The sequence below is a fragment of the Agromyces albus genome, from assembly GCF_004134825.1.
Classification (GTDB): domain Bacteria; phylum Actinomycetota; class Actinomycetes; order Actinomycetales; family Microbacteriaceae; genus Agromyces; species Agromyces albus.
Genome location: NZ_SDPN01000006.1, coordinates 1 through 57671, shown reverse-complemented (window position 1 = coordinate 57671; position 57671 = coordinate 1). Strand labels below are relative to the sequence as shown.

The 57671-nt window shown below is 67.3% G+C and carries 49 protein-coding genes, 1 tRNA gene and 1 pseudogene (1 of these 51 running past the window's edge); 42 read left to right on the top strand and 9 right to left on the bottom strand.

Features of this window, described 5'->3' with window-relative positions:
- On the top strand, positions 1-18 hold the 3' end of the coding sequence (locus ESP51_RS04960; RefSeq protein ID WP_129519790.1) for a response regulator transcription factor. The gene continues 678 nt to the left of window position 1, outside the view; 18 of the gene's 696 nt are visible here — the last part of the coding sequence; its start codon lies off the left edge, out of view; the stop codon is at positions 16-18.
- Positions 19-660 carry a thymidine kinase gene (locus tag ESP51_RS04955; protein ID WP_129519789.1) on the top strand — a complete coding sequence of 214 codons (642 nt, stop codon included), beginning with the start codon at positions 19-21 and terminating at the stop codon, positions 658-660.
- Positions 661-687: 27 nt separating this feature from the next.
- On the opposite strand, the gene ESP51_RS04950 is transcribed toward ESP51_RS04955, so the two are convergent.
- Positions 688-1404 carry a CPBP family intramembrane glutamic endopeptidase gene (locus ESP51_RS04950; RefSeq protein ID WP_164990409.1) on the bottom strand — a complete coding sequence of 239 codons (717 nt, stop codon included), beginning with the start codon at positions 1402-1404 and terminating at the stop codon, positions 688-690.
- Positions 1405-1665: 261 nt separating this feature from the next.
- Between ESP51_RS04950 and ESP51_RS04945 the strand changes: the two genes are divergently transcribed.
- The 11 genes from ESP51_RS04945 to ESP51_RS04890 are packed head-to-tail and all read left to right on the top strand — an operon-like array spanning position 1666 to position 14486.
- The gene (locus ESP51_RS04945; protein ID WP_129519787.1) at positions 1666-3069 is read left to right on the top strand and encodes a tyrosine-protein kinase domain-containing protein; all 1404 of its coding nucleotides are present in this window, start codon (positions 1666-1668) and stop codon (positions 3067-3069) included.
- Positions 3066-3668: an arsenate reductase/protein-tyrosine-phosphatase family protein gene (locus tag ESP51_RS04940; protein WP_129519786.1), complete on the top strand. Its 603-nt coding sequence runs from the start codon at positions 3066-3068 to the stop codon at positions 3666-3668. The genes ESP51_RS04945 and ESP51_RS04940 overlap by 4 nt, the downstream gene beginning before the upstream one ends.
- Positions 3669-3675: 7 nt before the next feature.
- Entirely contained in the window at positions 3676-4593 is a 918-nt protein-coding gene (locus ESP51_RS04935) for a WD40/YVTN/BNR-like repeat-containing protein (RefSeq protein WP_129519785.1), read from the top strand.
- Complete coding sequence (locus ESP51_RS04930; RefSeq protein WP_129519784.1) at positions 4587-6074, top strand: sugar transferase; 1488 nt, start codon at positions 4587-4589, stop codon at positions 6072-6074. Before ESP51_RS04935 ends, ESP51_RS04930 begins: the two co-directional genes overlap by 7 nt.
- A 53-nt stretch (positions 6075-6127) precedes the next feature.
- On the top strand, positions 6128-6904 hold the full coding sequence (locus ESP51_RS04925; protein ID WP_129519783.1) for a WecB/TagA/CpsF family glycosyltransferase: 777 nt from the start codon (positions 6128-6130) through the stop codon (positions 6902-6904).
- Positions 6901-7764, top strand: coding sequence for a glycosyltransferase family 2 protein (locus ESP51_RS04920; protein WP_164990407.1), 864 nt, complete (start codon positions 6901-6903; stop codon positions 7762-7764). The genes ESP51_RS04925 and ESP51_RS04920 overlap by 4 nt, the downstream gene beginning before the upstream one ends.
- Entirely contained in the window at positions 7761-9881 is a 2121-nt protein-coding gene (locus tag ESP51_RS20975) for a polysaccharide pyruvyl transferase family protein (RefSeq protein WP_129519781.1), read from the top strand. Before ESP51_RS04920 ends, ESP51_RS20975 begins: the two co-directional genes overlap by 4 nt.
- Before the next feature lie 4 nt (positions 9882-9885).
- Complete coding sequence (locus tag ESP51_RS04910) at positions 9886-11097, top strand: Coenzyme F420 hydrogenase/dehydrogenase, beta subunit C-terminal domain (RefSeq protein ID WP_129519780.1); 1212 nt, start codon at positions 9886-9888, stop codon at positions 11095-11097.
- Positions 11094-12587 carry an O-antigen ligase family protein gene (locus ESP51_RS04900; protein ID WP_164990406.1) on the top strand — a complete coding sequence of 498 codons (1494 nt, stop codon included), beginning with the start codon at positions 11094-11096 and terminating at the stop codon, positions 12585-12587. The genes ESP51_RS04910 and ESP51_RS04900 overlap by 4 nt, the downstream gene beginning before the upstream one ends.
- Before the next feature lie 16 nt (positions 12588-12603).
- Complete coding sequence (locus ESP51_RS04895; RefSeq protein WP_241842980.1) at positions 12604-13209, top strand: CatB-related O-acetyltransferase; 606 nt, start codon at positions 12604-12606, stop codon at positions 13207-13209.
- Complete coding sequence (locus ESP51_RS04890; protein ID WP_129519776.1) at positions 13206-14486, top strand: oligosaccharide flippase family protein; 1281 nt, start codon at positions 13206-13208, stop codon at positions 14484-14486. The genes ESP51_RS04895 and ESP51_RS04890 overlap by 4 nt, the downstream gene beginning before the upstream one ends.
- A 102-nt stretch (positions 14487-14588) precedes the next feature.
- Here the strand turns inward: ESP51_RS04890 and ESP51_RS21160 are convergent, their stop codons facing one another.
- On the bottom strand, positions 14589-15038 hold the full coding sequence (locus tag ESP51_RS21160) for a serine acetyltransferase (protein ID WP_129519775.1): 450 nt from the start codon (positions 15036-15038) through the stop codon (positions 14589-14591).
- Positions 15039-15054: 16 nt separating this feature from the next.
- Here ESP51_RS21160 and ESP51_RS04880 point away from each other — a divergent pair, with 16 nt between their 5' ends.
- The 9 genes from ESP51_RS04880 to ESP51_RS04840 all read left to right on the top strand — a co-directional run bounded on the left by ESP51_RS04880 (position 15055) and on the right by ESP51_RS04840 (position 26982).
- A complete protein-coding gene (locus ESP51_RS04880) occupies positions 15055-16293 on the top strand; it encodes an acyltransferase family protein (protein WP_129519774.1) in 1239 nt (412 codons plus the stop codon).
- A 94-nt stretch (positions 16294-16387) separates the two neighbouring features.
- The gene (galU, locus tag ESP51_RS04875; RefSeq protein ID WP_241842992.1) at positions 16388-17341 is read left to right on the top strand and encodes a UTP--glucose-1-phosphate uridylyltransferase GalU; all 954 of its coding nucleotides are present in this window, start codon (positions 16388-16390) and stop codon (positions 17339-17341) included.
- Between the two features lie 48 nt (positions 17342-17389).
- Positions 17390-19207 (top strand): DUF4012 domain-containing protein, encoded by a 1818-nt coding sequence (locus ESP51_RS04870; protein WP_129519773.1) that lies wholly within the window; start codon positions 17390-17392, stop codon positions 19205-19207.
- 77 nt (positions 19208-19284) lie between these two features.
- Positions 19285-19785, top strand: a complete 501-nt coding sequence (locus tag ESP51_RS04865; RefSeq protein ID WP_129519772.1) for a hypothetical protein — start codon at positions 19285-19287, stop codon at positions 19783-19785.
- Between the two features lie 161 nt (positions 19786-19946).
- Entirely contained in the window at positions 19947-21248 is a 1302-nt protein-coding gene (locus ESP51_RS04860) for a UDP-glucose dehydrogenase family protein (protein ID WP_129519771.1), read from the top strand.
- A gap of 119 nt (positions 21249-21367) precedes the next feature.
- Positions 21368-22525: a heparan-alpha-glucosaminide N-acetyltransferase domain-containing protein gene (locus ESP51_RS04855; protein ID WP_129519770.1), complete on the top strand. Its 1158-nt coding sequence runs from the start codon at positions 21368-21370 to the stop codon at positions 22523-22525.
- Positions 22522-23280, top strand: coding sequence for an HAD-IIB family hydrolase (locus ESP51_RS04850; RefSeq protein WP_129519769.1), 759 nt, complete (start codon positions 22522-22524; stop codon positions 23278-23280). The genes ESP51_RS04855 and ESP51_RS04850 overlap by 4 nt, the downstream gene beginning before the upstream one ends.
- Positions 23281-23300: 20 nt before the next feature.
- Entirely contained in the window at positions 23301-25079 is a 1779-nt protein-coding gene (locus tag ESP51_RS04845; RefSeq protein ID WP_129519768.1) for a DUF4012 domain-containing protein, read from the top strand.
- A 130-nt stretch (positions 25080-25209) separates the two neighbouring features.
- Entirely contained in the window at positions 25210-26982 is a 1773-nt protein-coding gene (locus ESP51_RS04840; protein WP_129519767.1) for a DUF4012 domain-containing protein, read from the top strand.
- Between the two features lie 23 nt (positions 26983-27005).
- On the opposite strand, the gene ESP51_RS04835 is transcribed toward ESP51_RS04840, so the two are convergent.
- Both ESP51_RS04835 and ESP51_RS04830 read right to left on the bottom strand, forming a co-directional pair.
- Entirely contained in the window at positions 27006-27953 is a 948-nt protein-coding gene (locus tag ESP51_RS04835; protein WP_164990404.1) for an NAD-dependent epimerase/dehydratase family protein, read from the bottom strand.
- Positions 27950-28951 (bottom strand): GDP-mannose 4,6-dehydratase, encoded by a 1002-nt coding sequence (locus ESP51_RS04830; protein ID WP_129519765.1) that lies wholly within the window; start codon positions 28949-28951, stop codon positions 27950-27952. Before ESP51_RS04830 ends, ESP51_RS04835 begins: the two co-directional genes overlap by 4 nt.
- Before the next feature lie 217 nt (positions 28952-29168).
- Between ESP51_RS04830 and ESP51_RS04825 the strand changes: the two genes are divergently transcribed.
- From ESP51_RS04825 to ESP51_RS04775, 11 genes are all read left to right on the top strand, one after another.
- Positions 29169-29885 (top strand): arsenate reductase/protein-tyrosine-phosphatase family protein, encoded by a 717-nt coding sequence (locus ESP51_RS04825; RefSeq protein ID WP_129519764.1) that lies wholly within the window; start codon positions 29169-29171, stop codon positions 29883-29885.
- Positions 29886-30074: 189 nt separating this feature from the next.
- Positions 30075-31436 (top strand): tyrosine-protein kinase domain-containing protein, encoded by a 1362-nt coding sequence (locus ESP51_RS04820; RefSeq protein WP_129519763.1) that lies wholly within the window; start codon positions 30075-30077, stop codon positions 31434-31436.
- Between the two features lie 39 nt (positions 31437-31475).
- The gene (locus ESP51_RS04815) at positions 31476-32582 is read left to right on the top strand and encodes a glycosyltransferase (protein ID WP_129519762.1); all 1107 of its coding nucleotides are present in this window, start codon (positions 31476-31478) and stop codon (positions 32580-32582) included.
- Positions 32579-33982: a tyrosine-protein kinase domain-containing protein gene (locus tag ESP51_RS04810; RefSeq protein WP_129519761.1), complete on the top strand. Its 1404-nt coding sequence runs from the start codon at positions 32579-32581 to the stop codon at positions 33980-33982. Before ESP51_RS04815 ends, ESP51_RS04810 begins: the two co-directional genes overlap by 4 nt.
- Complete coding sequence (locus ESP51_RS04805) at positions 33979-34512, top strand: acyltransferase (protein WP_129519760.1); 534 nt, start codon at positions 33979-33981, stop codon at positions 34510-34512. Before ESP51_RS04810 ends, ESP51_RS04805 begins: the two co-directional genes overlap by 4 nt.
- On the top strand, positions 34512-35108 hold the full coding sequence (locus tag ESP51_RS04800; RefSeq protein WP_129519759.1) for an acyltransferase: 597 nt from the start codon (positions 34512-34514) through the stop codon (positions 35106-35108). The genes ESP51_RS04805 and ESP51_RS04800 overlap by 1 nt, the downstream gene beginning before the upstream one ends.
- Position 35109: 1 nt before the next feature.
- Entirely contained in the window at positions 35110-36189 is a 1080-nt protein-coding gene (locus ESP51_RS04795; RefSeq protein WP_206737212.1) for a glycosyltransferase family 4 protein, read from the top strand.
- Positions 36186-37415 (top strand): polysaccharide biosynthesis protein, encoded by a 1230-nt coding sequence (locus tag ESP51_RS04790; protein WP_129519758.1) that lies wholly within the window; start codon positions 36186-36188, stop codon positions 37413-37415. Before ESP51_RS04795 ends, ESP51_RS04790 begins: the two co-directional genes overlap by 4 nt.
- Entirely contained in the window at positions 37412-38518 is a 1107-nt protein-coding gene (locus tag ESP51_RS04785) for a glycosyltransferase (RefSeq protein ID WP_129519757.1), read from the top strand. Before ESP51_RS04790 ends, ESP51_RS04785 begins: the two co-directional genes overlap by 4 nt.
- Positions 38515-39924 carry an O-antigen ligase family protein gene (locus tag ESP51_RS04780; RefSeq protein WP_129519756.1) on the top strand — a complete coding sequence of 470 codons (1410 nt, stop codon included), beginning with the start codon at positions 38515-38517 and terminating at the stop codon, positions 39922-39924. Before ESP51_RS04785 ends, ESP51_RS04780 begins: the two co-directional genes overlap by 4 nt.
- Positions 39921-41207, top strand: a complete 1287-nt coding sequence (locus ESP51_RS04775) for an acyltransferase family protein (RefSeq protein WP_129519755.1) — start codon at positions 39921-39923, stop codon at positions 41205-41207. The genes ESP51_RS04780 and ESP51_RS04775 overlap by 4 nt, the downstream gene beginning before the upstream one ends.
- On the opposite strand, the gene ESP51_RS04770 is transcribed toward ESP51_RS04775, so the two are convergent.
- Positions 41197-42480: an SGNH/GDSL hydrolase family protein gene (locus tag ESP51_RS04770; protein WP_129519754.1), complete on the bottom strand. Its 1284-nt coding sequence runs from the start codon at positions 42478-42480 to the stop codon at positions 41197-41199. The genes ESP51_RS04775 and ESP51_RS04770 overlap by 11 nt on opposite strands.
- 132 nt (positions 42481-42612) lie before the next feature.
- Here ESP51_RS04770 and ESP51_RS04765 point away from each other — a divergent pair, with 132 nt between their 5' ends.
- From ESP51_RS04765 to ESP51_RS04750, 4 genes are read left to right on the top strand one after another with little or no spacing between them, the layout of a single operon-like run.
- Complete coding sequence (locus ESP51_RS04765) at positions 42613-44313, top strand: DUF4012 domain-containing protein (protein ID WP_129519753.1); 1701 nt, start codon at positions 42613-42615, stop codon at positions 44311-44313.
- Entirely contained in the window at positions 44300-44818 is a 519-nt protein-coding gene (locus ESP51_RS04760) for a VanZ family protein (RefSeq protein WP_129519752.1), read from the top strand. The genes ESP51_RS04765 and ESP51_RS04760 overlap by 14 nt, the downstream gene beginning before the upstream one ends.
- 53 nt (positions 44819-44871) lie before the next feature.
- Positions 44872-46173, top strand: coding sequence for a UDP-glucose dehydrogenase family protein (locus ESP51_RS04755; RefSeq protein ID WP_129519751.1), 1302 nt, complete (start codon positions 44872-44874; stop codon positions 46171-46173).
- A gap of 4 nt (positions 46174-46177) precedes the next feature.
- The gene (locus ESP51_RS04750; protein WP_129519750.1) at positions 46178-48016 is read left to right on the top strand and encodes a glycoside hydrolase family 15 protein; all 1839 of its coding nucleotides are present in this window, start codon (positions 46178-46180) and stop codon (positions 48014-48016) included.
- 99 nt (positions 48017-48115) lie between these two features.
- Here the strand turns inward: ESP51_RS04750 and ESP51_RS04745 are convergent.
- The 3 genes from ESP51_RS04745 to ESP51_RS04735 form a co-directional block, all read right to left on the bottom strand.
- Positions 48116-48192, bottom strand: a tRNA-Pro gene (locus ESP51_RS04745).
- 114 nt (positions 48193-48306) lie between these two features.
- Positions 48307-49284 (bottom strand): metallophosphoesterase, encoded by a 978-nt coding sequence (locus ESP51_RS04740; protein ID WP_129519749.1) that lies wholly within the window; start codon positions 49282-49284, stop codon positions 48307-48309.
- A complete protein-coding gene (locus tag ESP51_RS04735) occupies positions 49281-51854 on the bottom strand; it encodes a transglycosylase domain-containing protein (protein WP_129519748.1) in 2574 nt (857 codons plus the stop codon). Before ESP51_RS04735 ends, ESP51_RS04740 begins: the two co-directional genes overlap by 4 nt.
- 114 nt (positions 51855-51968) lie before the next feature.
- Here ESP51_RS04735 and ESP51_RS20960 point away from each other — a divergent pair, with 114 nt between their 5' ends.
- From ESP51_RS20960 to ESP51_RS04720, 3 genes are all read left to right on the top strand, one after another.
- Entirely contained in the window at positions 51969-52193 is a 225-nt protein-coding gene (locus ESP51_RS20960) for a Sp36 family protein (protein WP_129519747.1), read from the top strand.
- A gap of 2 nt (positions 52194-52195) precedes the next feature.
- Entirely contained in the window at positions 52196-52666 is a 471-nt protein-coding gene (locus ESP51_RS20955) for a RidA family protein (RefSeq protein WP_129519746.1), read from the top strand.
- A 228-nt stretch (positions 52667-52894) separates the two neighbouring features.
- Positions 52895-53764, top strand: coding sequence for a hypothetical protein (locus tag ESP51_RS04720; RefSeq protein ID WP_129519745.1), 870 nt, complete (start codon positions 52895-52897; stop codon positions 53762-53764).
- Between the two features lie 169 nt (positions 53765-53933).
- Here the strand turns inward: ESP51_RS04720 and acs are convergent, their stop codons facing one another.
- Positions 53934-55886, bottom strand: a complete 1953-nt coding sequence (gene acs, locus ESP51_RS04715; protein ID WP_129519744.1) for an acetate--CoA ligase — start codon at positions 55884-55886, stop codon at positions 53934-53936.
- A gap of 464 nt (positions 55887-56350) precedes the next feature.
- Here acs and ESP51_RS04710 point away from each other — a divergent pair, with 464 nt between their 5' ends.
- Together ESP51_RS04710 and ESP51_RS04705 are read left to right on the top strand one after the other, a co-directional pair.
- On the top strand, positions 56351-57439 hold the full coding sequence (locus ESP51_RS04710; RefSeq protein ID WP_129519743.1) for a TadA family conjugal transfer-associated ATPase: 1089 nt from the start codon (positions 56351-56353) through the stop codon (positions 57437-57439).
- Positions 57436-57671: pseudogene (locus ESP51_RS04705) on the top strand (hypothetical protein); the annotation flags it as partial. The gene ESP51_RS04710 and the pseudogene ESP51_RS04705, both read left to right, overlap by 4 nt.

Sequence of the window (57671 nt, the reverse complement as noted above, 5' to 3'; positions counted from 1 at the left end):
GATGGATACCTCGAATAGATGGCGAAGCTGTACTTCCGCTATGGGGCGATGAACTCCGGCAAATCGACGGCATTGCTCCAGGCGGCGTTCAACTACGAGGAACGAGGCCATCGAGTACTGCTCGCGAAGCCCGCGGTCGACACCAAGGGCGACCGCGACATCGTCTCGCGGCTCGGCAACGTGCGTGAGGTCGACTTCACGATCGAGCCCGACACGAGCATCATCGAGCGATTCCAGCAGCACCGCACGCGAGTCATCGAAGACCACGGCCGTGACGTGAGCTGCCTGCTCATCGACGAGGCGCAGTTCCTCAGCTCCGACCAGGTCGACGACCTGCTGCGCATCGCGCTGCTCGACGACATCCCGGTGCTCGCCTACGGCATCCGCACCGACTTCCAGACGGTCGCCTTCCCCGGCAGCCGCCGCCTCCTCGAGATCGCGCATGCCGTTGAAGAGCTGAAGACGATCTGCCGCTGCGGTCGCAAGGCGATCTTCAACGCGCGCAAGATCGACGGCGCCTTCGTGTTCACCGGCGACCAGGTCGCCATCGACGCCTCGACCGAACTGAGCGGTGGCCGAGTGCACGAGGTCACCTACGAATCGCTCTGCGGCGTCTGTTACCTCGAAGAGAGCGGCGGCGTGCTCAACGGGCGCCACTGACGCGATCGACGGCGCGCGGCTCGCGACTCACGCGCTGAGCACCGCCGCGATCAGCACGCCGTTGAAGACCATGTGACCGATGATCGCCGCGCCGAGCCGCCCGGTCAGCACGGTCGCGACTCCGGCGGCGAGGCCGAACACGAGACTGCCTGCCCCCAGCCTCCACGCCTCAGCCCCTGTTGTCGCCTGCGTCATGTGCAGCAGCGCGAACACGAGCGCCGAGGTGAGCACGGCGACGGATGCCGCGGCGACGGATGCCCCGGCGACGCGCGAGCGGCGATCACCGCCGTCACCGCGGTCGCCGCCGCCCGCACCGCGTTCCACCGCGCGGAGCACGAGTCCGCGGAAGAACAACTCCTCCACGAGCGGGCCGAGCACGATAGGGGCGAGGAGCAGCCCGAACCACAGCTCGAAGCCGGTCGGCAGCTCGAGTCGCACGCCGAAACCGGCGACGCGACCGGATGTCGCGAGCTCGATGCCGCTCACAGCAGCGCGCGCGAGCAGACCGAGGCCGACGCCCCAGCAAAGGTCGAGCCACGTGAAGCGCAGGCCGAAGTCGAGGGTGAGCGACCGTCGCCCGCGCACGAAGCTCGCCACGAGCACTGCGCCGAGGAGCGGGACCCACACTGCGAGGTACGCCCCGAGCACCTGCAGCGCCGGATCGATGATGACGGTGCGCACGAGCGCGGTCCAGCCGAGCACACAGAGGATCGAAAGTACCGTGCCCGTGGCGGCATCAGCCACCCCCCACTTCGGGGCTGAGTGACCCGGAACGTCCTGTGAAGTTGACAGGCCGTCGGCTTCCGGGGCATCTTTGGTCACGGGGGACAGCGTATTGCTTTCGGGGGAGCTCATTCAGATGAGCTATACCCCGCTCGTCATGCGTTAATCTGCACGTCATCGAGTGGTGACAAGATCGGTCGTATTCGATGCGAACATAGCCGTATCGGGTTACAGGGGGGCGGGCGCGACATTCGCGCTCGTAGGGGGGAACACGGGGTCTGAGTGGAGCTACGCGACTACATCCGCATTCTGCAGAAGAGCTGGGTCCTGATCGTCATGCTGACGCTCGTGGGCGTCGCCGCGGCGGCGACCTACTCGCTGATGCAGACGCCGAAGTTCAGCTCGTCGGCCAAGGTGTTCGTCTCGACTTCGGGTGGCACGAGCACGGCCGACCTGCAGCAGGGCAACACCTTCACGCAGCAGCGGGTGAAGACCTACGCCGACCTCGCGACCACGCCGATCGTGCTGCTGCCCGTGATCTCGACGCTCGGCATCGACCGCACCAGTGAGCAGCTCACCGCCCAAGTCACGGCCACGGCGCCGCTCGACACCACGCTCATCGACATCACCGTCATCGACGAAGACCCGGCCCTCGCGGCAGAGATCGCCACGGCCGTATCCGAGAGCCTCACCGAGGTGGTGCAGTCGATCGAGACGACCGAGGCCACGGATGAATCCGCCGCGAGCTCCCCAGTGAGGCTCACGCTCGTGCAGCACGCCGCGGTGCCGCAGGTGCCGATGAGCCCGAACGTGCCGCTCAACGTCGCGCTCGGCGCACTCGTGGGGCTCGCACTCGGCGTCGGCCTCTCGGTGCTCCGCGAGACCCTCGACACCCGCATCCGCAACGAACGCGATGTCGAGGCCGTCACCGATGCACCGATCATCGGCGGCATCGTGTTCGACCCGAAGGCGAAAGAGCGCCCGCTCATCGTGCACGCCGACCCGCACTCACCGCGCGCGGAATCGTTCCGCACGTTGCGCACGAACCTGCAGTTCCTCGACGCCGGGCGCGAGAACCGATCGTTCGTGGTGACCTCCTCCGTCGAGGCCGAGGGTAAGTCGACGACGGCGTCGAACCTCGCCATCGCGCTCGCCGATGCCGGCGGGCGGGTGCTCCTCGTCGACGCCGACCTTCGGCGACCGAAGCTCGCTGAGTACCTCGGCATCGAGGGCGCAGTGGGACTCAGCGACCTGCTCATCGGTCGCGCCGAACTGCAAGATGTCGTGCAGCACTGGGGCCGCAACAACCTCTACGTGCTGCCCGCGGGGCGAGTTCCCCCGAACCCCAGCGAGCTGCTCGGCTCGAAGGCGATGGCGACGACGATCGCCGAGCTCGGCCGCGCGTTCGACGTCGTGCTGTTCGATGCTCCGCCGCTGCTTCCGGTGACGGATGCCGCGGTGCTGGCGCAGGCCGTGGGTGGCACGATCGTCGTGGTCTCCGCGGGTCGCGCGCACAAGGGCCAGCTGAAGGGTGCGCTCGCCGCTCTCGCGAACGTCGATGCGCCGGTCTCGGGAGTGGTGCTCACGATGATGCCGACCAAGGGGCCCGATGCCTACGGCTACGGCCGCTATGGCTACGGCTATGGCTACGGCTACACCTCGGCGCCTGGGGCGGCGACGGCATGAGCTTTTCGATCCTCGTCGTGTGCACGGGAAACGTGTGCCGTTCGCCGCTCGCAGAGCAGCTGCTCGCGGCGCGTTTGGCGACGGCTGGGATCGACGCCTCGGTGAGCAGTGGCGGCACCGCCGCGCTCGTAGGGCAGGCAATGCCGCAGGAGGCATCCGCCCTGTCGCTTCGCTACGGCGGCGTTCCCGACCGCCACGTCGCGAGACAACTCACCGCGTCGCTCATCGACGACGCCGACCTGGTGCTCACTGCTACGCGGGAGCACCGAGCTGCTGTGGCCTCGCTCGTGCCGAGGTCAGCACGGCGCGCCTACACGCTCGCCGAGTTCGCGCGCATCGCGGAGTTCCTCGAGAGCAGCCCCGAGGGCGCTGAGAGCCTCGCGTCAGTGGCCTCACCCGTCGACGTCATCGCCGCCATCTCGATGAACCGTGGCTTCGCTGCACCGCCGGCCCAGCCGACCGACGATGACATCGTCGACCCCTACGGCCGCCCGGCCGAGATCTACGAGGCATCAGCCCGCGTCATCGACGCCGCGGTCACCGCTGTCGTTCGGGCACTGTCCACCGCGTCGAGGCTCGGCAGTCGTGGCGCGGCGTAGGGGCGGCGTGCGCGAGGAGCGCACGGGCTGGTTCGTGATCGCGGCAGTCGTGGCGTTCGTGCTCATCGACATCGCGCTCGTGGTGTTCGCGATGTCGTCGACCAGATCTGCCGGTGCCAGTGAGGTTCGACGAGAGGTGTTGCCGGCGTTGCCCACCGCGAGCATCACCGCGACGCCGACGCCGACGCCGAGCGCGCCAGCGATCGAGCCCGATGTGTCGGTTGCGCCGCTCGCCGCGGTGCTCGCCGCGTTCGACGTCAACACCGCGTACCGATCGTTGACCGGCGGTTGCCCCGAGACACCGGCCGCTCTCGAGGTCACGACCGACGCCGGCGTGACCTGGACGCCGGTGGCCGCCGATGAGGCTCGCACCGTGCAAGCGATCGCTGCCGCCACCGACGTCGTCAACGTGGTTGCCGCCGATCCCGTGAGCTGTGCACCCGTTCTGCTTCGCAGTTTCGTGCAGGGCGCCGACTGGCAGGTCACCGCAGAAATCGGCACCGTGTGGCATCTCGACGCCGGTCAGGTCATCGCTCCGGGCGGCGCTTCGTCCACTCCGTGCACAACGCCCGTGCAGGTCGCTGCGCGCACGCCGACCGAGGCGGCCGTGCTCTGCGACGGAGCGACGGTATCGGCGACGACGGATGCCGGTGCCACGTGGTCGAACTCGGCGCCCGTGCCGGGCGCGGCATCCGTCGCTCCGGCAGCCAACGGCTACGTGCTTGCCGTGACCGGAGGCGAGGGCTGCGAGGGCGCACGCGTCGTGACGCTCTCCGCTGCCCTCGAGCCGGGCGTGCCCGGCACCTGCGTGCCCACTGTGGCCCCCGACGGATCGACGGTGCTCGCCACCGCCGCCGACGGCACGGTGTGGCTCTGGTCGGGCGACGCCGTCGCTCGTTCTTCAGACGGGGGGACCACATGGTGACACTCACCGCACCTTCAGATCGTCAGGTGCCCGAACGGCACGTGAGCTCGAAGTGGTCGACGCACTATGCGAATCGGGTGACGCTCACCGACATTGCGGTGCTGATCTGGGTCGTGTTCGGCACGCAGATCGTGTGGCTCGGACTCGACAGCTCGGTCTACGGCGTCAGCGGGCCGAGCGATCGGATCACGATCAGCTACACGTCGGTCTCGATAGCGATCATCGCGGCATGGATACTCACCCTCGAGCTCTTCGACACTCGTTCGGTGCGTGTGCTCGGGGTCGGTACGCAGGAGTATCGCGCGATTGCCGACGCCACGATCCGCTTGTTCGGCATCGTGGCGATCGTCGCGTTCCTCTTCAAGCTCGACCTCGCGCGCGGGTACTTCCTCATCGCGTTCCCGCTCGGGCTCGCGACGTTGATCTTCTCGCGGTGGATGTGGCGCCAATGGCTCGTCGTCAAACGGCGCAACGGTGAGTACTCCTCGCGCGTGCTCCTCGTCGGCTCGTCCGAGTCAGCGGTGACGATCGCCCGCGAGCTCGCTCGAGCGCCCGAGGCCGGCTACAAGGTCGTCGGTGCGTGCGTTCCCACCGAGGTGATCGGCGGCACTCTGCCGGGGCTCGACGTGCCGACCTCGCGCGGCCTGGAGCGGTCACTCGAGGTGATGCGCGAGCTCGGGGCCGACACGATCATCGTGACGAGCGCCGACGAGCTCGACCACGAGCGGGTTCGCGAGCTCAGCTGGGGCCTCGTACCCGGCGACGAGCATCTCGTGGTCGCGCCGAGTCTCATCGACATCGGCGGCCCGCGAATCCACACTCGCCCGGTGGCGGGCCTGCCGTTGATCCACGTCGAGACGCCGAAGCTCGGCGGCCGCAAGTCATTCGCGAAGCGGGCCTTCGACGTCGTCGCGTCGGGCGGGCTCATCCTGGTGCTCTCACCGCTGCTCATCTTCATCGCCATCGCCGTGAAGCTCGCGTCGCCCGGGCCCGTGCTGTTCAAGCAGAAGCGCGTCGGCCTCAACGGCTCGGAGTTCCACATGCTCAAGTTCCGCTCGATGGTCGTCGATGCCGAGGCGCTCCTCGACGCCCTCGCGACCACACAACGCGACGCCGGCAACACCGTCATGTTCAAGATGAAGGACGACCCGCGGGTGACGCCGATCGGACGCATCCTCCGTCGCTACAGTCTCGATGAGCTCCCGCAGCTGTTCAACGTGTTCGGCGGCCAGATGTCGCTCGTCGGCCCGCGGCCGCCCCTCTTCCGAGAGATCGAGCACTATGCGACGCACGTGCACCGACGCTTCCTCGTGAAGCCCGGCATCACCGGCCTCTGGCAGGTGAGCGGCAGGTCGAACCTCTCGTGGGAAGACACGGTGCGACTCGATCTCTACTACGTCGAGAACTGGTCGATCACGGGTGATGTCGTCATTCTGTGGCGCACGGCGAAAGCCGTCCTAGGAAGCGAGGGGGCGTACTAGGCGGGGCAGGCAGTACACGAAATCTCGGGTGAATCGACGTCCAGGGGGGAACCATGTCGAAGACCATCGAATCAACAATCAAGCGGACGTGGATCGGCGCGGGGGTATCAAGGGTCCCGATCGATCTGCTCACGATGGAGGAAACACTGCAAGCGATTCTCGATAGGCCCCAATCAGGATGGGGCTACGTCGTCACGCCCAACCTCCACCATCTCGATCTTGTGCGTCGAGATCCATCAATGGCGGAGCTCTATGAAGAGGCGACGCTCAGCCTTCCCGATGGTTGGCCCGTTGCCTGGCTCGCGTCTCGGGTGGCGCGTGAGCGGGTCCAGAGAGTCGCAGGGTCGGATCTCTTCGATCGGTTGCTCGCGTCGGAGGGACGAGGCCGGCCACTCGCGATCATCGGAGGAGTACCTGGTGACGGAATGAGGCGATTGGTGAGCGTCACCGGTGCGAACGGCTGGCGCACGATTGTGGAGCCAGCACCACGCGAAGAACTCGTCGACGAGGGGCGACGCACGGCACTCATGGCGCGCGTCACCGCAGCCGCCGACGGTGGAATTGTCGTCATCGGAGTGGGGGCGCCTCGTCAGGAGATCCTCGCGCGTGACATGTCCCGTTTCGGCGGCGAAGGGATGATCCTCTGCCTCGGCATGTCGATCAACTTCAGCACCGGCGACGTTCATCGGGCACCCGTGCCGGTCCGGACAGTCGGGCTCGAATGGGCGTTTCGCGCGCTGCAAGAGCCAACTCGACTTGGGCCAAGGTATCTCGGGGATGCGATGGCGCTCGTGCCGCTGGCCCTTCAGAACAAACGAGGCGGAGCATGAGACTGGTAATCGTCACACCGATACACAACGAGGTCGGCAATATCGGGCAACTGGCCCAGCAGCTCGCAGCTTCGACACGTCGGCCAGACCTCTGGGTCGTCGTCGACGACGGGAGCACGGATCGCGGTGCAGAGCTCGTCCGCGAGGCACAGCTTCCGTTCGACACGCTCGTGATCGAACGAGCCAATGGCGGTGGTCTCATCGGGGGGTCCGCGTTCACTGCATGGCAGTACGGCGTCGATCATGCCATTTCGCTTGGTGAGCAGTTCGACGCGATCATGAAGCTGGATGCAGACGTCAATCTGCCAGCGACGTATCTGATGGAGGCTCTTGGGGCACTCGAGTCGGATCCGGTCGTCGGCCTGGCCGGTGGGATCTTGACGGGTAAGGGCGACCGCGAGCAAATGCTGCACGTACCTGGTCCAGTGAAGTTGTACTCGAAGGCCGGATTCGACGCGTTGAGCTTTGTGCCCCGCGTCGTCGGGTTCGACGTCATGGATGAGCTTGCCATCAAGGCGGCCGGACTGCGAGTGATGGTTCGGAAGGACATGCCGTTTACTGTGCGACGCGCGATCGGTGCAAGCCAAGGCCTTGTGCACGGGAGGCGTCGTAATGGGCTGGTCTGCAGGTGGACAGGGTATTGGACGCCGTATTTCATGCTCCATGCCGGCAGGTATCTCTTCCGGAAGCCCTACGTCGTCGGTTCGTTTGCGATGCTCGCCGGCTATGTCAGGGCCGGCTCCGGACCGTACCCCGCCGAGCTTCGCTCCGCTCATGCCGCAGAACAACGGCAGAAGCTGAAGTTGGCGTCGAGATCACCGCGGAATTGGCTGCGAGAGACTTATGGAGTGAGCGCGTGACGTCCAAGGCCTCGATCGACTTCATCATCGTCGCATTCAGGAATTCGCTGAGCGACATTGAACAACTGGCGGAATCGCTGGTGAGTTCCGCCAATCGGAACAATCATGCCTCACGGGTCATCGTTGTCGCGAACGACGACGATGCGTACACGGCAACCGGTCAGCGGCTCGTGATCCAGGGGCATGGGAATATCGGGTTCGCGGCGGGAGTAAAGCTCGGAGTGGCTGCGAGCGACGCCGACTTCGTCGTTGTGGTCAACCCTGACTGCCTTGCTGACGAGGCGGCCCTTGCCCGATTCTTCAACTATCTGCGCCCCGGTTGCGGCGTCGTCGTGCCGAGGCTGTTGGCTGAAGACGGGTCGTTCGACTACCTGCCGTACGAGAATTGGACATACTCGATCGGTCGGAAGATCGCCGAGCTGAGGTGCCGACGGGAGCTCTCGAAGTACCGAGGCGGGACCCTTCCCTCGTTCGCAAAGATTCCGGGGGCGTTCATCGGTCTGGAGCGGGGCGTCGCCCTCGATCTGGACGCACCGTTCGATACGGCGTTCTTCCTCTACGCAGAGGACCGCGATCTCACAGATCGGGTGCGCGCCCGCCGTCTGCCGATCACGTTCGCCGCCGATGTGGAGATCACGCATATCGGAGGACTCAGCGGAACGTCCGTTTCACGCCTTGTCGAGACCGCCAAAACGGACGGGGCGCTGCGTGTTGCGCTTCGGCGTTTCGGCAGGCTCGGTGCCGCTCTCTTCGCCCTTGACACGTTAATGGTAGACACGGTGAAGACCGTGTTGCGGCGGGCTACCGACGGCGAGGCTCACAGGTCAGCGATGCGTCGATGGGCAAATAGCCGATTCGCCGACCCGGGTGCGTTGACCGAACAGGAACTCCAGCGCCAGATGAGTACACCAAGAGTCACTGACTCCCGCTCTTCATCGGACGGCCCTCCGTCGCCGAATCGAGTGCTCGTGCTCTGGGCGGACAACAGCGCCGCCAACCTCGGACTGCGCGTACTTGCTCAGGGAAACGCCGAGCTCGTCCGTGAAGCAGCCCAAGGTGTCGAGGTCGACTTCCAAGACTTTGGTCCTGGCGATTCGCGCGTCTCGTTCGGTACCCGATCGATCCTTCGTGACATCGGGCGTCGGAACGGGCCGATCAAGACCAAACTGCGCCAATACGATCTCATCCTCGACTCGGGTGCGGGCGACAGCTTCGCCGACATCTACGGTCTGAAGCGGCTCTCGTTCATCGCTTACGCACACTGGATGGCGAGGCGGCTCCGCATTCCCCTTGCGCTCGGACCGCAGACGATCGGCCCGTTCAACACGGTCATCGGCCGAGCAATCGCGCGGCGCTCCCTGAGACAGGCGGAACTCGTGACGAGTCGCGACATGGCGAGCGCTGAGTACGCCCGAACCGTCCTCAAGCGTTCTGTCGATGCGGTCGGCACTGATGTCGTCTTCATGCTGCCGACGCGCGAAGAGCCGATGGGCACAAGGGACGTGATCGTGAACGTCTCAGGGCTGTTGTGGTTCGGCGACGACCACGTCGATTCCACTTACTATCAGGCGCAGGTGCGCCAGTTGATCGAAGGCCTTCTCGACGCGGGCAGGAGAGTGAGCCTTCTGGCACACGTCGTCAACAGTCCGAGCGGCAACGACGATATCGACGCGATCGATGCGGTGAGTCGATCGCTCGACCGCCCCGGCATCGAACTCCTCATTCCCACCGATCTGGATGAGGCGCGGGCATACATCGCCTCTGGAAGGGTCCTCGTCGGAGCACGTATGCACGCGTGCCTCAACGCGCTCTCGCAAGGTGTGCCGGCCATCCCGTGGGCGTACTCGCGGAAGTTCGCGCCGCTGCTCTCGGCGGTCCGCTGGACTCATGTCTTCGACCTGCGCGAGAAGGACGATGTCGCAACGAGCACAATCGAGATGATCCTCGATCCTGTCCAGAGCGCGGTTCTCGCCGCGGAGGCCCTCGACGTTGCGGCGTCGGCGCGCGATTCAATGGCCGCGTGCGTGGACGTGTTCGCGTCGTGGTTCACAGTGCAGAGGGCGGACGGGAGCAGCGCCCGACGCGCCGCAGTTGATGCGCCCATTGCAGCGGCGTGATGACATGACGACGAAGCTGGAACGGGCCGTCCAAAGGGTCGTGCGAGCCGAGAATTGCGCCGGTTGTGGTGTCTGTCCGCTGATCAGCGATCGTTTGGAGATGGAGCTCAGCGACGACGGATTCCTCCGCCCTTCGGTCCGCGACACTCCGACAGACCGCGATGACGATGCCGCTGAAGCGTCACTGTTCGCGAAGGTGTGCCCGGGCATGAGGCTGACGGCCCGGCGCTTGCCCGAGCAGCAGCAGCACCCGATCCTTGGGCGATATGTCGAAGCATGGCAAGGCTGGGCCGTCGATGAGGAGATCCGCCGAGCCGGTTCGAGCGGTGGTGTCCTCACCGCCCTCAGCGATTGGCTGGTCTCGTCGGGCCGCGCTCCGGCGGTTCGCGCAAGTGGCATGGGAGCTGAGCGCCCGACCACCACCGTGTCGGTGCGGATCACGACTCGCGAGGAGGCGATCGCATCAGCCGGTTCGCGATATGCACCGGTCTCCAATGCTCGCCGCGACGATGAACCGGACCCGTTCGTCGGGAAGCCCTGCGAAGTCTCGGCGATGCACAACCTCGCCACGCAGGGTGGCAGCGGATCTGAACCGCCCCTCTTGCTGAGCTTCTTCTGTGCAGGCACGCCGAGTCAGAAGGCGACAGATCGACTGGTTGAGGAGCTCGGCGGGCATGCAGATCGGGTATCGAACCTACGCTATCGAGGGGACGGCTGGCCGGGCTCGTTCAAGTTCAGCACATCCGACGGTGTCGTGGGTGAGATGTCGTATCAGATGTCGTGGGGCAAGCGTCTCGGGCGGGAGGTTCAACTTCGTTGCAAGATCTGCCCGGATGGTACTGGTGAACACGCCGACATCGCGGTAGGCGACTACTGGGACGCTGACGAGAATGGCTTCCCGATGTTCACGGAGGCGTTCGGCAACTCCGTCGTGATCGCGCGAACCCAGCGTGGCGCCGAGATCCTGCGGGCGGCATCCGAGGATGGTGTCATTATGCTCTCGTCGATAGATCTCGATGACGTCGCCAGCGTCCAGCCGCTTCAGAAGCTCCGCAGGCGGACGATCGGAGGACGTCTTGTCGGCCGAATGATCGGGGGAGTGCGGATTCCTCGATATCGAGGCTACGGAATCCTGCATCGCCTTGCGACGAACCTCTTCGATAATGTGCGGGCAGCTGCCGGCACTTTCGCGCGAACCGTGGGGGTCCGGCAGTGATCCCACAACAGTTGCTCAAACGCCAGCCGTTCGACTACCTCGCGCGCCCAGCGCTGTTCGTTGGCGCCGCTCTACTTGTCGTCGCGCTGGTGGCCGTCGCGGTGTACTCGCCAGTGCTCGGGCTTGCCGTCGTGGCGCTCCTCCTCGTCGTTCCGGTGGTCCTTCGGATGCCACGCGTGCTGGTCTACGCAGCCGTGGCTTCGGCATTCGTGACGTTGCCCTCGGCAATCCCCATGACCTATGCCATCGGGCCGTACTCCTTCCGGCTCTACGAACCCCTGCTCATAGCGGCAGCGGTCTACGTCGTCTCTGCGTTCCCCGCAACCTCGAAGGTGAGAGCACTCGAAGTCGCGCTCTTCGGCTTCGTCGTTATCTGGTCGATCGTCGGCCTGACGAACGGATCCGACATCGCCTTCATCATCGCGGACGTTCGCATGCTCGTGTATCTTGCACTGGCTTACAGCATCGCGAGTCGGATCATGCGGACGTCAATGGTCGCGGGCATAGTCCGCTTGCTCCTTCCTTTGCTTTGGATCTCAGCTGCGTTCACCCTCCTGGGCTCTGTCGCGGGAATCCCGATTGCCGGTCGAGAAGAATACGCTTCACTCTCGCTCTCCGCCGATGCCGCGACTCGGATCCTGTCACCTTCAACGTATCTGTCCGTCGCGGTGGTATGCATCGCCGCATCTGTGGTCATTGCTGGCCGGGTGCCGTTCAAGAGAACCCTCCCGTGGATGATTCCCGCGATCTTCATCGCCGCTCTGAGCTTCTCGAGGAACGCGATCATCTCCGTCGCCGTGGCCGCGTTGGTCGGGCTCATTGCGGGTGGCTCGGCATCGACGTGGATGCGCGCCGTCTCTTACGCCGCGATCGCAGTCGTGGTCGGAGCGGCTGCCTGGGTGCTCCTTTCGGCGACGTCGAGCCTGCCCGTGAGTGCATGGGCCTTGCAGCAGGTAAATTCCTTCACGGGGCGCGTCATCGAAGGCATCTCCTTGAATGCGATCTCGAACGATACGTCTGCCCAGTACCGACTCGGCCAGGAGAATCCGTTCCTGTTGTCGTCGATCGCGCAGCAACCAGTTTTCGGCCACGGATTCGGCCATCCATACAAGCCCTTGTTCACGGGCCGCTTCGCTTCTGAAGCAGAAGCGGAGGCCCTGAGCCGATTCGCGCATAACTTCTATCTGTGGGCCTGGGTCAAGGCGGGCGCAGTCGGCTTGGTACTGTTCCTCGTCGCCACCGTGGCGCCGGCAATCGCTTCGATGCGGCTGCGTACAGGTGCCGGAATCGGTGCCGCCGCCGGTCTCCTTGGCCTGCTCGCCGCCGCGTTCGTCGCTCCGATGCCGCTCGGTGTGCCAACGGGATTCCTTGTCGGTCTGCTCGCGGGCGCCTGTGCGGGCCTCGCGACGGGGAGTCAGGCGTCCGGCGACATCGAGCTGCACCTAGGCGCAGTCGCGCACCGCACTGGAGGTTCGCATGCGAATGCGTGAAACGTGGCTGGGGACAGTGCTCACCAAGTACTTCGACAAGCTTCCAGCCCGCGAGCGCTTGCTCCGCATGGTCATGCGCCGTGAGGGCGGCCAACTCTACTCGCGGACCTTGCGTCGCGTACTCCTCGCGCAATACGGTGTCGAGGTCGGTCCGTATTCGTATGGATCACTGCTCGAACCGGGTATGGCGGATCGAAACACCACAATCGGCGCGTACGTGTCGATAGGTCCGAACGTGCGAAGGTTCGGTGCAGCGCACCCGATCGAATCGCTGAGCCTCCACCCGTTCTGGTATAACCCCCGCCTTGGTTTCGTGGATGCCGCGGATGACGTTCCGAGGAAATCCTGCGTGATCGGCAATGACGTCTGGATCGGCGCGAACGTGACGATTCTTCCTGGGTGCGATCAGATCGGCGACGGCTCGGTCATCGGAGCAGGGTCGGTCGTGACCCGCCCGGTTCCTGCATTCACGATCGTCGCAGGCAACCCCGCTCGGGTCATCGGCGAGCGGCTAACCGAGGAGGAGCGGATTGCGCTGAGAGCTCGAGCGCCGTGGAGCCTGCAGCCTGACGCGGCGCGGAAGGCACTCGAGGACATTCGGGAAGAGCAGGCAGGTCGTTGAAGTGGTGGCAACGCGTCCGGCAGCTCTTCGCCATCCAGTCGCCATCGCTCATCGTTCTCGGAAGGACCGGGTCGGCCTTCATCGCTCTCGCGACGGCACCGATCGTCGCGCGTGCGATCGGTCCGGCAGGGCGAGGTGAGACTGCTGCCGCGATCGCGCTGTATGTCATCGTCCCGGTTCTCCTCGCGATCGGGCTCCCGCTGGAGGTTCGCAGGCAGGCGGCCACGAGCGACGGGCACGTGGCCCTGCGTACAGCGCGCCGCATTGTCGCACTGACGATCATCATCGCGGCCCCGCTTGCCGTCGGAGCCGCCTACACGGTGTTCTCGGGTTTCGAACCCGAAGCTCGGGTAGTCGCGGCCGCTGGGATCTTCCTCGCTCCGCTTTCAGCAAGCTGGGCGCTCGATGTCGGACTCCTTGTGGCGCACCGGCGATATCGTGCGGTGTTCGCCATGCAGGTACTGCAGCCGCTCGTATACCTCGTCCTCGTGGTGATCGCGTGGTTGTTCGGTGCTGCATCTGTCGCCTCGGTGCTCGCGGCTAATGTCATCGGCTCGCTCACGACGTTCGTGCTCGGCGCTGCTCTGGTACGCGTACCTTGGCGGGGCACACTCGCCCCGATCGGCGCGACACTCCGGGCTGGCTTCCACTACGTCGGCAGCGCGATCGCGGAAGCAGCGTCGAACAAGCTCGATCAGGTGATCGCGCTTCCGCTCCTCGGTGCCTTCCAAGCAGGGATCTATTCCGTGGCCGCGACCATCGCTTCGGTGCCCCTGGCGATCGGCCAAGCGCTCGGGGCGAGCCATTTTCCAACGATCGCCCAAGCGGACGGCGACAACCGCAAGGGTGCGCAGAGTGAGGCCGCGCGCGCGGGAATCGCGGCCGGAATCCTCTCATACGTCCCCGCGGTCGCGTTGTCCGTCGTGATAATTCCGTTCGTCTTCGGCCCTGACTTCGTGAGTGCGGTCCCGGTGACCGTGGTCTCTCTCGTGGGCAGCGCCGCCATGATCGCCGGTTACGTCATCTCGATGGCTCTTGCGGCGGACTCGAAAGGCATTCGGATGACGATCGCCCAGGTCATCTCACTTGGAGTCGGCATCGGGGGCCTCATCGTCCTCGGCCCACTCCTCGGCGCTATCGGGGCAGCGCTCGCATCGACGCTCTCGTACTTGGTATTGCTGACGATCCTCATGGCTGCCCTCAAGTTGCCCGTGGGCAAGCTCTTACCGCGCGGACGCGACTTCGTGGGCGTGTTGCGCCGACTGGCACGCGACTGATCCCATGACCGAACCGAGTTCGAAATGCGAACGTGCGCGCCGTGCGTCGGCCCCGCGAGTGCGCATGTAGCGCGACCCGGTTCGGGCCGAGGCCGTCGCGGCTTAGGAACCAGCGTGCCCGGCGGCCGCCTCTGGCAGATGGATTCTTGCGGGCTCACCACGAACGATCGCACCGGCGGGTACGTCACCGACGACAACGGCTCCCGCGCCGATTACCGCTCCTGCACCGATGCGATAGGGCAATGCGCGTCTCGGTATGACGATCGCTCCCGCGGCGATGATGACGTTGTCTTCGATAACGCTGAGCGCGCTGGGCGTGCCCGAGATGGTCACGCCGTGCGCGATTCGAACTCCCGATCCGATCTCGACGTTGGGGTGAACGACAGTACCGAGCCCGCGGTGCCAGAGCTGTAGGCCCGGGCCCGTCTTGACTTCGTAGGGCAGAACGGCCCGGAACGCCACGTAATTGAAGAACTTTAACGCCCATGCGATAACGCGGAGGCGGCGGGCGTACGCCCTGTTTGAAAGTTTCCACACGAATTCTGGGCCCATGCTCTGAGGCTACGCGATGCCTTCCCGGCTGCGGCAGAGTGTTCACAAGACCGTTTCAATGCAATGTCTTCAATGGCATCGTCGATGCCTTAGGCTCTCGAGCACGCGACAAGACGAGGGGGACGTCATGTCATCTACCACAACCGTGCCCGTGAACGGTGCCCACCGATTCGCACACATCGATGCGATGCGCGCTTACGCCGTGCTCGTCGTCGTTGTTGCGCATGCCGGTGCTGGGGCGGTCGTTCCGGGCGGGAGCGGCGTCACGATCTTCTTCACGATCTCCGGGTTCATCATCACCTTCCTCTTGCTCCGCGAGCGGGACAAGACCGGAGGCTTCTCGGTGGTGGGGTTCTATCGGCGTCGGGCGTTCAAGATCGCGCCACCGTTCCTCGTTGCCATCGTCATACCTACGATCCTCTTCGCGGCGGCCGGGGGAGCCCTGAATTGGAACGCGTCCCTCGCACAGGTGTTCTTCGTCTTCAACTGGCTGAAGATCGATGGGGTCCCCGACGTCCTCCCCGGGAGCGGTGTCGTGTGGAGCCTCTCCATCGAGGAGCAGTTCTATATCATCTTCGCGATCGTCTGGCTCCTCCTGGTACGCCGCCGGTACTGGGCGCAGGCGACCGTGGCGATCGCGGTATTCGCGATCCTCGCATCAACCTCGCTGCGCATCTTCCTCGCCTCGATGGAGGGGCAGGAATCGCGGATCTACTATGGCTCCGACACTCGCCTCGACGGCATCGCCTGGGGCATGCTCCTTGCAGTCGGATACTTCATGTGGGTGAAGCGCGGAGAACGCCCGACGTGGTACTCCAAGATGTTGGCGAGCGATCTCCTGTTGATCGCCGCGATTCTCTTGTATGTAGCAAGCTTGCTGCTGCGTGACGAATGGTTCCGCGAGACATTCCGATTCACATTGCAGAGCATTGCTGCGGCTGTCGTCATCGTCTACGGACTTCTACCCGGGTCCGGGCCGATTCGGCGCGCGTTCTATGCAATGAGCTTGTGGCGCCCCATCGCGCTCGTCGGGCTGGCCAGTTATTCGATCTATCTCGTTCATCTTGTTGCGGCCTCAGCGATGCGCGGCGTCCTCCTAACGCTGCCGAGCTATGTGAGCTTCGGCGTCATTCTCGGGCTCGGGATCGCCCTCGGCATCGCCATGTACTATGCGATCGAACTCCCCGCGCAACGCTTGAGGGTGAAGCTCGAGGCAAAATCCCGTGAGCGGCAGCCGGAGCCGATCCTCAAGTGATTCCGATGCCGATCCTCAAGTAATTCTGACTACCTCGCGCCAGAGGGTCGAAAGAGCCCGGGTTCATCATCCGTAACGCAGAATTGTGCGAGTTCTGTATTTCGACAATCGAAGAGATCTGGGGGGATCAATCATCATCACCAAAGCTGTCATTCCGGCGGCGGGACTCGGCACCCGCTTCCTGCCGGCGACGAAGGCTATGCCGAAGGAGATGCTGCCGGTTGTCGACAAGCCGGCGATACAGTATGTGGTTGAGGAAGCCGTGGCGTCGGGGCTTGACGACATTCTCATGATCATCGGGCGCAACAAGAATGCGCTGGCGAATCACTTCGATCGCGTCACCGAGCTCGAGATGGCGCTGGCCCAGAAGGGTGACCACGCGAGGCTCCAGCGGGTGAACCACCCTAACGCGCTCGCCGACATCCACTTCGTACGTCAGGGTGACCCGAAGGGACTCGGGCATGCGGTGCTGCGCGCGCGCAAACATGTCGGCGGGGAATCATTCGCGGTACTGCTGGGTGATGATCTAATCGACGAGCGCGACGAACTGCTCACGACGATGATCGAGCAGAGCGAGACGCGCGGGGCGACTGTTATCGCGCTCATGGAGGTCGAAGCGGAGTCCATTCACCTGTACGGATGTGCCGCTGTCGAGTCAACCGATGACCCACACGTCGTGAAGGTCACGGGCTTGGTCGAGAAGCCGTCGGTTGCCGATGCGCCGTCGAACCTGGCCATCATCGGGCGCTACGTGCTGCGACCGGAGATCTTCGATGTACTCGAGACCACACCGCCCGGCAAAGGCGGCGAGATCCAGCTCACCGATGCCTTGCAGGTATTGGCAGCCGACGATGCGATCGCCGGCGGTGTGTACGGCGTCGTGTTCTCGGGTCGCCGCTACGACACCGGGGATCGACTCGACTACATCAAGGCAATCGTGCAGCTGGCGCTCACGCGTGATGATCTGGGGCCCGAACTCGAACCCTGGATCCAGGCGCTAGCCCTGAAACTGCCGGGCCGAGCCGATGCCGTGAGGGGCGACCGATGACGTGGATCGTCGTCTGCGGTGAGATCTCGGCGCCGTAAGGTGGCTCGGGTGACCATCGACCTGCCGCCCTCTCGCCAACGTCGCCGTGCACGGAACCGACGCCGCCGGGTGTGGTGGATCATCGGCGGCCTTGTGCTCGTGCTCCTCACAACTGTCGCCTGGATCGGAGTGCGGGGCTTGCTCGCCAAGCAAGAGCTCGAGGCCGCGCTTCCCCTCGCAAAAGCAGTGCAGAAGCAGGTTGTTGCCGGCGACTCGGATGCGGCAGCAGCCACTGCGGAGCAGCTCGCACGTCGAGCGGAATCGGCGGCGGCGCTCACGAGCGATCCGGTTTGGCGCGCCGGCGAGGTGATCCCCTGGGTCGGCCCGAACCTCGAAAGCACGCGCGTGATGGCCGCATCAGTCCAACTCGTGGCGAAGGGCGGCGTGAAGCCGCTTGCGGATGCCGCGGGCGCAATCGACCTCGCATCGTTCAAGCCCACGGGCGGGCAGGTCGACCTGCGGCCCTTGCTCGACGTCCAGGAGCCACTGGGCGAGGCATCCGTCGCCCTCTCTCATGCGCTGGCGATGATGCAGGACGAGTCGGTGGCATCCGCCGATCTCATCGGTCCCCTCGCCGACGCGCGCGACGAGCTGACCGACGTGCTCGCCGAGGCGAATGCGACAGTGGGCGCGCTCGACCGGGCGGTCCGCCTGGTACCGATCATGCTCGGGGCCGATGGCCCTCGCGACACCCTGCTGCTCTTCCAGAACAACGCCGAGCTGCGCTCCACCGGCGGCATCACGGGTGCACTCGCGCTCGTGCACACCGATCAAGGGGCATTCGCGCTCACGAAGCAAGCGAACTCGCAGGACTTCCCCAAGTTCGAACCGCCGGTTGCGGATCTCCCGTTAGAGACGCGTGCCCTGTATGGCGACAACACGGCGTCGTACATCCAAGACGTGAACTTCACGCCGCAGTTCCCGCTCACCGCATCCCTCGCCCGTGAGATGTGGAAGCAGAGGTTCGGCGACGAGGTCGACAGCGTCGTTGCGCTCGACCCTGTCGTGCTCAGTCACCTGCTGGAGGCGACCGGGCCGATCACCCTTCCTACCGGTGACACGCTCACGAGCGAGAACGCCGTGCAGTTGCTGCTCCGCGACGTCTACGAGCGCTACGAGAACACCGCCGATCAGGACGCCTTCTTCGCCGCGGCCGCCGCGAGCGTTGTCGGCGGCATTTCGGGGGACAACGTCGACGCCCGAAAGCTGATTGACGCGTTCATCAAGTCCGGTGAGGAGCACCGGATTCTCATCTGGAACGCGGATGCCGCAGAGCAAGCCGTTCTCGACGGCACTTCCCTGGCCGGCGGACTCCCGGTGAGCACCGACGAGGAGCAGTCGTTCGGCGTCTACCTGAACGACGCGACGGGCGCGAAGATGGGCCCGTACCTCGACGTCAAGATCGAGGCCGGCGCCGTCACCTGCCGCGAAGACGGCCGCCAGAATTACCTGATCTCGGTGACGCTCGAGAACACCGCGCCGGCGGATGCCGCGACCTCGCTTCCCCGATATGTCAGGGGACTCGGCACCTACGGCACCCCTCCGGGAGTGATCGCGACTTCGGTGCTCGTCTACGGCACACCGGGCAGCTACAACCTCGGCGTCGCACAGGACGGCGCTCCGGTCGGGTATCACCCGACATCCGACCACGGGTACACCCTCAGCAAGATCGAGACTCGACTCGCTCCCGGCGAGCGAGCGACGTACGAGTTCGGATTCCTCGCCGGAGCACCCGGAGATCGCACGATCGACGTACGTTCGACGCCATTAGTTTACGCAACGGAAATCGACGGGCTTCCCGTTTCCTGTGAATCTGCTCTATGGTAGGTCGTACGCCGAGGTGCAGACCCCGGCGTTCGTGCGCCGGGGGACGCGCAACAGCACCGTTTATCTAGGGGGAGAATATGACACGCAAGCTTGTCGCTGCCGCGCTGCTCGCGCTGGCAGCAGTCTTTGCAATACCGACCGTCGCCAACGCGGGGGAGGCAGGCTACACCGGAGATGGCCCGGGGGTCGTCACGGTGGACGTCGGTGAGACGGTCTCGCTGACCTTCTCCGATCTTCCGCCGAACACGCCCTCGACGGCCACGGCCGACGACGCAGTCACACTCAGCGTGCTGAAGGCGTCGACGGCTTCCAAGCCGACCAGTGCCTCGGGCGCCGTCACGTACACGGCTATGTCCACGCAAGCAGGCACCTACACCATCACCGTCACGGCAGGCCAAGCGGTCGCAACCGCAACGCTCACCGTCGTTCCCGCAGACTCGAGCAGCACGGGTGGCCTCCCGAGCACCGGCTACGACTTCCCGATCGCCCTGCTTTGGGGCGGCGTCGGAGCAGTCATCCTCGGTGGCGCACTCGTCGCCGTGCTCACGACCGTTCGCCGCAACCGCGCTTCGGCGTAACCAGGGCAGCGCCCGCGAGGCTCGGATGCACTGAATTCAGGTGCAGCACGACTCGCACATGAAGACGATCGAAGGCCCGGACCGCACAATGGATCCGGGCCTTCGGTCTGTCTGCGCGGGGGATGAATCGCGTCGGTCAGAAACAATCCGGGGGGAGCGCTATGCGCATTTCAGTCATCGGTTGCGGGTATCTCGGCGCCGTGCACGCGTCGGCGATGGCCGAACTCGGGCACGACGTCATCGGCATCGACGTCGATGAACACAAGATCGGCGAGCTCGCCTCAGGCAGGCCGCCGTTCTTCGAACCCGGCCTTCCCGAGATCCTCACCTCGGCGACGGCGTCGGGACGGCTGCGTTTCAGCACAGACATGGCGGACGCCGCCGACGCCGACGTGCACTTCGTCGCCGTCGGCACGCCCCAATCGCCCGACACGAACGCGGCCGACCTGCGGTTCGTCGATGCCGCCTTCGAGGCACTGATACCGCATCTCGCCGAAGGTGCGCTCGTCGTGGGCAAGAGCACCGTGCCCGTCGGCACCGCCGCGCGCCTCGCCGCGAGGATCGCGGACGCCGCCCCACACGCCACCCTCGCCTGGAACCCCGAGTTCCTACGGGAGGGATTCGCGGTGAAAGACACGATCGAACCCGACCGGCTCGTCTACGGCGTCGGCGATGATCATGCGGCATCCGTTCTCGACCGGGTGTATCACGCAGCGATCGAGGCCGGCACGCCTCGCATCGTCACCGACTACGCCACCGCCGAGCTCGTCAAGGTAGCCGCCAACGCATTCCTCGCGACGAAGATCAGCTTCATCAACGCGATGGCCGAGATCGCAGAGGTCACAGGGGCGGATGTCACGCAACTGGCCGACGCGATCGGGCACGATGCGCGCATCGGGCGTCGCTTCCTCAACGCCGGAGTCGGCTTCGGCGGCGGATGCCTTCCCAAGGACATCCGCGCGTTCGCGGCTCGCGCCGAGGAGTTGGGCCGCGGTGAGTCCGTGGGCTTCCTCCGGGAGATCGACGCAATCAACCTGCGACGTCGCCAGCGGGTCGTCGATCTTGCGATCGAGGCGCTCGGCGGGTCCGTCAATGAGCGGAAGGTCGCCGTGCTCGGCGTCTCGTTCAAGCCCGATTCCGATGACGTACGAGACTCGCCCGCCCTCGATGTGGCAGTGCAGCTGAAGGGCCTCGGCGCCCACGTTGTGGCGACTGATCCCCAGGGCATCGAAAACGCTCGGGTGCGGCACCCGCAGCTCGAATACGTGACCTCGACCGAGGATGCATTGCGCGAGGCCGAACTCGTCGTGCTCGTGACCGAGTGGAGCGAGTACCGCTCGCTCGACCCGGTGGCGACCGCACAGCTGGTGTCGAGCACATCGATCATCGACGGGCGGAACGTGCTCGATCCCGCCGCCTGGCGTGCAGCCGGGTGGGCATATCAGGGGCTCGGGCGACCGTAGCGGGGCGGCATTCAGATGAAGATGGTCATGCGCGGGATCTCACGCGAGGACGCGGCACCGCGCGCCCAAGCGTTTGTGCATGCGGCCGCAATTGCCCGCTGCCATGCGAGAGTGGCTGCATGAGGGCTGACGCGTCCAACCTCGTGGCGGCGGCACGAATGCCCCGGCGCATCGACGGTGTCGACGCGGCCCGCGGCCTCGCGCTCATCGGCATGTTCATCGCGCATGTGGCGCCCGCCGTCGAGGCGCTCCCCGCCGCGGAGTTCCTCGCCCTCGCCGATGAACGCCCGCGGCTGCTCTTCGCCCTCACGGCTGGCATCGGGCTCGGATTCATGTCGGGCGGCATGCGACCCATTTCGGAAGAGCGCGGCGAACTGCGGCGGCAGATCGCCGTGCGCGCCGTCATCCTCATCGCGCTCGGCATGCTCATCTGGTCGACGCTGAACCCGCTCGTGTTCATCATCCTCGACGTCTACGGCGTCGCCTTCCTCGTGATGCTGCCCCTCATCTTCGTCTCGCGGCACGTCACGCTCGGCGCGGGCATCGCGCTGCTCGCTGTGACCCCGGCCGTCGCCTCGATCGGCGCACACAGCGAATTCGTGAACGCGGTGCGCCAGACGCCGCTGAAGTTCCTCGCCGACTGGGCGGTCGGTGGCGCCTACCCCGTGATCGTGTGGGTCTCCGTCATGCTCATCGGCCTCGCGCTCGCCCGCTACGACCTCACGTCGGCTCGAGTGATCGGCGTCACCGCGCTCGCCGGCACCGCGGCGGCATCCGTGTTCCTGCCGATCTCGAGACTGCTGCCCGCGCCCGAGATGGTGGCCGACATGGCGTGGTCGGTGCCCTTGCGCGCCTCGCTCGAGACGCTCGGCAACGTCGGCGTGGGAGTGCTCACCGTCGCGGCGATGCTCACGCTCACGGCCCTCGCCAGGCCCGCGGTGCGGCGCGTGGCCGGCACGCTGTTGTCGCCGATCACCGCAATGGGGTCGATGCCGCTCAGCATCTACACGATCCACCTCGTCATCATCGGGCTGGCGAAGCACGTCGAAGACGGCGTCGTCACCGACGACTCGTGGCCGCTCCTCATCGCGCTCATCGTCGGTTCGATGGTGTTCGCGTGGCTGTGGCGTCGCTACCTCGGGCGGGGCCCGCTCGAGCGCCTGCTGCGCTGGGCGAGCGGGCGGAGCCGAGCCCCGACCGATCGGCTGAGCAGCCCCGACGCTTCGCCCGCCACCGACCAACCCGCCAGCCTCCCAAGATTGAATGGAGACCCGTGAGCCCTCGCCTCATCGCCTTCGACCTCGACGACACCCTCGCACCGTCGAAGTCACCGCTCGAACCCGCCATGGTCGACGCCCTCACCAGATTGCTCGACGTCGTCGACGTGTGCATCATCTCGGGTGGCCACTTCGGGCAGTTCAGTGCCCAAGTGCTCGATCGGCTCGGCGACGGGGCATCCGCTCGCTTCGAGCGCCTTCACCTCATGCCGACGTGCGGCACGCAGTACCTGCGATTCGTGGGCGGTGAGTGGCGCGAGCAGTACGCCGAGACGCTGACCGACGACGAGAAGAGCAGGGCGCTCACCTCGGTCGAGGGCCATGCACGGGCACTCGGGTACTGGGAGATGCAGACCTGGGGTCCCGTTCTCGAGGACCGAGGATCGCAAGTGACGTTCTCGGCCCTCGGCCAGGCGGCGCCCGTCGTCGCGAAGGCGGCTTGGGACCCGAGCGGCGAGAAGAAGTCGGCGCTCCGTGACGCCGTGGCGCTCGACCTTCCCGACCTCGAGGTGCGCTCGGGCGGCTCGACCTCGATCGACATCACACGACGCGGTGTCGACAAGGCGTACGGCATGCGAAAGCTCGCCGAAGCCACGGGGATGCCGCTCTCCGACATGCTCTTCATCGGCGACCGGCTCGACCCGGCAGGCAACGACTACCCGGTCAAGGCGCTCGGAGTCGCCTGCATCGCGGTCGAAGGGTGGGAGGCCACCGTCGACGTCATCGACGAACTCGTCGAGGCTGAGGCGGCGTAGCGGGTTAGGGTAAGGGGAGTATGAGCCGCCGCCGCCCCACACCACGTCCATCGCGCTTCCGCACCGCACGCTTCTGGGTACCGACCGCTCTCGGTGCGACACTCCTCGCATTCGTCGTCTTCGGGTCCGTGCTCGCCTTCGAGGCGTACTCCGTTCGTGGAGACATCGAGCACGCGCGGGCGACCGTGGCGCAGCTGCAGGTGGCCGCTGCGCAACGCGACATGGCCAGCCTGCCCGAACTCGGCGACGATCTCGCCGACTCGGCCACCCGTGCCGCCGAGCGCACCGAGAGCCCGCTGTGGCGCGCCGGCGAGTTCGTTCCCGTGCTCGGCGAGAACCTGCGTGGAGTGAGGTTCGTCGCCGAGAGCGTCGACGGCCTGTCACGCGAGCTCGTGTCGCCGGCGATCGAGCTCGCGAGCTCGTTCACGCTCACTCGCGACCCTGCCACCGGCGCGTTCGACACGTCGCCGGTCTCCGCGGCACGAGACATCCTCGCCGCAGCGAAGCAGAATGTGTCGGATGCCGCTGCCGAGCTCGACGGCGTGAACACCGATCTCACCCTGCAGCCCGTCGGCGAGGCGGTCGACGAGTACGCCGGCGTGCTCGGCGACATGGGGCGAATACTCGACCAGTCGGAGGCGGGCATCACCGCGCTCAGCACGCTGCTTGGAGTCGACGGGCCGGCAACCATCGTCCTCGCGTTCCTCAACAACGCGGAACTGGCCCCCCTCGGCGGAGGGCCGGCCGCGCAACTGCTGCTGACGGTCGATAGCGGGCGCGTCCAGGTCGTCGAACAGGTGTCGAGCTGGGACTTCGCCGTGGGCACACCGGCCCCGGTCGAGGTCGACGAGAGCGCGCGCCAGTTGTACGACGAGATCCTGACGTCGAACATCAACGCCTCCTTCAGCCGGCCCGATCTCCCGACGGCGGCGAAGATCCTCGATGCGCAGTGGCAGCGGATCCGCGGCATCCAGCTCGACGGCGTCATCTCGATCGACCCGATCGCGCTCGCGATGATGCTCCAGGCGACCGGACCGGTGACGGTCTCGTCAGGAGAGGTGCTCGACTCGAGCAACGCGGTCAGCATGCTGCTGAACGAGTCGTATCTGCGCTATGACGGCCACACCGAGGCCGACGACTTCTTCGAGCGAGCCACCTCTGCGGTCTTCGATCGGGTGATGGCCGCCGACTACGACGTCTGGGCGATGGCCGACGCGCTCATGCACGCAGCCGACTACGGCAGCCTCATGGTGTGGAGCGCCGACCCCAAGATCGAGGCGTTCACGACCGGAACACGGCTGCAGGGCACCCTGCCGAAGACGAACGACCCCGAGACAGTGCTCGGCGTGTACTTCCGCGACCGTTCGTCGTCGAAGGTCGACTTCTATCTCCACGCCGACACCGTCGTGACCACGAACTCGTGCGACGCCAAGGCACCGACGTACACCGTCGAGACCAGGATCTGGTTCGACTTCCCGCCGGGCATCGAGCTCCCCGACTTCGTCGAGGGCGAGTTCTTCGACTTCTACCGCACCGAGGTGTTCGCCTACGGTCCGGTCGGGGGCTCCGTCGTCGATGCGACCGTGCTTGAGGCGGGAACCGCCACCGCGACGGGACCGATCGTCGACGATCTCGGCCGGCCCGCGGTGAAGTACCAGGTCGACCTCGTGCGCGGGCAGACGGGCGTCGTGCGATCGACCTTCGCCGGCGTGCCGGGGGAGTACGGGCCCACCATCGTGCGCAGCACGCCGATGATCAACCCGATGCGCATCACGATGCAGGATGCCCCGTGCGGGTGATCCCCACCCGCGCTCGTCAGGCCAGTCGGTAGGCGTCGACGACGTCACGCACGTCGGTGGGCTGATACGCAAGCCCCTCACTCCGTAGGATGCTCGTCCGGTGCCGGGGCTAGAGTGAGCGCGAGAGCGCATGAACCGCTGCCGTACCCGACGTCCATGGTTCCGCACCGCACGCTTCTGGGTGCCGACCTCGATCGGCGCTGTGCTTCTCGGGCTGGTGGCCTGCGGCGCCGTGATCGCCTTCGAGGCATCCGCCGTGCGAGACGATCTCGAGGATGCGCAGGCCAGCGCCGCCCGGATCCAGGTCGCCACGGCTCAACGTGACATCGAGAGCCTGCCCCAGCTCAGCGACGAACTCGAGAATGCCACCGCCCGTGCCGTCGCGCGCACCGAGAGTCCGCTGTGGCGCGCCGGCGAGTTCGTGCCGGCGCTCGGCGAGAACCTCCGCGCAGTGCGCATCGTCGCCGAGAGCGTCGACGGGTTCTCACGCCAGGTCGTGTCGCCCGCAGTCGAGTTCGTGAGCTCGTTCACGCTCACCCGCGACCCTGCCACCGGTGCGTTCGACACCGCACCGATCTCAGCCGCACGCGACATCCTCGAGGCGGCGACGCGGAACGTGTCGGATGCCTCGACGGCGCTTGCCGGCGTGAACACCGATCTCACGCTGGTACCCGTCGGCGAGGCTGTTGCACAGTACGAGTCCATGCTCGGTGAAATGGCGGAACTGCTCGACCAGGCGGGGTCGGGGGTCGCAGCACTGAGCGCCCTGCTCGGCGTCGACGGACCGGCCACCATCGTCCTGGCATTCCTCAACAACGCGGAACTGGCGGCGCTCGGTGGCGGGCCGGCCGCGCAGACACTGCTGACCGTCGACAATGGAACCGTCACGGTCGTCGAGCACGTGACGAGCTACGACTTCCCCCAGGGCGTGCCGGCCGACGTCCTGGTCGACGAGAGCGCGCATCTGCTCTACAACGAGATCCTGACGGCCCACATCAACGGGGCGTTCAGTCGGCCCGATCTCCCGACGGCAGCGAAGATCCTCGGCGCGCAGTGGCAGCGGATCCGCGGCATCCAGCCCGACGGTGTCATCTCGCTCGACCCGATCGCGCTCGCGATGATGCTCGAGGTGACCGGACCCGTGACGATCTCGTCAGGAGAGGTGCTCGATTCCGACAATGCGGTGAGCCTGTTGCTGAACCAGGCGTACTTCCTCTACGACGGCCGGACCGAGGCCGACGATTTCTTCCAGAGGGCCGCGAACGCGGTCTTCACGCGGGTGCTGGCCGCCGACTACGACCTCTGGGCCATGGCCGAAGCGCTCGCCCGCGCGGCCGAGAACGGCAGCCTGATGGTGTGGAGCTCCGATCCGGATACGAATGCGCTCACCGCCGGAACGCGGCTGCAGGGCACCCTGCCGACCACGAACGACTCCGAGACGGTGCTCGGCGTGTACTTCCGCGACCGCTCGTCGTCGAAGGTCGACTTCTACCTCCACGCCGACACCGTCGTGACCACGAACACGTGCGACGCCGACGCGCCCACCTACACCGTCGAGACCAGGATCTGGTTCGACTTCCCGCCGGGCATCGAGCTTCCCGTGTTCGTGGTGGGAGAGCTGTACGACTTCTACCGCACCGAGGTGTTCGCCTACGGTCCGGTCGGGGGCTCCGTCATCGATGCGGCCGTGCTTGAGGCGGGAACCGCCACCGCGACGGGACCGATCGTCGACGATCTCGGCCGGCCCGCGGTGAAGTACCAGGTCGACCTCGTTCGCGGGCAGACGGGCGTCGTGCGAGCGGCCTTCGCCGGCGTGCCGGGGGAGTACGGGCCGACCCTCGTGCGCAGCACGCCGATGATCAACCCGATGACCGTGACGATGCAAGATGCCCCGTGCGGATGATCCCGACCGGCGCATCCGCTCGCTCAGCCTCGTGACGCGACGAACTCCTCGACCGATCGGCGGATCGGGATGCTGGGCTCCCAGCCGAACTCGTCGCGGAGCCGGTCGGCCGACCCCACGATGACTCGGGCATCGGTGGCGCGGATGCGGCGCTGATCGATCTCGAGCTCGGGCACGGGGCGTCCGAGCGCCTCGCAGATGTAGCCGAGCAACTCGACGCCGGCACGCGAACGACCCGACGCGACGTTGTAGATGACCTCGGAGGTCGTCGGAGCCGTCGCGAGCAGCAGGTAGGCGTCGACGACGTCGCGCACGTCGGTGTAGTCGCGTTGCGTGTCGAGATCTCCGACGAGGAGCGGTTCGTCGGCCGGCAGGGCGGCGAGTGCCGCCGTGAGGTCGGGCACGAGGAAGCCGCCCGCCTGGCCGGGCCCGATGTGGTTGAACGGGCGCACGATCACGCAATCCATGCCGCGTTCGCGATAGTAGAGCAGTTGGCTCTCGACGAGGAGCTTGCTGACGACATACGGCGACGCGTGCCTGATCGGTGACTGCTCCGTGCGCGGCGTCGCTTCGCCGGCCGCGTCGTAGACCGCGCCGGTGCTCGCGAGCACGACTCGGGGCCATTCCTCGCGCGGCCGCTTCAGGATGGCCTCGCCGAGACTCGTCACCATCGCGCTGTTGTCGCAGATGTACCCTTGCGGATCGTCGAACGACGGCCCCACTGCGGCCCGGCCGGCGAGGTGCACGACGACGTCGCCGAGCGCGTCGTCAGGCCATCCCTCGCGGAGATCGGCCACGAACGATTCGTCGAGCGAACCGCCGAGCGTGGGATCGGCGAGCGGCCGGTGGCCGATGCCGATGACGTGGTGGCCGGCCGCGGTCGCGGCGCGCGCCAGGTGCCGGCCCACGAAGCCGTCGGCTCCGGTGATCGTGATCCTGCGCTTGGGGCTACCTGAGTTCGACCTCGTCATACCCGAACGGCAGACGATTGCATGCTGAGATCGTGCGCCACCATGCGGGAGACGAGGCCCGGGAAGTCGACCTCGCGCGTCCATCCGAGCTCTCGCTCTGCCTTGGTGGGGTCACCGAGCAGGATGTCGACCTCGGCGGGCCGCATGAACTCGGGGTTCTGCACGACGTACGGCCGCCAGTCGTCGATGCCGATCTCGGCGAAGGCGAGGGTGAGGAACTCCTCGATCGAATGCGTCTCGCCGGTCGCGAGCACGAAGTCGTCGGGAACATCGTGCTGGAGCATCAGCCACATGCCGCGTACGAAGTCGCCGGCATAGCCCCAGTCGCGTTTCGGCCAGAGGTCGCCGAGTTCGATCGTCTCCTGGAGCCCGAGGCTGATGCGCGCGACGGCGTCGGTGATCTTTCGGGTGACGAACTCGAGGCCACGTCGCTCGCCCTCGTGGTTGAAGAGGATGCCGCACGAGACGAACATGCCGTAGCTCTCGCGATAGTTCTTCGCGATCCAGTGGCCGTAGAGCTTCGCGACGCCGTAGGGGCTGCGCGGGTGGAAGAGCGAGTCTTCGTTGTAGCCTGCGCCGGGGCGGTTGTAGTCGAGGCCGCCGAACATCTCGGAGGTCGACGCCTGGTAGACCTTCGTGGTATCGGCGAGGCCGGCGACGCGCACCGCTTCGAGCACGTTGAGCACGCCGAGGCCGGTGACGGAGGCGGTGAGCGTCGGGTTCTTGAACGAGTAGCCGACGTGGCTGATCGCCGCGAGGTTGTAGAGCTCGTCGGGCTGTGACGCCTCGACGGCCCGCACGATGGAGGTGGGATCGGTGAGGTCGCCCTCGATGAGCCGCACGTAGGGCAGCTCACGCGAGATCGTCTCACGTCGCGGGTTGTTCTGCCCGCGGATGAGGCCGAAGACCTCGTACCCCTCTTCGTGGAGCAGCTCGGCGAGGTGGCCGCCGTCTTGCCCCGTGATTCCCGTCAGAAGTGCCTTGCGTTCGCCTGCCATCGCTCCCCGATTGCTGTGGTTGGTGATTCCCCGTGACCCTGTCGGCGTTGACGTGAGGGTGTTTGATCGTACGGACAGTATGCAGTGTGCGTGCGCAAGCTTCCTAGTCACTGCCGCGGTGCAGCCCGAGGCGGAGGAAAATCTCCGCATCGATCGGGGATGTCGCCGCGAGAATCACCCGCGAACGTGGGGTCGCGCGTGGCCTATTGTGTAACCCATGTCCTCGCAGCACCTCGCAGATCGGGTCGACCGATCCGAACCCTACTCAAGCGTTGGTATCGCGCCGTTCGTCGTGCTCTTCGTGTGCACCGGCAACATCTGCCGTTCGCCGATGGCCGAGACCCTGTTCGCCGATCGTCTCGAGCGCTCGATCCGCTCGTCGTGGCCCAAGGGCACCGCAGGAGTCGACGCACTCTGGGCCGGGTCGAAGCCCTTTGTCGTGCGCAGTGCCGGCACCGCGATCGATGCCGCGCTCGAGCAGCCGTCCGAGGTCGCCGAGCAGTTGCAGCGACTCGGCGCCCCGATCGTGCCGCACACCACCAGGGCGCTGACCGCCGAGCTGCTCGACGACGTCGATCTCGTGATCGGCATGACGCGGGAGCACCGCAGGGCCGCGGTGAAGCTCGCGCCGAGACTCGTCACGAAGGCGTTCACCCTCGTGGAATACGCTCGCATCGTCGACTCGTTCCGGGCGCTGCCCGTCGACGCGTCGACCCCCCAATTCGAGGCACCTGATGTCGCGACATTCCTTCGCCTGACGAGCACGCGCGCAAGTCGCCGGCGCGGAATGGTTCCGCCGCCGTCCGACGCCAAGGCCTTTGATATCACCGATCCGTACCGCCGCAAGGCCGATGTCTACGCAGCGGTGGCCGACACGATCTCGAAGTCGGTCGATGACATCGTGAACGCGTTGACCGAACTCGCGCGTCGCTGACACCCCTCAGTACGGATACACTTACGAGTCATACACGGAGCGGCCGCTCGGTCTGGGCGGCCGTTCGTAGATCGCTGAAGACGGTGATCGAAGGCGACCGCAGCAACCGCTGTGGGGAGGGCGCCTGTTCGTGCCGATGTTGCCGTCGGTGAGACAAGAGCTGCCTCATGGGCGGAAGGGGTACGATCCGTGGAGTTGCGGGATTTCGTCGACACATTGCGACGACGTTGGCTGAGTGTCGTCATATTGACGGCGCTGGGGCTCGCGGTCGCGGCGATGTTCGCATTCACCGCCACCCCGATCTACCAGGCCACGACCCGCATCTTCGTCTCAACGCAGTCCGTCGGCTCCGCGGTCGAGGCATTCCAGGGGTCGAGCTACACCCAAGCGCGGATGCAGTCGTACGTCGAAGTGACGACCGACCCCTTGGTACTCGATCGTGTCATCAAGGAACTCAACCTGGACATGAGCGCCGAGACCCTCGCCGGCAAGATCAGCGCGCGGGTCATTCCCGACACGGTGCTCATCGAGGTCGTCGCCTCCAACGAGTCCGCTGAGGAGGCCGCGGAGATCAGCAACTCGGTGGCGCACCACTTGCGCGAGGTCGTCATCGGTGACCTCGAGGAGCAGGTCGGCGATGACAGCTCGCTCGTGAACCTCACGGTGGTCAAGCGAGCGACGGAGCCGCAGAGCCCGACGTCGCCGTCGATTCCCCTCTTCCTCGTCGTCGGCGGGGTGCTCGGGCTCATCGCCGGCCTCGCATTCGCCTTCGCGCGCCAGGCGCTCGACACCCGGGTGCACAGCGAGCGCGATGTCGCCGCCACCACCAAGCATCCCGTGCTCGCGGGCTTCCTCTTCGATCCGACCGCCGCGAAAGAGCCCCTCACCGTGCACGCGGGGCCGCGCAGTCCCCGCGCAGAGGCATTCCGGTCGCTCCGAACGAGCCTGCAGTTCATCGATTTCGGCGCCAAGAGCCGAACGCTCGTCGTGACCTCGTCGCTCGCATCAGAGGGCAAGTCGACCATCGCGGCGAACCTCGCGATCGCGCTCGCGGATGCCGGCAAGTCGACGCTGCTCATCGACGCCGACCTGCGGCGCCCGAAGGTCGCCGAGTACATGGCCCTCGAGGGCGGCGTGGGACTCAGCGACGTGCTCGTAGGCCGTGCCACGCTCACCGAGACGCTCCAGCCCTGGGGTGAGGAGGGGCGTCTCTTCGTGCTTCCGGCGGGGTCGCGGCCGCCGAACCCGAGCGAGCTGCTCGGGTCGGATTCGATGGCGGAGCTCCTCGAGACGCTCCGCGGCGAGTTCGAGCAGATCATCATCGACGCACCGCCGCTGCTGCCGGTGACCGACGCCGCCGTGCTCAGCAAGGTCACCGACGGCGCCCTCGTGGTCTGCGCCGTCGGCCTCACACGTACGACCCAGCTAGCACACGCCTTGGGGGGACTCGAGAACATCGATGCCAAGGTGCTGGGCCTGGTGGTGAACATGCTGCCGACCCGAGGTCCGGATTCGTACGGCGCCTACGGCTACGAGTACGTGGAGAAGTAGGTGGCATATGGGGGGTTGGAGAAACGGGAGACCGAGATGATGGAGAGCCGCACCCGAGTGGCGATCGCTCACGACTACCTCACGCAACGAGGTGGCGCCGAGAAGGTGGTGCTCGCGATGGCGCGGGCATTCCCCGACGCGCCGATCTACACCACCCTGTACGAACCCGAGACCACGTTCCCCGAGTTCGCGTCGCTCGACGTTCGGCCATCCGCGCTGAATGTCGTCGCGCCCCTCCGGCGCAATCACCGGGGTGCGCTGCTCGCGCTTCCGTTCGTGTCGAACTCCATCACGATCGACGCCGACATCGTGCTCACGAGCAGCAGTGGCTGGGCGCACGGATTCCGTACCCGCGGCCAGAAGATCGTGTACTGCTATTCGCCCGCCCGCTGGCTCTACCAGAGCGACGTCTACCTCGGCGAAAGCGGCGGTGTGAAGCGGGCGATCCTCGCGGCGGTCGGGCCGGCGCTTCGCGCCTGGGACCGTCGGGCCGCGGCATCCGCTGCTCGCTACCTGGCGATCTCGTCGGCGGTGCAGGACCGGATCCTCGATGCCTATGGCATCACCGCGTCGGTGCTCGCCGCGCCCCACTCGATCGACACGATGCGCGACGAAGAGCCCGTGCTCGGGGTCGGCGAGGACTTCTACCTCTGCATCTCGCGACTGCTGCCGTACAAGAACGTCGACCGCATCATCGAGGCCGTGTCCGAGACGCCCGAGCGTCGCCTCGTGATCGTCGGCTCCGGCCCCGAAGAGGCACGACTCGCGCACCGGCTGCCGCGGAACGTCACGATGCTCAAAGACCTGAGCGACGGCCAGCTGCACTGGCTCTACCGCCGCTGCCGTGCGGTCATCGCCGCGAGCTACGAGGACTTCGGACTCACGCCCATCGAGGGCGCGGCATTCGGAAAGCCGAGCGCTGTGCTCCGGTGGGGCGGATTCCTCGACACCGTCGTCGAGGGCACCACCGGCGTCTTCTTCGAGGAGCCCACACCGGGCGCGATCCGCGACGCCCTCGATCGCCTCGAGGTGACCGACTGGAACCGCGAGTCGATCATCGCGGCGACCGACCGCTTCTCGGAGGTGCGATTCCAGCAAGCGCTCCACAACGCCGTGGCCGCGATGGCGCCGATGGTCATGCAATGAGACTCGCCCTCCGCGGAGTCATCGCCGTGCTCGGACGCGGCTGGCCCGTGCTGGTCATGTTCACCGGGCTCGGGCTCCTCGGCGGGCTCTCGACCGCGTTGCTCGCGACGCCGCGGTTCGAGGCGACCGCGCGGGTGTTCATCACCGCGACCGAAGCCGACACGCCGCTCGACAGCCTCGCGCTGACGATCTACGCGCGCCAGCGTCTCCAGTCCTACGCCGAGGTCGTGAGCTCGCCGGCCGTGCTTCGCCCCGTCGCGCTCGAACTCGATCTCGATGCGAGCGTCGAGGAGCTCGCCTCGAGCGTGACCGCGACGCCGGTGCCCGACAGCCTGCTCATCGAGATCGTCGCCGCGAGCCGGTTCAACACCGAGGCGCCAGCGATCGCGAGCGCGGTCGCACGCGAGCTCGTGCAGGTGATCGAGCTGCAGCTCGAATCGGAGATGACCGCCGAGGGCAGTGCGCTGCGGGTCACCGTCGTCGAGAACCCCGACGTTCCCATGGCCGCCGCCTACCCGCACCTCATACCGTCCGTATCGGTGGGTTCGGTCGTCGGATTCATCATGGGACTCGGGGTGATGCTGCTCCGGCACAGCTTCGATGCCCGGGTGCGCGGACTGCGCGACGTACAGATCGTCACGTCGCTGCGAGTCATCGGCACGATCTCCCGCGACCGCAAGGCCGACCTCATGACGATTGCGCTCGACGACGATGACAGCCGCATCGCGAAGCAGTTCCGGAGCCTGCGCACGAACCTGCAGTTCTTCGGTTTCGAGGCGCGCAACCGCAGCGTGCTCGTGGTCGGCGCGCGAGCCGACCAGGGCACGACGACCGCCGCCGTGAACCTCGCGCTCTCGATCGCGCAACTCGGACGCCGCGTCCTCCTCATCGACGCCCAGATGCGAAGCCCCGAGATCCTCGATCTGCTCGGCATGCCACAGGCACCCGGCCTCACCGAGGTGCTCATCGGAGACGCGAGTTACCACGATGCGGTCCAGTCGTGGGACGAGGTGCCCGAACTCTTCGTCATGACCGCCGGCAGGATCCCCCCGAACTCCCGTGATGTCCTGGGCTCCAGCCGCATGCGAGCGGTCATCGACGCGCTCTGCGATCGATTCGACGACGTGGTCATCGACGGCGGTTCGGCGAGCGCGAGCGCCGATGCGACAGCGCTCGCGAGCGTCGTCGGCTCGACCGTGCTCGTGGCACGCGCAGGCCACCTTCGTCGAGCGCACCTGACGGCGGCGATCGACGCCCTCGAACCGACTGGAACGCTCGTCGGAATCCTCGTCAACGACCAGCCGTCAGTCGGGGTCGATGCCATGGAGGAGATCGGCGGGAGCATCGCGGATTCGATGCGAACGAAGCGGCGGAGCCGCAGGGAAAGGGTATCCGTATGATCCGCAAGGTCTGGGAGCACGCAGGGGTCGTGTTCTTCAACCACTTCTTCACGCACTTTCCGTCGCACCGTGTGCGACAGGCAGTGCTCCGCCTGTGGGGTGCGCAGATCGGCCCCGAATCGGCGATCTTCCGCGGAACGACGGTGCTCGGCATCGACGGGATCCGCATCGGCGAGGCATCCGTCATCGGATTCCGTTGCCTGCTCGACGGTCGCGGCGGCCTCTCGATCGGAGACAACGTCGTGATAGCGAGCGACGTGCACTTCATCGCCGGCCACCACCTGCCGAACTCCGATGACTTCGGCTACGTGCTCGAGCCGACCGTCGTCGAGGACTACGTCTGGATCGCGAGCCGGGCGACCGTGCTCGAGAACGTCACCATCGGCCGAGGTGCCGTCGTGGGCGCCTGCTCGCTCGTGCGCAAGTCCGTCGAGCCGATGCAGATCGCCGCCGGCATTCCGGCGAAGCCCGTGGCCGTGCGCCGCTCGGCCCTCACCTACCGACCCGTGTACCGGCCGAAGCTCTTCTGATGACCGAGCTCGCAGCGCCCGCCGAACGTGCAGCATCCACCGAAACAGCGAAAGGGGCATCGATCGTGAAACGAGTCTGGGACCGATTGGGCGTCGTCTTCTACAACTTCTTCATCACCTACATGCCAGGACACTGGCTGCGCCTCGGCGTGCTGCGCCTATGGGGTGCCAAGATCGGCAAGGACACCTCGGTCTTCCGCGGCACGACCGTGCTCGGCATCGACAAGCTCCGCATCGGAGAGGCCACGGTGATCAGCTTCCGCTGCCTGCTCGATGCCCGAGGCGGGCTGACGATCGGCAACAGCGTCGTGATCGCCAGCGACGTGCACTTCATCACCGGGACCCACTTCCCCGACTCCGACACCTTCGAGTACACGCTGCTGCCGATCGCCATCGGCGACCATGCGTGGATCGCGAGCCGTGCGACGGTGCTGCCCGATGTGACCATCGGGCGGGGCGCCGTCGTCGGTGCCACGTCGCTCGTGCGCGACGACGTCGCCGACATGGAGATCGTCGCCGGCGTTCCGGCGAAGGTGCGCGGACAACGCGAATCGGCCCTCGCCTACCGCCCGACCTACAAGCCCCCGTTCTTCTGACGTGATCGACCTCAGCCAGGCTCGACTCGTCTACATCGCTCCCCGGGCAGGGGAGAGCGGTGTCGGCGACTATGCCGACGAGTTCATCGATGCGGTGCGGCCGTACTTCGGTGAGACCGTCGAGCTCCGGCACCGTGGGCCGGGATGGGCGACCCTCTGGCAACTGGTCCGGCAGTGTCGTGAGGTGCACCGGATCGTGCGCGACTCCGATCGGCACACGATCGTGCACACCGAACAGAGCGGCGGGGCCCTCCTGCCGTTCTGGGGTCCGTTCGGACTTCGCGACGTGCAGGTCACGTCGACGGTGCACGATCCGCCCCTCACCGTGTGGTGGCCGTTCCGCACCCGCATCGCTGCACGCATCCGAGTCCTCGGTCACGGGATCCACTACACGCTTCGTCGGCCGATGGCCCGGCTCGAAGCGAGGGTCAATCGAGGACGAACCCTCATTGCGCTGAGCCGGACCGGCGCACGTGAACTCGCCCGCGTGATGAAGGGATCGACGATCGCGTCGTCGTCCCTGTTCGTTCCGAAGCGCCCCGACCTCGATCCGGTGAACGATCGGCCCATGGCGATCGGTCTGTTCGGCTACGTCTACCGCGGCAAGGGGTTCGACGTGCTCGCCGACTTGCGTGAACACCTCGATCCGCAGATCACGATCCGCATCGCGGGGCGCGGCACCGAGGAGTTGCCGCCGCTCGAGGGTGTCGAGATCCTCGGCGAAGTGCTCGATGAAGATGAAGACGCCTTCTTCAACTCCATCAGGGTGCTGCTCGTGCCCTACAACCCACGTCACATCTACGGTCGCGAGGCCTTCCCCGCGGCGAGCACCGTGAGTCGTGCGATGGCGTACCGCACTCCCGTGCTCTGCCGCGGCCACGGCGCACTCCGCGAGCTGGCGGAGGACGGCGGGGCAGTGGTCGTCGACGGCGGCGCGGCCGAGCTCGCGGATGCGGCGAACGAGCTCCTCAACGACACAGCTCGCTTGAGCCGGCTTCAGGGCGAGGCCGATCGCCTCCGCGCGGAGCACTCGGCGGAACGCGTCATCGACGACTACCTCGAGATCTGGAGGGCAGGATGATTCTCACTCGACTCTTCAGCCCGAACCTGATCAAGGCGGGCGTCGCCTCGGGCTGGGTGCTCGGCGGGCGGGTCATGGGACTGCTGTGGACCGCGTTCCTGATCTTCTCGCTCGGTCTCGGCGACTACGGCGCCTATGCCATCGCCTACGCGATCTCGGCCATGATCGCCGCCCCGCTCGACAACATCTTCCTCGTGCGCTCGCTTCGCGTGAGCGACGAGACGTTCCGTTCAGAACGTGCCACGCGCGTCTGGGTGGGCGCAGCGCTGCTCATCGTGGGGTGCGCGCTGTTCCTGCCGAGCTTCATCGTCGGCTTCGCCTTCATCGTGGCGGGCGGCGAGATCCTCTTCAACAGCGTGAAGAGCTCGTTCCTTCGCGACGGGCATCCGAACATCGTCATGCGGTACGACGCGATCCGGCAGGCGGCATCCGTCGCGATCGCGGCCGCCTACCTGTTCACCGTGCCCGATCCGCGGCTCGAGATCACCGTTGCGCTGTACAGCATTCCCTACCTCGTCGTCCTCGTCATGGCGATCCTGAAGGCCCGGGGCAGCCGTGCTGCGGTGCCCGGATCATGGCGTGAGATGCTCTTGCTCTGGTTCGATGCGATGGCGCTCGCCCTCTACCTGCAGGGCGATGTGCTGCTGCTCGGCATCCTCACGAACGATGAGGTCGCCGGAGCGTATTCCCTCGCATCGGTGGTCTCGCTCGCGGCATCCGCGTTCGCGCAGATGTTCGTGCACACCTATCATGAGCGACTCCGCAGCGCCGACGGGAACCCCGGCGTGGGCCCGAAGCCCGCGATCACGGTCGCGATCTCGCTGCTCCTCGGGGGAGCGGTGCTCGCCGTCGGGCTCGTGGCGATGGCGCTCGGAAACGAGGAGAACGTCGGAGCGGTCCTCGTGGCCATGAGTTTCTTCGTCGTGCTGCGCTCGATCTCGCTCGTGCTCACGACGATCCTCTACGTGCAGCACCGCGACGGTCATCGGGTCGCTGCCGGATGGATCGCCGGAGCGGTGAAGCTCGGGCTGCTCACGCTCCTCGTGCTCCTCGGGCTCGACGCGCTCGGTGCCGCGTTCGCGAGCATCGCCGCGGAGCTCGTGCTCGTCATCTGGTATTTCCGTGTCGTCTACTCCTGGTCGCCGGAGCGGAGCCGGATGCGCGCGGAGAAGCCCGGCGAGTCGACGCCCATCATCCCGCCGATCGTCGAAGGGGGCCCGCTGTGAGAGTCGCCACCTTCCTGCTCGCGAAAGACCCGACGATCGACCACGGCGGCGACATCGCGCTCGCCCGCCTCGTGATGGAGCTCGCCCGCGCCTCGCTCACGGTCGAGTCGATCTGCCTCTCGCGTGCAGGGGAGCCGTCGCCCGATCCGACCGTGACCCGTGTGACCAAGCCGCCCGTGTCGGTGCCGAAGCTCATGCTGCGGAGCCTGCGCGATCGGCGGAGCGTCGTGCACTCGAGATTCGACGTCGCCGCGTTGCGCGAGGAGATCGACCGTCGGCAGCCCGACCTGTTCGTGGCCGAGCACAACTACATGGTCGAGTCGTTCCTCCGAACGCGCCACCGAGGAGTGACGCCGCTCGCGCTGAACACGGTGAACTCCGAGTCGATCGTGTTCCGGGCGAACCGCGGACTCGGCGGGCGGATCGAAGCGCCGCGCATCGCCGCCGACGAGTTGCGCACCGCCCGATCCGCCCGATCCGTGGGCACCTACGATCGCGAGGAAGTCGACTTCTACCGGCGCGGCGGGGTCGGCCGGGTGCACTGGCTCGACATCACGCTGCCGCCGGCCCGGAAGGCGCCGATCGCGGCATCCGGCACTCGGCTCGTCTTCCTCGGAGATCGCACCTGGCCGCCGAACCAGGAGGCCTTCGAGCAGCTGGTGCAGTGGTGGCCCGACATCGCCCGCGGGATTCCCGGTGCCGAGCTCGTCGTCGTCGGCAAGCAGGCCGCCGGATATACGCCGGTGCCCCTGCCCGACGGGATGACGGATCTCGGCTTCGCCGACGACCTCGAGAGCGTGCTCAACTCCTGCCGCGCGTTGATCGCGCCCGTGCTCACGGGTGGGGGCGTGCGCGTGAAGCTCCTCGAGGCGGCGAGCCGCGGTCTTCCGGTCGTCGGAACGAGCGCCGCGCTGGGCTCGCACGCGCCGATCTTCGGCATCGACACGAGCGACGGCCGCGAGGCCTTCGTGGAGCAGTGCCGCCGCTTCCTGGTCGATCGCGCTGCCGCCGCGGCGGAGGGCGACCGGCTCTACGACCTGAACCAGGACCGATGGGACCGCAAGGTGCCGCACGCCCGCGTGGGCGATTGGCTGGCGCCGTGAGAATCGTCATCTGGATCATCGCCGTGATGACGCCGCTCGTCGCGGCGTTCCTCGCGAGCGATGCCGCGCCCGGGCCCCGCATCATCGCGCTGCTCGCGATGGGGTTCCCGCTCGGCATCTGGGTCGCCCTCCGCCGACCGCTGTGGATCTATTGCGTGTACGCCTTCAGCCTCGCGTTCGTGCCGTTCGGGGTGCTGCCGTCGTCGCCGCTCCCGCTCGTGCTGCTGCTCGGCGTGAGCATCGGGGCGACCGCGGTGCTCCAGCTCCCGTCGGGTCGCTCGCGCCCGTTCACGAGCATGGAGTGGTGGGTGCTCGGCCTCGTCGTGACCTCCATGCTGTCGCTCGCCGTGACGTTCTCGACGAGCTACGACCTCACCGAGTTCTCCAAGTGGCTCATCGCCACCTCGACCCTCTTCGCGCTGCTCCGGCTCCAACCCGACGCGCTCGATATCGTCGGCCGCTGGTACGTCTTCGGAGCAGTCGCCGCGAGCCTGTTCGCACTGGCGATGCTGTTGTTCGATCGTGCCGGGAACATGCTCTCCCTGCTCTCGTTCCTCGGCTACGGCACGGCCGGCGGCACCAACCTCCGGTACGTCGTCGGCGAGGGCGAGATGACCGTGCGGTTGACCGGCACCTACGTCGACCCGAACGCCGGGGGGCTCTTCCTCTTCGTCGGCGTGCTGCTCGCACTTGCGCTGTTCCGCGGGCTCTGGCAGGTCGTGTACACGGGAATCGTGCTGCTCGCGATGACCCTCACGCTGAGCCGGTCGGCACTGCTCTCGATCGCGGTCGCGTTCCTCGTCTTCCTGGCCGTGCAGAACATGCGGTTCGGCGGCAAGCTGCGCATGTTCGGCTTCGCCGCGATCGCCGGTGCGGTGCTGCTCGCGATCCCGGCGATCCAGGAACGCATCCTCGGATCCTTCGGCTCGAACGACGTCGGATCCTCGGCACGTGCCGACGCCCTTCGCGACTACCCCAAGCACATGGACGGCAACTGGCTGTTCGGGCTCGGCTGGGGGCGAATCGAGTTCCGCGACGGTTCCGTGGGCATGGCGGTGAACCACGTGGCGAATGCGCCGCTGCTCTCCGTCTACCGGGGCGGCATCATCGTCGGCCTGTTCTTCTGCGCCGTGCTCATCTACGGCCTCGTGCTCTCCTATCGGGGGCTCCGGCGATCCGAGGCCCGTCACGGCTTCATCGGCGCCGGATTCATCGGGTTCACGCTCGTCGCGCTGCAACTCGACTTCCCGGTGATCACCATTCCCTCGGTGGCGGCGCTCTTCGCCTTCTTCCTCGCGAATCTGCCGACCACCGACAACTACCTGGCCCGCCCGGCGGCGATCCCCGTCACCGAGCGGGAAGAGCTGCCGCGCAGCATCCGACGAACCCGGGAGGTTCTGACATGACCGGCACCACTGAGACGGCGGTGTCCGGTGCACCGCGAATCGCACCTCGCAGCCGCCTGATCGGCCTCGATGGCATGCGCGGGGTGCTCGCGCTCTCCGTCATCATGGTGCACACGCTCGGCGCGGTCGCACCCGTCGTGATGGCGCAGACCCATCTCGATCTCGCCGGGCAGGTGATCGTGATCTTCTTCGCCCTCTCGGGCTTCCTCATCTACCTGCCGTTCGCCACGCGCATCATCGACGGCCGCGACGCTCCGTCGCTACGCGGCTACTACCTCGCCCGTGCGTTCCGGGTCTACCCGGCCTACATCGCCATCTTCCTCATCGCGAACTACCTGCTCTCCGGCCTGTTCCTCGGGAACGCGATGGAGACGATGGTCCCATACACCGATGACGGCACCGGCACGATCACGAACCCGTTCGAGGTGCTGCTCCACCTCACGCTCATGCAGAACTACGTGCCGAGCGAGCTGCAGACGGGCGTCAACTCGTCGTGGACCCTCACGGTGGAGATCACGTTCTACGCCGTGCTGCCGCTCATCGCGCTGCTCGCCGCCCGCGCCGCAGCCCGCGGCGGCCGCAACCGGTACCTCGTCGCGGCCATGCCGGGTCTCGTGCTCTTCGGGTTCGGCATCCTCATGCGCGTGCTCGGCTGGGTGGCCTTCGCCCTCTCCGACCTGACGCTCCTCGAAGCCGAGTGGGGCCCCAACTGGCTCGGCGTCTTCTCCCGCAGCTTCTTCGTCTGGTCCGACAACTTCGGTGCGGGCATGGTGGCGGTCGTCGTCTTCATCGCGGCGAAGAAGGGCGTGCTCACGCACGTCGGCAGGCTGCGGCTGCGCACAGTGGCGGTGCTCGTGATGGTCTTCGCGATCCTGTTCGCCGGCATCGCCCTCTTCGTGCTGCCGAGGTTCATCAGCACGGCGGTGGCCGTGGCATCCGCCGGGCTGTTCCTCACGCTCCTCCTGCCGACCGCGAAGGACAAGGTGCCGGTCGCCGCATCGACGCTCGACGTGGCACCGTTGCACTATGTAGGACTCATCTCGCTCAGTACCTACCTGTGGCACTACCCGGTGCTGCTCACCGTCATCCGGCTCGGCTGGTACGGCACCGACACGCCGCTCGGGGCGCTGCAGAGCTTCGCCGTGGTGACCGTGCTGAGCGTCGCGATCTCGACGGTGACGTACTGGCTGATCGAGCGGCCGGCCCAACTGCTGGCGGCGCGCAGGCGCGGCGGCGTGCGCGACCGTGGCAAGGCGAAGGAGAAGGAGTCCGTCACGGTGTGACGGTGGCCGCGCCCACGCCGCTCGCTCCGGTGCCGGTGCCTTCGAGGGCGTCGACCGCCTCGGTGAACAGCTTCGCCATCAGCTCGTGGCCGGCGGCGTTGAAGTGGGCGCCATCGGCGGTCATGCCCGCCTCGAGCGCGAGCGGGTTGGCGCGATCGGTCAGGGCGGCGTCGGCGTCGACCACCGCATCGATGCCGAGCGGCTTCGTGCGCATCCACACGTTGTACGCGGTGCGCGACACGTCGACGTCGGCGCTGTTCGAACGTGGCGGCTCCGTGAACCCGATGATCCGCGCCTCGGGCCACATCTTCCGAGCCCGGTCGACGAGCACCTTCATCGAGGCCTGTACGTCGACGAGCGAGCGACCGGATGCGAGATCACTCGAGCTGCTCCAGATGCTCACGTAATCGGGATCCGCGTTGCCGTACGTCATCCATTTCGGCGACTGCGGGCCGAAGCTCGTGGTCCACGCCCCGGATACCGCGAGGGTGGAGGCCACGCCACCCACCGCCCGGGCCCACTGCTGGGGCCACGACGTGATCTCGCCCTCGTGGGGGCTGGCAACGGGGTCGACATTGCCGGGGGCATTGAGCGAGTGCCCGATCGAGAAGAGCACCGGCGTCTCAGGGGCGACCGTGTGCTCGATCCAGATGTCGAGGAGTGAGGCGCTCGGATTCCACGTGCCGAGTGCGTCCTCGGCGCCGCCGAGCTTCGAGGCGCCGAGGAGGTCGAGCCACGAGACTCCCCCCGTCACGGCGAGGGGGATGCCGGTGTCGGCACGGAGCCCAACCGAGAGCAGCATCGGCGTCGCGGCGTCGAGCGGGACATCGCTCGCGGAGATCCAGGGACTCGTGTAGGTGGCGCCGTCGGTGATGGTGCCGCCTTCAGCCAGGTAGGCGGGCTTCTCCGCGTAGGCGGAGCTCCCGGGATCGTCGCCCTGCGGACCCATCCAGACCCCGGTGATCTCGAGTGCGCCCGGCACGGGCTCATCGGTGAGGTAGTTCCAGTTGCGGATGTGGACGCGGAAACTCGTCGCGTCGGCGGCGAGCGTGAACGGGAGACGCTGCACGGCGTCGAGCGGTGCGTCGGCGAACTGCTTCGCAACCGTCGCGGTGTGGCCGAAGCTGTAGTCGGCCAGGCGGCCCGCTCGAGGACCGTCGACAGGCGGCACGAGTTCGTCCGTGTCGCCAGGGAAGCAGCCCGCGAGCAGCAGGCTCGCCAGTACTGCGAGCGCTGCGAGTGCTCGTCGTGCGCGGACGCGTCGTTCAGGCATGGACCCCGATATTAATGGGCGATTGTTGCGGCCATATGATGGACAACTGGCGGGGCGACGAATTCGAGGGGGACCGGCATCTCACAGCAGACAGAGCGCGCTCTGCATGTCGTCCGCACGGTCGCATGGTGGGTGCTCGGTGCCGTCTCGGTGGCGGTGGCGATCGGCGCGGCGGGCATCATCGTCTCCGGTGTCTCGGCGCGCGGTGAGCTCGAGCGGGCGCTCCCGCTCGCGGCATCCATCCAGGCCGGCCTCGTCACCGGCGAGACCGAGCAGCTCGAGGTCGACGTCGACGCGTTCATCGACCACACCGAGGCGGCGTCGCGCGCACTCGACAACCCGTTCTGGAAGCTCGGCGAGCGGATGCCGCTGCTCGGCCCCAACCTCGAGGCGATCACCGTCACGACGAGCGTCGCCGAGGCGGTCGCCAAGGGCGCCGTGCGCGGGGCATCCGACATCGAACTGAACGCGTTCCGCCCGCAGGGGGGACGTCTCGACATCGAGGCCGTGCTGCGCACCCAGCCGGCGGTCACGTCGGCCGACGAGACCATTCACAAAGCCGCCAAGCTCATGGACGAGATCGACACCGACGAACTCATCGGACCGGTCGCCGTCTCCGTGCTGCAGCTGCGGTCGGAGCTGCACCGGGTCGGCGACATCACCGCAGGACTCTCCCTGGCGGCGCAGATCCTGCCCGAGGCGATGGGCGCGTCGGAGCCCCGCAGCTACCTGCTCATGTTCCCGAACAACGCGGAACTTCGCAGCCAGGGCGGCAATGTCACGGCGTTCGCGATCCTGTCCGTCGACCGCGGCGTGATGACCATCGAGCCGAGCCTGAATCCGTTCGCCGAGACGGCGATGCTCGACCAGCCGCCGATGCCCGTCGACGACGAGCTCCTCGAGCTCTTCGGCGCGGAGACCGGGCGCGCGATGGACTCCGTGACCATGTCGCCCGACTTCCCGACCACGGCGGCACTGGCCGCGGGCCTCTGGAATGACGCAGCAGGCAAGCAGTTCGATGGCGTGCTCTCGGTCGACCCCGTCGCCCTCAGCTATGTGCTCGAGGCGATCGGGCCGGTCACGCTCGACGACGGCGGTCAACTCGCATCCGACAACGTCACGCGAGCGCTCCTCTCCGACGTCTATGCCCGCTATCCCGACGGCGCGGCGCAAGACGCGTACTTCGCCGGTGCGAGCTCACTCGTCTTCATCGCGGTCGCGGCCGGCCAGGGATCGTTCGTCGACCTCATCGAGCAGCTCGCCCGAGCGGCAGAAGAGGATCGCCTCCGGTTCTGGCTCGCCGATCCGACTGAGCAGGAGCTGGTCGCGCGAACCGGGCTCGAGGGCGCCTTCGCACCCGATGACGACACGGCGACGACGATCGGTGTGCTCTTCAACGACTACAGCAAGACGAAGCTCGACTACTACCTCGACGCCACGCTCGACGTGAGCGCCAATCGCTGCGAGAGCGCGCAGACGCAGTTCTCCGTCGCCGGGTCGCTCACGTCGACCGTGCCGGCGTCGGGACTGCCGGGGAGCCTCACGAGTCCGGTGCTCCCGCCGGGCGAGGTGCTCACCCGCATCGAGGTCGTCGGGCCGAGCGGCGCCGCGATGACGGGCGCGCGGATCGGAGGCCAGCCGTTCGACAACGCCGACGTCTCAGCACTCGACGGTCGCTCCGTCGTGACCATCCCGATCCTCCTGCAGCCGGGCCAGACGGTCGCGTTCGAGGTGCTCTTCGAGGGCGAGGGACTCGACTACGGCGAACTGCGCGTGCGCGACACCCCCATGGTGAGGCAGTCGCGGCTGCGGATCTACGATGCACACTGCTGAATCGCAGCTGGATCCGGTGCCCGATTCGCCCGATTCCTCGCCAACTGAACGCGTCCCAGGAGGCCGATTTCTCGTCCGGCTCCTGCTCGCCGTGTACGCCGCCGCCGTGACCGTCATCGCATTCTGGCCCGTCCCGGTCGACCAGGGGATGCGCGTCGGCGTGCTCCGGTTCGCGGCGTTCGTGCGCGCCAACGGGCTGATCGGACTGCAGTACGAACACATCGAGTTCATCGCGAACCTGCTCATGTTCATCCCCCTCGGCCTGCTTCTCACGCTGGCGCTGCGCCCCCGACCGGCACGATGGGTGCCGCCGCTCGCGTGCTTCGTCGCGTCGACGCTCATCGAGCTCGTGCAGTTCACCCTGCTGCCACACCGGTTCACCACGGTGAGCGACGTGATCGCCAACACGATCGGCGGTGCGCTCGGGTGGCTGATCGCGTTCGCGGTCATCCGACCGGCGAACCGCAAGGTCGACCGACAATCGGGCGCATTCGACGGCTCGTAGTGGACAATTGACACGCCTGTGCGCGCGCGGGCACGACTTCTCGAAGGAGCACTATGCGAATCTCGGTGATCGGTTGCGGCTATCTCGGTGCCGTGCATGCCTCGGCGATGGCCGAACTCGGCCATGAGGTGATCGGCATCGACGTCGACGAGCGCAAGATCGCCGCACTCGCCGCAGGGCGCCCGCCGTTCTTCGAGCCCGGCCTCCCCGAGATCCTCACCTCGGCGACCGCCACCGGTCGCTTGCGATTCAGCACCGACATCGCGGATGCCGCAGCCGCCGAGGTGCATTTCCTCGCGGTCGGCACCCCGCAGACCGCCGGCACCAACGCCGCCGACGTCTCGTACGTCGACGCCGCGTTCGAGGGACTGCTCCCGCACCTCGCCGAGGGCGCCCTCGTCGTCGGCAAGAGCACCGTGCCCGTCGGCACCGCCGCGCGGCTCGCCGGCCGGCTCGCCGAGTCGGCGCCGCACGCGAGCCTGGCATGGAATCCCGAGTTCCTGCGCGAGGGATTCGCCGTGAAAGACACGCTCGAGCCCGATCGGCTCGTCTACGGCGTGGCGCATGAGCACGTGACCTCCGTGCTCGACCAGGTCTACCGGGCGGCGATCGAGGCCGGCACGCCGCGACTCGTGACCGACTACGCGACCGCCGAGCTCGTGAAGGTCGCGGCGAACGCCTTCCTCGCGACCAAGATCAGCTTCATCAACGCCATGGCCGAGATCGCCGACGCCACCGGAGCGGATGTCACGGCCCTCGCCGACGCGATCGGGCACGATGCGCGCATCGGCCGGCGCTTCCTCAACGCGGGCATCGGCTTCGGCGGCGGCTGCCTGCCGAAAGACATCCGGGCGTTCACGGCCCGCGCCGAAGAGCTCGGTCGCGGCGATTCGCTCGAGTTCCTGAAGGAGGTCGACACGATCAACCTGCGGCAGCGAAAGCGAGTGGTCGACCTCGCCGTCGCAGCGCTCGGCGGTTCGGCGCACCGCGCGAGGATCGCCGTGCTCGGCGTCACGTTCAAACCCGAGTCCGACGATGTGCGCGACTCGCCTGCGCTCGACGTCGCCGTGCAGCTCAAGGGCCTCGGGGCCGAGGTGGTCGCGACCGATCCCGAGGGGATCGAGAACGCGAAGCGGAAGCATCCGCAGCTCACATACGTGGAGTCGACGCGCGAGGCGTTGCGCGGCGCCGACCTCGTCGTGCTCGCCACCGAGTGGCGCGAATACCGCGCGCTCGACGCCGAGGAAACCGCACGGCTCGTCGCCGGCCGGAGCATCATCGACGGCAGGAACGTCCTCGACCCCGCCGCATGGCGCGCGGCCGGCTGGACCTATCGGGGTCTCGGGCGTCCCTGAGCCGATGCCCCAGCCGATCGAGGGGTACGCCGTCATCGGCGACTGCCGCACCGCCGCGCTCGTGGGCGTCGACGGCAGCATCGATTGGCTGTGCCTGCCTCGCTTCGATTCTGCCTCGGTCTTCGGCGCGATCCTCGGCGGAGCCGACCATGGCGGCTGGATCCTGAGGCCCACGGATGCCGCGGCCACGATGATGCGGGCGTATGCACGTGACACGTTCACGCTCGTGACCCGCTGGACGACGCCCGACGGCGAGGTGGAGGTCACCGACCTCATGCCGCGCACCGATGGGCGGAGCGACGTGATCCGCCGGGTCCGCGGCATCCGGGGTCGCGTGCCGATGCGGCAGTCCCTTCGGGTGCGCTTCGACTATGCTGCTTCGCTGCCGTGGATGCGGCAGGTCGGCACCGCCGAGGCGCCCGCCCTGCTCGCCGTGGCCGGCCCCGATGCCCTCGTCGTGCGCGGGGCCGAGCTCGAAGCCCACGGGCACAGCCACGTCGCCGACTTCACGCTCGATGCCGGCGAGACCCTCGACCTCCAGCTCTCGTGGTTCGCCCCGCACGAGCAGATGCCGGCGCCGCTCGACGTCGACGAGGCGATCGCCGGCACCGAGCGCTGGTGGCGTTCGTGGGTGAGCGGATGCCTGGAGCCCGGCGCCTACGACGACGCCGTGCGCCGCTCGCTGCTCGTGCTGCGCTTGCTCACGCACGAGGACACCGGCGGAATCGTCGCGGCCGCGACGACGAGCCTGCCCGAGGAGCTCGGCGGCTCCCGCAACTGGGACTACCGCTACGTGTGGCTCCGTGACGCTGCGCTCACCCTCGAGGCGCTCATGCACCACGGCTACACGCGAGAGGCGCAGGCGTGGCGCCAGTGGCTGCTGCGGGCCATCGCGGGCGACCCCGCCGACGTGCAGATCATGTACGGCCTCGCGGGGGAGCGGCGCCTGCCCGAGTGGGAGGTGTCGTCGTTGCCCGGGTATGGCGGCAGCTCGCCGGTGCGGGCCGGCAACGCGGCATCCGAGCAGTACCAGGCCGACGTGTTCGGCGAGGTGATGATCGCGCTCGACGCGGCTCGTCACGTCGGGCTCGACGACGACGACTTCTCGTGGTCGTTGCAGGTCGCGCTGCTGGGGCAGGTCGAGCATAGCCTCGACCGGCCCGACAGTGGCATCTGGGAGATCCGCGGCGACGAGCGGCACTTCACGCACTCGCGGGCCATGCTGTGGGCCGCGTTCGACCGCGGCGTCTGCGCCGTCGAGCACGAGGGCCGGCCCGGGCCGGCCGAGCGCTGGAGGAAGCTGCGAGATCGGCTCGCCTCGGAGATCGAGCAGACCGGGTTCGACGCCGAGCTCGGCAGCTACGTGCAGTTCGCCGGCGCTCGCGAGGTCGACGCCGCGCTCCTGCAGCTCGCGCAGATCGGCTACGTCGCCTACGACGACCCGCGCATGCTCGGCACGGTCGCTCGCATCGAGCAGACCCTGCTGCGCGACGGACTCGTGCGCCGCTATCGCACTGAGACCGACGTCGACGGAGTGCCCGGCGACGAGAATGCGTTCCTCGCGTGCTCGTTCTGGCTCGTCGAGCAGTACGCGCACAGCGGGCGCCTGCCCGAGGCCGAGTCGCTCATGGAGCGCCTCCTCGGCTTCCGCAACGAGCTCGGCCTGCTCTCCGAGGAGTTCGACGTGCGGCATCGACGGCACGCGGGCAATACGCCGCAGGCGCTGTCGCACCTCGCGCTCGTGCGTGCGGCCGACGCGATCGCACATGCTCGCGGTGTCGTCGCCGAGTCGGCCCGGGCGAGCATCGCGCGCAGTTCGCGACGAATGGCGCCGGCGCGCTGAGGCTCTTGCCCGGCGGCGTCGACGCCCTCGGCACCGGCCTGCCGGAACGAGAAGAACCCCCGCCCGAGGGCGAGGGTTCTGCTCGTGCCTTGCGGCGATTGGTCGGGGTGACAGGATTTGAACCTGCGACCTCGTCGTCCCGAACGACGCGCGCTACCAAGCTGCGCCACACCCCGGTGACCCTCACGGGCCTCCACAAGGATAGCCGATAATTCAGGCCCGGCAGACCACCGCGAGCCGTTTGCGCGGCCGACGGCGATCGGATGTCGCGGCATCCGATCGGGCGATCGCTACTCCGTCGGCAGGAGCGTGAGCAGGGTCGCCTCGGGCGGGCAGGCGAAGCGCACCGGCGCGTAGATCGAGGTGCCGAGCCCGGCCGACACGTTGAGGAACGCGGAGCGGAGGCCGTGCCGCCACACGCTCAGCCCCTTCGCCTGTGAGCGGGGGATGTCGCAGTTCGTGACGAGCGCCCCAAGGCCGGGAACGCAGACCTGACCGCCGTGGGTGTGGCCGGCGAGGATCAGCTCGGCGCCGTGGTTCACGAATGAGTTGAGCACCCGCTGGTAGGGCGCGTGGGTCACGCCGATCGTGATGGTGGGGCGTCGAGTGGAGCCGGATGCCGCGTCGGGCCACGTCTCGTCGCCGAGCGGGTCTTCGGCTCGGAGCTCGTCGATCGCGCCCGTGATGAGGTCGAGCCGGTCGAAGCCCCTGTGCGGGTCGTCGACGCCGAAGAACTCGAAGTGCGTGCCGCGCAGGTCGAGGCTCGCGGCAGTGTTGTCGAGGTCGCTCCAGCCGAGGTCGGCGAGGTACGAGTGCAGGGCGCCGATGTCGAGCGGCTTCGCACGGGGAACGTAACCGGAGGGGCCGCCGAAGTACGCGAACGGGTTCTTGATGGTGGGCCCGAAGTAGTCGTTCGAGCCGTTCACGAAGACGCCCGCGATGCCCCGGAACGGCTCGAACGCCCGGCGGATGCCGTCGAGGCCGCGCTCGTGCCCGAGGTTGTCGCCCGTGTCGACGATGAGGTCGGGTTCGAGCGTGGCAAGGGAGCGCACCCACTCCTGCTTGTCACGCTGCCAGGGCGCCATGTGCAGGTCGGAGAGGTGCAGCACCCGGATGGGTGCGGCACCGGGCGGCAGCACCGCGACATCCGCTCGGCGAAGGGTCCACCTCGTGCGCTCGACGAGGCTGCCCCACGCGAACGCCGCAGCGCCGGCTGCGCCGATCGCCAGGGCGATCCGCGCAGCCGGCGGGAGGGAGGAACGGCTCAATCGTCGCCCGGCGGCACGATGCCGTTGCCCGGCCCGCCGTTGCTGAACGTGACCGTGACTTCGCTGCCGCGCTTGAGGGCGGTGCCCGGCGCCGGGTCCTGACTCGCGACGACGTCGGTGGGCCCGGGGTTGCCCGACGACTTCATCGTGAGTCCGGCTTGGTCGAGTGCCGCCTTGGCCTGTAGCGCATTCATACCGGTGAGGTCTGGCACCGTCGTGCCCTGGCCGTTGCTCGTGAAGACCCGGATCGTGCTGCCGCGGCCCGCCTCACCCGTGGGGTCGGTGCCGGAGACCGTGCCCGCAGGGAGGTTCGAGTCCTGCTGTCCGCCGTCTTCGAAGGCGAAACCGGCCTGCTCGATGGCCTGCTTCGCGGCGTCGAGCGAGAGCCCGGCGACCTGCGGAACGGCGACCATCACCTGGCGGAACGCGGCCGCGTCGGGCTCGGGGAAGGCGTCGCCGCCGTACTTGTTGTCGGCGACCTGCATGATCGACCGCCACATCCGGTGGCGCGCCGTCGAGGCTGCGCCGCTGTCGAACTCCAGGTCACGGAGGTTCGCGTCGCCGACGACATTGCCCACCCAGACCGCGGTCGCGGCCTTGGTGCTCGCGCCGATCATCCACGTGTCCTTCGCGCCGTCGGTCGTTCCGGTCTTGCCGATGTGCGGAACGTCGGTGCCGGTGTTCGAGGCGGTCGCGGTGCCGCCGCCCGCGAACGTACGCTGCATCGCGAAGGTCATACCGGCGGCGACGTTCTCGGGTACCGATTGGGTGCACGTCGAAGCGGGCGGCGGGATCTCGACGCCGTCGGCGTCGAGGATCTTGTCGATCGCGATCGGCGTGCAGGTGTTGCCCTTGTTCGCGATGCCCGCGAACGCAGCGGCCATCGTGACCGGAGCGATCTCCTGGGTGCCGAGCACGTCGGACGGGTTCATCGCCAGCTCGGAGTTGTCGGCGCGGTGGATGCCGAAGGCCTGCGCGGTCTGCTTGATCTTGCACAGGTCGAGCTGCTGCGCCATGGCCATGAAGCTCGTGTTCACCGACCACGCCGTCGCGTCGACGGCGTTGCTGGCGACGCGGCCGTCGTCGTTCCTCGGGTTGTAGCTGCCGGTCCAGTTGCCGGTGCAGCTGTCGGTGAACGAGGTGAAGGCCCGGCGCGAGCCATTGAACCGCTCGGTGAGGGAGTGCCCGGAGTTCAGCCACTCGGCGAGCGTGAACACCTTGTAGGTCGATCCGGGCTGGAGTCCGCTCGAGCCGCCGTAGTTGAAGTCGGTGCTGTAGTTGACCGAGGTGTACTCCGCGCTCGTCGCGGTCACCTCGGGGTCGCTCGAGAACTTCTTGTTCTGCGCCATCGCGAGGATGCGGCCGGTTCCCGGCTCCACGGTGACGGCGACCGAGCCGACGTCGAAGCGGGGGTCGGTGGTGGGCACGTTCTCGGCGATCGCCGTCTCGGCGGCGCCCTGCAGCTCGAGGTCGAGCGTCGTGAAGATCTGCAGGCCGCGCTGCTGCAGGAGCTCCCGGCCCTCGTCCTTCTCGGTCGCGGGGTCGTCGTACTGGTTCAGGATGACCCAGGTGACGTAGTCGCAGAAGTAGGCGCTGCCGCCGGCCGACTGGCAACCGGTGCTCGGCTCCTTGATGACAGGAGTCACGGGCGTCGCGACCGCGGCGTCGTGCTCCTCTTGCGTGATCTTCTTCTCTTTGAGCATCTGCTCGAGGATGTAGTCGCGCCGCTCCTTGTTCGCGGCGTACGGCGTGGGCTCGCCCTTGTCGTTGACGGAGTTGACGCCGTTGGTCTCGCTCTCGGGGTAGTCGAGCCGGAACTTCTCGGGGTGGTTCACGATGGCGATGAGGCTCGCCGCTTCGGGAAGTGTGAGCTCGGAGGCGTGCTTGCCGCCGAAGTAGTACTGCGAGGCCGACTCGATGCCGTAGACCCGGCCGCCGAAGGCCGCGATGTTCAGGTAGCCCATCAGGATCTCGTCTTTCGAGAACTCCTTCTCGAGCGCGATCGCGTAGCGCATCTCCTTGAGCTTGCGATCGGGCGAGGTCTCGGTGGCCGCATCGTAGGCGGCCTCCTTCTCCTCCTCGGTCGTCGCCTCGCGCACGCCGTTGTTGATGAGCACGTTCTTCACGTACTGCTGGGTGATCGAGGAGCCACCCTGCGTGGCGCCGCCGATCACGTATTCGTTGAGGGCGGCGCGCAGCGTGCCCTGGATGTCGATGCCGCCGTGCTCGTAGAACCGGGGGTCCTCACCGGCGATCGCGGCGTCTTTCACGTACTGCGAGATCGCCTCCCAGGGGACCTCCTCGCGGTTCTCGTCGAAGAACGAGGCGAGGTGGTACGGCGTGCCGTCTGGTGCGGCCGCGTAGATGTCCGTCTTCTCGGAGAGCTCGCCGATGTTGAGGTATCCGGGCAGGTTCTCGAACATCGAGATGCTGTTGTTCGCGGCCATGCCGGTGACAGCGAGGGCCGGGGTCACGGCTGCCGTGACGAGTACACCGGCGAGAGCACTCATGCCGACGAAACCGAGGATTCCCGTGCCGACGTCGCTCAACGTACGTTTTTGGGCAGACATATAGTGGAGCTTAACGGAGAAGGCTGGCAAATCGCGCTATGCACGGCGCATGCCGGAATCCGGCGCGACCCGCCGTCTCCCGCCTTCAACCCCACACCAGAGATGAGGAATCCCATGCCGGCCTGGGAGTACATCACCACCCCGCTGCTGATCCACAACACCGCTGCGATCCTGAACAACTGGGGCTCGGAGGGCTGGGAACTCGTGCAGATCGTGTCGGGCCCAGAGGGCGGCCTCGTCGCCTACCTGAAGCGCCCGGTGGGCGGGGAATCGTCGTCTGCGGCATCCGCCGGCGCTGCCGCCGCCGCCCAGGCGGCCAAGCAGTTCGAGGGGGAGTGAGCGTGGCGGCATACGAAGCCCGCATCGCGCAGCTCGGCATCGAACTGCCGGAGGTCGCCCCGCCCGTGGCCGCCTACGTCCCGGCCGTCATCACCGGCAGCTACGTGTACACCTCCGGACAGCTGCCGTTCACGGCCGGCGGCCTGCCCGCGACGGGCAAGGTCGGCGACCGCGAGGGGCTCGTGTCCGCTGCCGCCGCGAAGGGCTACGCCCGCACGTGCGCGCTCAACGCGCTCGCCGCGGTGCGGGCCGAGATCGGCTCGCTCGATCGCGTGACGCGCATCGTGAAGCTCGTCGGGTTCGTGGCATCCGATCCCGCGTTCACGGGCCAGCCGGGTGTCATCAACGGCGCCTCCGAGCTGCTCGGTGAGATCTTCGGCGAGGCCGGGCGCCACGCCCGCTCGGCGGTCGGCGTCGCGGTGCTCCCGCTCGACTCGCCCGTCGAGCTCGACCTCGTGGTCGAGTTCGCGTAGCCACACGCGCTGCATGACAGCCTGCCTGCGCGTGGGTGGTTGGCATGACTTCGCGCTGTTTGCATGACGTGTTCACGTGAACACGTCATGCAAACCGGGAAATGTCATGTGAAGTACGTCATATGCGTCGGCCGCGTGCTGTCCTGTACAGGTCGGCGCGGGCACGATGCTCGCACAGTCGGCGCCGATCCACCCGAATCGACGTGACACGGCGCGGAGACTCTCCGTGTGAGCCGACTCATCGCAGTCCTCGGTCCGTTCAAGGCAGCGCACCGCAATACGCTTCGCGCGGCAGGAGTGCGACCGCGCGAACTGCGCCGCGCGTTGGACGACGGCACCATCCGGCAACTCCGCCGCGACTGGTTCATCGCTCCCGACTGCGACGTGCGCGTCGTGCGTTCGCTCCACGCCGGAACCACGCTCGCCTGCACTTCTGCCGCCGCGGTGCTCGGCCTGTGGCATGTCGCGACTCCTGAGGTGCACGTGACGGCGTCCCGGCAGTGCTCGCGGGTTGACCGTTCACCGCTGCCGCGCCTCGGCAGCAAGCAGCCAGAGCTCCTCGTGCACTGGACGCGTCATCCGACGCGGGGTGCGGCGCCTCGGGCACGAGCGATCGTCGACGGCCTACCCCGGGTGTTGGGACAGATCGCCAGGTGCCAGCCGCTCGACCAAGCTGTAGCGGTCTTCGACTCGGCGGTTCGGCGAGGCAAGACGAGTATGCCTGAGCTACGCGCACTCGCAGCATCCGACGCCGCGATCTTGCGAATTGTTGATGAGGTGCATCCCCTGGCCGATACCGGTATCGAGTCGATTCCGCGCGTGCGTTTCGGGCAGCGCGGGATCGTGATGATTCCGCAGGTCGTCGTCGACGGGCATCACGTCGACGGGATGATCGGAGAGCGGCTCCTGCTGCAATTCGACGGGTTCGGTCCGCATCGTGAGCGGAAGCAACGGAACAAGGACCACCGCGAAGATGGTCGGCTGGTGCGGTCGGGCTACATCGTGCTGCGCTACAGCGGCGATCAGTTCCAGTACGAGTGGCGTCTCATCGAGACCACCGTGCTCGCGATCATGGCGCAAGGCCGCCACCTCTGGTGACGGTTGGTCCCCGGGTGCTTGCGCGCCCTCGGTTCGTCGTGGCGTGCGGTGGATTGCATGACGACGGCCTGATTGTCGGACGTGTGCACCTGCACACGTCATGCAATCAGGCCGAAGTCATGCAATCAGTCGGCCGGCCGCGGCATCTGTCGCCTCGCCCCGACCCGGGTCAGCGCACCTGCGCGCTGATGACCTGCATGATCGACGTGTCGGCGAGCGTCGTCGTGTCGCCGATCTCGCGGCCCTCGGCGAGGTCGCGGAGGAGCCGGCGCATGATCTTTCCCGAGCGCGTCTTCGGCAGCTCGTTGACGATGAAGACCTGGCGCGGACGGGCGATCGCGCCGATCTGGGCGGAGACGTGCCGGCGCAGCTCTTCGCTCGCCTCGGCGGGATCGTTGATGCGCTCGGCCTGGCTCGCCTTCAGGATCACGAACGCGACGACCGCTTGCCCCGTGGTCTCGTCTGAGGCGCCGACGACGGCGGCCTCGGCGGTCCACGGGTGTGCAACCAGCGACGACTCGATCTCGGCGGTCGAGAGCCGGTGGCCCGACACGTTCATGACGTCGTCGACGCGGCCGAGCAACCAGATGTCGCCGTCCTCATCGCGGCGGGCCCCGTCGCCGGCGAAGTACTTGTCGCCGAACTTCTCCCAGTAGGTCTCCTTGAACCGCTCGGGATCGCCCCAGATGCCGCGGAGCATCGATGGCCACGGCTCGGTGACGACGAGGAGTCCGCCGCCCTCGCCCTCGACGGGAGTGCCGTCGTCACTCAGGATGTCGACCGAGATGCCCGGGATCGGCACTTGCGCGCTGCCGGGTTTCAGGTCGGTTATGCCGGGCAGCGCCGAGATCATGATCGCGCCGGTCTCGGTCTGCCACCACGTGTCGACCACGGGAATGGAGCCGCCGCCGATGACGTGGCGGTACCAGATCCAGGCCTCGGGGTTGATCGGCTCGCCGACCGACCCCAGGAGGCGGAGCGAGCGCAGGTTGAACGCCTGCGGGATCTGCCGCCCGAGCTTCATGAACGAGCGGATGGCGGTGGGCGCCGTGTAGAGGATCGAGACCTTGTACTTCTCGACGATCTCCCACCAGCGGCCCGGATGCGGCGTGTCGGGCGTTCCCTCGTAGACCACTTGGGTGGCCCCGTTCGCGAGCGGACCGTAGACGACGTAGGAGTGCCCGGTGATCCAGCCGACGTCGGCGGTGCACCAGTAGACGTCGGTCTCTGGGTGCAGGTCGAAGACGTTCTTGTGCGTGAACGCGACTTGCGTGAGGTATCCGCCGCTCGTGTGCAGGATGCCCTTCGGCTTGCCGGTGGTGCCGCTCGTGTAGAGGATGAACAGCGGATGCTCAGCCGTGAAGCCCTGCGCCTCGTGCTGTGCCGAGGCATCCGCCACCGTCTCATGCCACCAGAGGTCGCGACCGTCGGTCCACGGCACCTCGTTCTCACCGCGGCGCACGACGAGCACGTGCTGCACGCTCCCGGCGGTCTTCGCGATCGCCTCGTCGACGGTGGGCTTCAGGGGGAAGACCTTGCCCTTGCGGTAGCCGCCGTCGGCGGTGATCACGAGGGATGCCTCGGCGTCGTCGATGCGGGATGCGAGGCTGTCTGCGCTGAACCCGCCGAACACGACCGAGTGGATGGCGCCGATGCGGGCGACGGCGAGCATCGAGACGATCGCCTCGGGGATCATCGGCAGGTAGATCGCGACGCGGTCGCCTTCTCCGACGCCGAGCTCGGTGAGCACGTTCGCCGCTTGCTTCACCTCGGCGGTGAGTTCGGCATAGGTGATGTCGCGGCTGTCGCCGGGCTCGCCCTCCCAGTGGATGGCGACGCGGTCGCCGAGGCCCGCCGCGACATGCCGGTCGAGGCAGTTCACCGCGACGTTGAGCTCGCCGTCGTCGAACCACTTCGCGAAGGGTGGGTTCGACCAGTCGAGGGTGCGGGTGAACGGCTTCTCCCAATCGAGCAGCTCACGGGCCTGGTCGGCCCAGAAGCCGAGGCGGTCGGTGCGCGCGGCTTCGGCGAGGTGCTCGTCGGCGACGGCTTGGGCGGCGAACTCGGGACTCGGGCGGAATCGCCTGATCTCTTCGAGCGCGTGATCGATCTGAACGGTCATGATTGTCCGGTCGCTCCTTCGCGAATGAATTCATGGTTGGGTCGCCTGCCCCAATCAGCACCTTACCCGCCGCTTCGGCGCGTTCAGTAACCGCTCGTTCAGCCGACGTCGTACGCTGTACCTATGCCACCCAAACGGGGGCTACCTGTGCCTTTGCCCACAGAATTCTGTGTGTCGGCACAAATGAGGACAAAAAATGCTTGCGCATTGGTTCTCAGGCCGTATGCTGAGTACCGCCCGAACACTCGTTTCGTGGCCTGCAGCGCTTGTGATTCCCCCCAATCCCTGCGCTGCCGAGGCGGCACCTGTTCCCCCCAATGGGTGCCGCCCCCTTTCGTTAACGGGCACTGCTTCGGTGGTGCCGGCGGGTCGAGTCCTCCTCCACAACGGTGTGGGGGAGGCTCTTTCCGTATCTGCCCGGCGACGGATGCCTCGGCGCCGATGCGCGTGCCTACGCTCGCCGCATGAGCATTCCCTTCGTCGCCACCCCGTCGTGGCAACCTGAGCCGGCCGAGTCGACGCCGGGTCTCTCCGCGCGCACCGCAATGCCGGCGGAGGCCGGGCCGGGAGCCGCCGCGGCATCCGGTGCCGCCTCATCGACCCCTCGCAACGGAGCGCCGGGCGCCGCGGCGACCGACCTCTCCGTGCTCGGAGCACTCGAGCCGTTCGCGGCGGCCGGTCCGGTCACCGACCTCTTCGTGAACGGCGCATTCGGCCTGTGGATCGATCGCGGCGCAGGCGCTGAGCGGGCGTCGGCCTGGTCGGCCGACGAGGCCGAGGTGCGCTCGCTCGCCGTGCGGCTCATCGCTCGCGGGGGCCGGCACATCGACGAGGCGACCCCCGCCGTCGACGTGCGCCTCCGGCGCGGCATCCGCGTTCACGCCGTGCTCCCGCCGGTGTCGAGCAGCGGAACCCTCATCTCGGTGCGCGTGCCCCGGGCTGCCGGCTTCTCACTCGCCGCGCTCGCCCGTGCCGGCATGCTCGACGCCGCGCAAGAGGCCAGGCTCCGCGAGGCGGTCGCGGCGCGCGAGAACCTGCTCGTCACGGGGGCCGGCGGCACCGGGAAGACCACGCTGCTCTCGGCACTGCTCGGCGAGGCGCCCGCGCGTGAGCGCATCGTCGTGATCGAAGACGTCGCCGAGCTCCAGGTCGCCCACCAGCATGTCGTCGGCCTCGAAGCCCGGCAGGCGAACCTCGAGGGCAGCGGCCGGGTCGGACTCGACGCCCTGCTTCGCGAGGCATTGCGCATGCGCCCCGACCGGCTCGTCGTCGGCGAGTGTCGTGGTGCCGAGCTCCGCGAGCTGCTCGCCGCGCTCAACACGGGCCACGACGGCGGCGCGGGCACGCTGCACGCGAACTCGCTCGCCGACGTTCCGGCGCGGCTCGAGGCACTCGGTTCCATCGCCGGGCTCTCGCCCGACGCGGTCGCGCGCCAGACCGTGAGCGCCTTCGATCTCGTGCTCCACCTCGAACGGGCAGGGGGCAAGCGCCGGCTCGCCCAGCTCGGCCGGTTCCGGCAAGACGGCGACCGGCTCGCTGTCGAGCCGTTATGAGCATGCACGGGCTCGCTGCTCGCGCCATCAGAGGCGTCATCGCCCTCCGGCGACGGCCCGATCCCGCCGCGGAGGTCGATGCGATCGCCGCGATCACCGAGCGGTTGGCCGTGCTGCTCGCTGCGGGCGTCTCGGCATCGACGGCGTGGAGCCATGTGGGGGAGCCGGCGCAGCCGGGCGGCGGCGCCCGCGCGGTGCCCGCCGCGGCATCCCTCGCCGACGCCGCGGTGCT

Bases quoted from the DNA above. Each gene is read 5' to 3' on its own strand.
- ESP51_RS04955 (WP_129519789.1), top strand. From the start codon at position 19: ATGGCGAAGCTGTACTTCCGCTATGGGGCGATGAACTCCGGCAAATCG.
- ESP51_RS04940 (WP_129519786.1), top strand. From the start codon at position 3,066: ATGAGCTTTTCGATCCTCGTCGTGTGCACGGGAAACGTGTGCCGTTCG.
- ESP51_RS04930 (WP_129519784.1), top strand. From the start codon at position 4,587: ATGGTGACACTCACCGCACCTTCAGATCGTCAGGTGCCCGAACGGCAC.
- ESP51_RS04925 (WP_129519783.1), top strand. From the start codon at position 6,128: ATGTCGAAGACCATCGAATCAACAATCAAGCGGACGTGGATCGGCGCG.
- ESP51_RS04920 (WP_164990407.1), top strand. From the start codon at position 6,901: ATGAGACTGGTAATCGTCACACCGATACACAACGAGGTCGGCAATATC.
- ESP51_RS04910 (WP_129519780.1), top strand. From the start codon at position 9,886: ATGACGACGAAGCTGGAACGGGCCGTCCAAAGGGTCGTGCGAGCCGAG.
- ESP51_RS21160 (WP_129519775.1), bottom strand. From the start codon at position 15,038: ATGGGCCCAGAATTCGTGTGGAAACTTTCAAACAGGGCGTACGCCCGC.
- ESP51_RS04880 (WP_129519774.1), top strand. From the start codon at position 15,055: ATGCCTTCCCGGCTGCGGCAGAGTGTTCACAAGACCGTTTCAATGCAA.
- ESP51_RS04865 (WP_129519772.1), top strand. From the start codon at position 19,285: ATGACACGCAAGCTTGTCGCTGCCGCGCTGCTCGCGCTGGCAGCAGTC.
- ESP51_RS04860 (WP_129519771.1), top strand. From the start codon at position 19,947: ATGCGCATTTCAGTCATCGGTTGCGGGTATCTCGGCGCCGTGCACGCG.
- ESP51_RS04855 (WP_129519770.1), top strand. From the start codon at position 21,368: ATGAGGGCTGACGCGTCCAACCTCGTGGCGGCGGCACGAATGCCCCGG.
- ESP51_RS04845 (WP_129519768.1), top strand. From the start codon at position 23,301: ATGAGCCGCCGCCGCCCCACACCACGTCCATCGCGCTTCCGCACCGCA.
- ESP51_RS04840 (WP_129519767.1), top strand. From the start codon at position 25,210: ATGAACCGCTGCCGTACCCGACGTCCATGGTTCCGCACCGCACGCTTC.
- ESP51_RS04835 (WP_164990404.1), bottom strand. From the start codon at position 27,953: ATGACGAGGTCGAACTCAGGTAGCCCCAAGCGCAGGATCACGATCACC.
- ESP51_RS04830 (WP_129519765.1), bottom strand. From the start codon at position 28,951: ATGGCAGGCGAACGCAAGGCACTTCTGACGGGAATCACGGGGCAAGAC.
- ESP51_RS04825 (WP_129519764.1), top strand. From the start codon at position 29,169: ATGTCCTCGCAGCACCTCGCAGATCGGGTCGACCGATCCGAACCCTAC.
- ESP51_RS04815 (WP_129519762.1), top strand. From the start codon at position 31,476: ATGGAGAGCCGCACCCGAGTGGCGATCGCTCACGACTACCTCACGCAA.
- ESP51_RS04810 (WP_129519761.1), top strand. From the start codon at position 32,579: ATGAGACTCGCCCTCCGCGGAGTCATCGCCGTGCTCGGACGCGGCTGG.
- ESP51_RS04805 (WP_129519760.1), top strand. From the start codon at position 33,979: ATGATCCGCAAGGTCTGGGAGCACGCAGGGGTCGTGTTCTTCAACCAC.
- ESP51_RS04800 (WP_129519759.1), top strand. From the start codon at position 34,512: ATGACCGAGCTCGCAGCGCCCGCCGAACGTGCAGCATCCACCGAAACA.
- ESP51_RS04790 (WP_129519758.1), top strand. From the start codon at position 36,186: ATGATTCTCACTCGACTCTTCAGCCCGAACCTGATCAAGGCGGGCGTC.
- ESP51_RS04775 (WP_129519755.1), top strand. From the start codon at position 39,921: ATGACCGGCACCACTGAGACGGCGGTGTCCGGTGCACCGCGAATCGCA.
- ESP51_RS04770 (WP_129519754.1), bottom strand. From the start codon at position 42,480: ATGCCTGAACGACGCGTCCGCGCACGACGAGCACTCGCAGCGCTCGCA.
- ESP51_RS04760 (WP_129519752.1), top strand. From the start codon at position 44,300: ATGCACACTGCTGAATCGCAGCTGGATCCGGTGCCCGATTCGCCCGAT.
- ESP51_RS04755 (WP_129519751.1), top strand. From the start codon at position 44,872: ATGCGAATCTCGGTGATCGGTTGCGGCTATCTCGGTGCCGTGCATGCC.
- ESP51_RS04750 (WP_129519750.1), top strand. From the start codon at position 46,178: ATGCCCCAGCCGATCGAGGGGTACGCCGTCATCGGCGACTGCCGCACC.
- ESP51_RS04735 (WP_129519748.1), bottom strand. From the start codon at position 51,854: ATGTCTGCCCAAAAACGTACGTTGAGCGACGTCGGCACGGGAATCCTC.
- ESP51_RS20960 (WP_129519747.1), top strand. From the start codon at position 51,969: ATGCCGGCCTGGGAGTACATCACCACCCCGCTGCTGATCCACAACACC.
- acs (WP_129519744.1), bottom strand. From the start codon at position 55,886: ATGACCGTTCAGATCGATCACGCGCTCGAAGAGATCAGGCGATTCCGC.
- ESP51_RS04710 (WP_129519743.1), top strand. From the start codon at position 56,351: ATGAGCATTCCCTTCGTCGCCACCCCGTCGTGGCAACCTGAGCCGGCC.